This is a genomic window from Corynebacterium sp. Marseille-Q2823, from assembly GCF_903645345.1.
Lineage (GTDB): Bacteria > Actinomycetota > Actinomycetes > Mycobacteriales > Mycobacteriaceae > Corynebacterium > Corynebacterium hiratae.
In genome coordinates this window covers 56,983-114,653 of record NZ_CAHJXS010000008.1, presented here as the reverse complement: position 1 = coordinate 114,653, position 57,671 = coordinate 56,983, and the positions used below count along the sequence as shown (strand labels likewise).

Here is a 57,671-nt window from a genome sequence, read left to right as displayed (position 1 = left end):
TGCCGCGGCCGGCATTTACACCGACTGGCTCGACCACAACTACCGTCCCTCCGCGGAAGCCACGAGCACAACGGTCCCCGTCGAGGCCATCTATGCGCAGCGTACCCGCGTGGCACTGGAAATCGACGGCAAGCTGGTCAGCGTGGGCTTCCCCACCGATATGTTGTCGCAGGGGCCGGTGAAGGGGGCGTCGGCAAGCGCGGCCTCCGGTGCCAGCGCCAGCGGCAACGAGGTGACCTGCCCTTACGAGGCCAACCTCGTGGCGTGGAACGTGGCAGACGGCGACACGGTCGAAGAAGGCCAGGCCATCGCCACGATTGAGGCCATGAAGATGGAATCCGCGGTCAAGGCCCCGTCTGCCGGAAAGCTGAGCCGCGTGGCGAAGGAAGGATCCAGGCTGGAACCGGGCGCGGTGATCGCCACGATTGCTTAAGCGGCGGGCTACTGTAAGTCGCATGCTTGCAGATTCCGTCGCCTCCGCGCTTCGCGCCGCCATCTCCGAAGGCGAGTACATGCCCGGACATCAGCTCAGCGAGGTCCGCGCCGCCGAGCGCTTCGAATGCTCCCGCAACACCTTGCGGGAGTCTTTCGCCATGCTCGCTTCCGAGCGCATCGTGGAGCGCATCCCACACAGGGGCGTGTTCATCGCCACCCCTGATGCCGATTTCGTGCGCGATCTGTACTTTGCGCGCGCTGCCATCGAGCCGGCCGCGGCGCGCTATGCCACCTTCGAAGACCCAGGCGAGCTGGTGCGGCTGACCGAATCCGCCGTGCTTTCCGACGCACCCCGCCCCCTCATCAACCAGCGCTTCCACCGGCAGTTGGTCGCTGGCTTGGGCTCGCCGACGCTGGACCGCTCCATGTCGCACCTGCTGGCGCGGATGCGCTTGACCTTCTTGTTGACGCTGGAACGCTACCCGCAGATTCACGATAATCACGTCCAAGCCAACATCGACTTGGCCCACCTCATTGCGCAAGGCGAGCGTGAGGCCGCCGCCGATGCCTGCCGAGCGGACTTGATGCGCGCGATGGATTCGATTCTCCGGGTCCTTTAACTGCGCCTCCGCTCCTGTTAGCCGGTTCCACCCGCGCGAAACTGCTCGGCCCACATGGTTCTAGTGAGATGGTTCGGGTCAAAAGGTTCGTTTACCCCCAAGTGAACCATGTACGCATTCACAGATGGTTTGTTTGCCCCCAAACAAACCTTCTGACCAGAACCATCTGAGTAGAACCATGTATCGGCGTCATGAGAGCTAGAGGAAAACGCCACCGAACTGGGGCTCAGGGGATGAGGAAGTCGCGGTCCGGGATATCGGTGACCAGCATCTTGCCCGGGGCATGCGTGATGGCCAGGCTAGGCCGCGAGTTCATCACGATGGCCTGCGGGGTCACGCCGCATGCCCAGAAGACCGGGATTGTGCCCTCAGGAATGTCGACGGCTTCGCCGAAATCGGGCTGCGATAGGTCCTCGATGCCGATGGCAGCCGGGTCGCCCACGTGAACCGGGGCGCCATGGACGCCTGAGTAGCGGGAGGTAATGCGGACGGCATCGGACACCTGGCTCGCAGGAATGGGGCGCATGGAGACCACCATCGGCCCCGAGAAGGCACCCGCCGGGGTGCAAGGAATCGTCGTGCGGTACATCGGCACGTTGCGGCCCTGCTCAATATGAGCGATGGAAATGCCGTTTCTACGAGTGCGTTCTCAAAGGTGAAGGAACAACCAATGAGGAAGGAGACGATGTCTTCGGAGTAGAAGGGGGAAGCGTCGCCAAGCGTCTGCGTGAGCTGGCCGTCCTCGTAGAGGTTGTAGGCGGGGATGTCGGTGCGGATGTCGCCGCCCGGGATGAGCTCAGAGGCGTACTGCCCCGCCTCCAGCACGCCGACGATGGGGCACGGCTTGGGATTGCGCTGCGCGAAAAGAAGGAAGTCGAAGGCGTACTCGCGCGGCAGGGCAATGAGGTTGGCTTGCATAAAGCCGCGGGCGTGGCCGGCCGTGGTGGTCATGTCGTGTGCGCGGGCAAAGGCGCGCACCTCTGATGGGGTCTGCATTATGCCCATAGGTTAACGATTCCCGAGATGGATTTGATGCCGATGAAGATTTCCAGCACGAGCGCTAGCACGCCAGCGATGAGGAGCCACATCGGCTGCTTGACACCGTGGGTGAGGTCGTGGCGCTTGAACGCGACCCACATGATCATGGCGAAGGCGATAGGCAGGATGATGCCGTTGAAGGCGCCCGCGAAGATGAGGAGCTTCTGCGGCGCGGAGTTGAGAATGCCGTAGAGGATGGCGCAGACCACGATGAACCCGACGGTCAGGAAGTTGCGGGTGCGCGGGCTGACCTTCTGGGTGGTCACGAAGGTGATGGAGGTGTAGGAGGCACCAATAACGGAGGACAGACCTGCGGCGAAGAGGACGACGCCGAAGGCGCGGAGGCCGAACTCGCCGGCGGCGTGGCGGAAGGCATCGGCAGCGGTGTTGTCTTCAGAGAGCGCAACACCAGTAGACACAACGCCGAGGACCGCAAGGAAGAGCAGCACGCGCATGATGCCGGTGATGATGATGCCGAGAACGGAGGTCTTGGTAATCGCGTTGACGTTCTCCGGGCCCGAGAGGCCGGAGTCGATGAGGCGGTGTGCACCGGCGAAGGTGATGTAGCCGCCCACCGTACCGCCGATGAGGGTGGTGATGACGAAGAAATCGACGCTCTCCGGCATGACGGTGTTCTTCAGGGCCTCCCCTACCGGCGGCTGGGAGACAATCGCCACGTAGAGCATGAGCAGAATCATGATGGCGCCGAGCGCGGCGACGATGCGGTCCAATGCTATGCCTGCGCGCTTGGACAGGAAGATGAAGATGGCGATGGCGGAAGCGATGAGGCCGCCGATGCGGGCATCGATGCCGAGCATGGCGTTCAGGCCCAAGCCGGAGCCGGCGATGTTGCCGATATTAAAGACCATGCCGCCAATGAAGACCAGGATGGCGAGGAACCAACCGAGGCCAGGCAGAACGGTGTTGCCCAGCTCGTTGGCACGCATACCGGAGATGGCAAGCACGCGCCACACGTTCAGCTGAATAGCAATGTCGACGATGATCGACAGCGCAATGGCGAAGGCGAAGGCCGCACCCATCTGGACGGTGAAGACGGAAGTTTGGGTCAAAAAGCCGGGGCCGATGGCGGAGGTAGCCATGAGGAACATGGCGCCGGCCATGGCGCCGATGCCCTTGGGAGGCTGCACCTCTGTCGGCGCGTTGTGGGCGGCTTCCCGGGAAGCGGAGGGGTTGGTGGGTTCCGAACTCATTGTTGGGCACCTTTCGTGACGAAGGTCGCATTAAACGTTGGTGAAAGCATAGGGGTTGTTCAACAATCTGTAAACAGCGCGGGGGTGGCGCACGTTACACCCTTGCCAAAACTGCAGCGACCCACACACCCTGACCGCACACCGTTGCGCGCCTCCAAAAGGTGACCTAGGATACTAAGTTAACTAATCGTCATTCGTATTCATCAACGGAGGAACCCATGCCCCAGGACATCTACATCGCCGGGGCTGCACGCCTGCCCATCGGCAAATTTGGCGGCAGCCTCGCGCGCCTCTCCCTCACCGAGCTCGGTTCGCTTGCCGCCGAAGCAGCTATTGAGCGTTCGGGGCTTACCGGAGCAGACCTCGATACCGCCGTAGCCTCCAACGTCATGCCAGTGGTTCCGAAGGACCTCTACCTCTCCCGGGCGATTGCCAAGAACGTGGGCATGCCAGACTCCTCCACCGCCATGGGAGTCAACCGCCTCTGCGGCTCCGGTGTCCAGGCCGTCATCAGCGCGGCCCAGCTCCTGCAGACTGGCGACGGCTCCCTGGCGCTGGCCGTCGGCGCGGAATCCATGAGCAACGCGCCCTATTCCGTCGAAGGCGCGCGCTTTGGCAAGCGCATGGGTGACGGCAAACTCTACGACTGGCTCACCGGCGCACTCTCCTGTCCCTTCGGCACCGGGCATATGGGCGTAACCGCGGAGAACGTCGCCGCCGATAACAACATCTCCCGCGAGCGCCAGGACGAGTTCGCCACAGAGTCCCAGGAGCGCGCCGCCCAGGCCCGCGCGGAGGGCGTGCACGCCGAGGAAATCGTCCCCGTCGGCGAGCTGGACTTTGATGAGGGGGTGCGGGAGACGAACGTCGAGAAGCTGGCGAAGCTCAAGCCGGTCTTTGTCAAGGACGGCACCGTCACAGCCGGCAACGCCTCCGGCATCAACGATGGTGCGGCGGCCGCCGTGCTGGCCACCGCAGAGGAGGTGACCAAGCGTGGCCTGGACCCGCTGGCGAAGATTGTGTCCTGGTCCATCGCGGGTGTGGACCCGACGCGCATGGGCATCGGTCCGGTGGCTGCAGTGCCGAAGGCGCTTGAAAAGGCCGGCCTGGAGTTGCAGGATATTGACCTCATCGAATCAAACGAGGCCTTCGCCGCCCAGGCCATCGCCGTGCAGGACCAGCTGGGCTTCGACCCGGCCAAGACGAATATCTATGGCGGTGCCGTCGCGCACGGCCACCCGGTTGGCGCCACGGGCGTCATCCTGCTGACCAAGCTAGCTTATGCGCTGCGCCGCGAAAGCAAGCGCTATGGCCTGGTCACCATGTGCATCGGCGGCGGTCAGGGAATCGCCATGATTATTGAGAATGGAGCGAAGTAAATGAGCATCACCAAGGTAGCCGTCATCGGCGCGGGTTCGATGGGTTCTGGCATTGCGGCGCTGTGTGCGTCGGCAGGCATGGACGTCGTACTGCTGGACCAGAACGCGGAGGGTGCCCAGAAAGGCGTCGAGATCCAGCTCAAGCGCAAGGGCTTCCACCTGCCGGAGTTTGCCGAGCGTGTTCGCGCCAGCGATGACTACGCCCTGCTGGAGGACCGCGAGTGGGTCATCGAGGCCATCTTCGAAGACCTGGGCGCCAAGCACTCGCTCTATCAGGCCATTGAGCCTTATTTGCCCGCGGATGCTCTGTTGAGTTCCAATACCTCGACCCTACCGCTGGCCTCTCTTCTTGAGGGCGTTCCGGAGGCCCGCCGCGATAAGTTCGCCATCACGCACTTCTTCAACCCGCCGAAGGTCATGCGCCTGGTGGAGCTCATCGCGTCCGGCCCGACGGAGGCTGCCCTGCGCACCACCATCGAGCAAACCCTGGGCAAGATTGCGCTCGAGTGCCGCGATACCCCAGGGTTTATTGCCAACCGCGTGGGCTGTTACTGGATGGCCGCCGGCGTGGCCCGCGCCCGCGAGTTCGACGTGAGCTACGAGCTTGCCGACGCCTCCTTCGGCCGCGCCTTCGGCATCCCCCGCACCGGTATCTTCGGGCTGCTCGATTACATCGGCCTCCAGCTGGTCAAGCCGATCTGGAAGTCCCTGGAGACGGCCCTGCCGGCGGGCGATCCACTGCTTAACGTCCCCCTCGGTGATGATCCCTTCATCGCAGGGCTCGTTTCTCGGGGGCTGACCGGCCGCACTGGTGAGGGTGGCTTCTATCGCGGCCGTGACGAGGTCATCAACTCCTCTTACGAGTACGTGCCCCGTACTCAACCCTCCGATCCTGTCGTGGGCCTCAAGGATCCGCGCGAGGTCATGGACACTGACTCCCCCGGCGGCCGTTTTGCCCGCGCGGTCTTCCTCGACACGCTGGCCTACTGCTGCGAGGTAGCTCCCTCCATCGCGGACCACGTGGGCCTCATCGACGAGGGACTGACCTTAGGCTTCGGCTGGAAGAAGGGCATCTTCGCGCTTGCCGACGCCATCGGTATCGACCACGTCGCCTCCGCTTATGGTGCAGACGTTCCTGAATTGGTCTCCGCTGCTGCTCAGGCGGGTGGCTTTTATGGCGAGGGCTCAGTGCTGTCCTCGACGGGTTCTCGTCAGGAGCTCGCGCCGCGCGAGGGCGTCGTAACGCTGTCTTCTCTTGATACTGAGACCATCGTTTCTCTGGAGGCGGGCGCGGTGCACGCGGTGTCCACGTCTGCTGGGCGCATTGGCATCATCGACCTGCACACGCCGATGAATTCCTTGCCTACCCCTGCCCTCGAAGTTATTCGTGCGGCCCTCGACGCTGTGTCCTCGGCGAATCTCGTCGCGCTAGTCATTGGCAACGACAAGCCGGTCTTCAGCGCGGGTGCTGACCTCGCTTCCATTGCGGCTGCGGGGGAATCGGGTTCCGCTTCGCGCGTTGAATCCTTGATTGCGGACGGCTCGAAGACCCTGCGTGCACTCAAGTTTTCCCCGGTCCCCGTGGTGGCGGCTGTGCGTGGCGTTGCCTTGGGCGGCGGCTTTGAAACTGCGCTGGCCTGCGACCGCATCGTGGCTCACGCCGATACGCGCCTCGGTTTCCCGGAGCGCACCGTGGGCCTCTACCCAGGCTGGACGGGAACCATCTCCTCGCTGGAACGCCTCAAGGCGGCCGGTGTCGAGGACTATCACCAGAAGGCCTTCGACTTCATCGCCTCGGCCCGCAACTTCTCCTCGGCTTTCGAGGCTCAGAAGGCTGGCTTCTTGTCCTCGGATGACGTCGTGCTCATGTCTTTCGACCACGTCCTCGCCCGTGCTCTGCTCGAGGCCGCCCACTTGGCGGCCTCCTACACCCCGCCCGCGGACGCTTCTATCGAGATGTACTCCGGCTCCCCCGCCTTGGACCGTGACTGGCCCATCGACGGCACCACCGAGAACGACCACGTCATCGTGTCCAAGCTCGCCGAGATGTACACCGCTCCTAGCTCCACCTCCGCCTCGGCTTCGCTGAGCTTCACCGAGTTCTGCGAGCGCGAAGTGGAGTTCGACGTGCCGCTGGTCCTCCTGCCAGCCAACGTGGAGCGCGCCAAGCACATGGCAGCCACCCGCAAGCCCCTCAACAACTAGCCTCGGCCGCTTCCACTTCCCAACCCCGTTCCCTTTCGGAGCGGGGTTTCTCCTTGTTCATTGCGACTTGGAGCGGCAATTGTCACGCAAGTTTATGCTAGTCACTTGCAAGTTTGAGCTGGGCATCCTCTTTACAACTTTTAGCCTTGCACATGGTTCCACTCAAAAGGCATTAGTCACATGGTTTACTTGCCCCCAAGTAAACCATCTAGGTGTTTACAAACGGTTCGTTTGCCCCCAAACAAACCTTCTCACTAATGCCTTCTGACTGAAACCCTCTGGCAACGTTCTCGTGCTGCCAAGGAGGCTCGCTAGGCTGAACGAGGTTGCACTGTGTTTAACGCACCGCGCACCTCATTGAGAACTTGTTCTCGGTTCTGGAGAAGATCCCGTGGTGAGTAACGCAACACGATGTATCCGAGATTCTGAAGGTATTTCTCTCTTTGCCGCTCAGCCCGTATCACCGCTTCGGTAGACTTTCCGTAGGTCGCTCCGTCGTACTTCACAGCGCCGTCTATTTCCATGATGATTTTGCCGTTGATAAGCAAGTCCGGCCGATACCCACCCTGAAGCTCTGGCTGAACCACGAGTTTCTTTCCCAGGCCTTCCACAATCAACATGCCGCGCGCATAGGACTCATAGGGAGATTCGGCGAGGGCTGTGGCATGCGTAATCACTCTCCTAGCCTGAGCAGCACCTTTTACACGGCCCATTGCCGTGATCATTGACCGTAATTCGTCAATGCTAACGAGTCGTTTGCGCAAAGCGGAGTCGACAGCCATCAGCCCTTCCTCAAACGTCGCAAGCCGTGCGACGTCGATGCAGGTGCGTGCAACCGACGTGCACCGAAGCCCGAAGCGCTCAATAATATCTGAGGCTGGCAGCCACATCTTCCGGTACATCACTTTGCTATCCCATTGCCGCCTCGGTGGGACTGTTTTGGATTGCCGTGCTAGAACAACCTGAGCGTTCCGAGACGGCAGCATCCACAAGCCCAACAGTTTGGCCGCAGATCTTTCCACGAGAACTGAACGATGAGCGCTACGCCCGAAGGCAACGATGTCAAAGAGATGGCGTTGGTAGTAAGGAAGAGTTGAATAGTACTCGCTGTTTATTGCGTAACGCGAGGTGAGGCGAATAAGTTCACCTGAAGCAAGCTGTTTCCACACGGGATGGTCGTTCGGAAGGGGTCGTAGGTAAATGAGGTGTGAATCGTCAATCATGTCTCCATCATCATGGCTTCCAGCCCTCAAAAGCTACGGTCGATTCCCCGCCTGTGGATAACTTCGCCCCAGCGACATAATTGGCTGATCCTTCAACAAAGTAATCCACAAGGTTCCCCCCACAAGGCTTCACTCAGAAGTCTCTAGTCAAAAGGCTCGTTTGCACCCAAGTAAACCTTCTAACAGCAAAAAGAAGGTTCGTTTGCCCCCAAACAAACCTTCTCACTAATGCCTTCTGAGCAGAACCATCTTCGACCGCTCACGGCGGTTCCAACAGAGGCCTCCCCACCAGGACTCGAACCTAGAGGGGCCGCGATAGTGGGGAAAAGATGGGCACGGTGAAATAGGGGCCACTTCGAATCGCTACTTGTAGGCCGAGAAGCCCGTAATCTTCTTGCCCATAATCAGGGACTGCACGGTATCGGTTCCTTCGTAGGTGTGCATGGCCTCGATGTCAGCGAAGTGGCGCGCGATGTCGTTTTCCAGCAGGATGCCCACCCCGCCGAGCATGTCGCGGGCATCGGCGGCGATGCGGCGCGCGGCCCGCGTGTTGTGGAGCTTCGCCGCCGAGGCTTGCTCCGGAGCCAAAGTCCCTGCGGTTTCGCGTAATGAGACCTCACGGCAGGTCAGCATCATCTGGCTCAAGTCAAGCACCATGTTGGCCAAGCGTTGCTGAATGATCTGTGCCTTCGCCAGCTCGCGACCAAACTGCACGCGCTCGAGCACATAGGAGCGGGCAATCTCATAGCAGGCCACCGCCGACCCCAGCGCCATCCAGGACACACCAATGCGTGTAGCAGTCAGCACGCGAGACACATCCTTGAAGCTGCGGCAGCCCGGTAGCTGGTTGGCGGCGGGGATTCGGCAATCAGTCAACGTGATGTGCGCCTGGTGGATAGCGCGAAGAGAAAGCTTGCCCTCAATAACGGAAGCCGAATAACCAGGAGCCTCCTGCGGCACGATGAAACCGCCAACATTGCCATCCTCCATGCGCGCATAGATGATCGTGATGCCGCCGGAAGCGCCATTACCAATCCACTTCTTCTCACCGTTGAGCACCCACTCATCGCCATCGCGCACCGCGGTCGTCTCCAAAGCAATCGAGTCCGAACCGTGAGCTGGCTCCGTCAGCCCGAAAGCGCCGAGCAGCGAACACGAAGCCATCTGCGGCAGGTACTCAGCCTGCTGTTCCGGAGAGCCCAGCATCGAAATTGAGCGCATGGCCAGCCCAGCCTGCACCGCAATCACCGTGCCCATCGAGGCATCCGCACGCGTGACCTCCATGAGTGCCAAGCCAGCACCAAGCGTCGACATCTGCTCGTGGCCTTCCACCGCCAAACCATCCGTCATCACGTCCAAGTCGCCCAAGCGCTGAACCAAGTCCAGCGGGTACTCCGCAGCCTGCCAGTGCTGGTTGATCACCGGGGCGGAGTACTCGCGAAACTGCGCCGCACGCTTCCACCCAGCAGCATCTGATGCAGAGAGGTCGTCAAAAACACCCAAGAAATCAGTGGTGGGCTCGAAAAGGTTGTGGGACATAGTAAATTCTCCAACAAACAGGCAATACGAATGGCGATTAGCCCCAATTGTGACCTGACTCTCCCCGGGCTGTCAAGTGCTCCACACATAATGCGATTGCCCCGCACATAACGCGGCCCGACCACACGCAATGCAGCACGACCACGCACGCACAGCCACCAGACAATCCAGTACCCCACCGTCCCCCGCAGCCCGCATCGCAGGTACACTAACCACCATTAGCTCATTGAGGAGGACGCCCACCATGGCCAACCAGAGACGCCGCGACCAAATCGCCGCCGCCGCACTCGACCTCTTTGACCAGCGCGGCTACCACGCCACCGGCATGGAGGACATCGCCAAAGCCGTCGGCATGCGCGCCTCCAGCCTGTACAACCACTACTCCTCCAAACAAGAGCTTCTCGCCGAAGTCACCATCACCGCCATGGAGGACCTCCTGCGCGCCAACGCCGCCTGCCTCGCCGGGCTGAGCGATCCCCGCGACAAACTCGTCGCCACCATGAAAGCCCACGTCATCTACCACGCCACCCACGCCCGGCGCGTCCGCGTGGTCAACAACGAGCTCACCAACCTCGAAGAACCCCACAAGTCCGTCGTCCTGCAACTGCGCCGCGACTATGTCGCGCGGTGGATGGCCGTGGTCAACGAGGGCGACTTCCACGCGGAGAACCTCAAAATCGCCTGCTGGGCGCTCATCGATATGGGCATCGGCGTGGCCCAATGGTTTAGCCCCGACGGTGACTACACCGCCGAGGCTTTAGGTGACATGTACGGCCAGTTCGCCCTGCGCCAGCTTACCTAGGGCGCACAACCAATCTGCTGCTCTTCCTCACGCCCATCCGGGTACTGCACGCGCACGCGGGAGTAGACCTCGGCGTGGTAGCCGCAGGCCACGCGCTTGTCGACGACCACCTTCACTCGGTCCTCGCTAAACTCGCCCTCCGCGCAGTTGGGGTCGCAGTTATTCTCGATGGCCACGCCCTCGGCCTCTGCGGAGTCGGCTCCCCAGCGCTGCCAGTCCAATTCGTTGACCAGGTAATTATTGTCAGCGCACGCTAGCGAGATGCGGTCCGGGCCCTCCAGGCCCGTGACGGAGACACAGTCCAAAATGGCCGTGGCATCGATGGTGGTTTCCACGTCTGGGCCTACGAGTCCAACCACGCGCACCAACTGGCCGGTGGCGGGCAGGACGGAGAAGGAGACGCGGTCGGAATCGCGAATCACGGTGACCAGCTGGTCCTCGCCTTCGCCCTCAACGGTGCCGACCTCATTGCCTTCCGCATCCGCCAGCATGTCATAAGCAATCTTCTGTTGCTCGCTACTTAGTCCGGGCTGGAGCAGCAGCTCCAGCGCTCCGAGGGCGTGGTTCGGGAAGGAATCCGCCAGCTTCTCCAGCCCGGCACGGTCGGTCGCCACGACGAGATCCTCCGGGTTGATGGAGGGCTGCGGATCGAAGCCTGGCACCTCGCCCTGTGAGGAAACCTCCACCGCACCGCCAGCATCCACCGCATATTCGGTGATCGCAGTGGCATCGCCGAGGGTATCGACGCGCTTCATGTATTCCTTCGCGGTCACGCCTTTATCCACGGCATCCGGCTGGGTCGCGGCAGCTTCGCCGGCCTGGGTCAGGATTTCCGCGGCCGAGGCCACGGGCTCCGAGTTATTAAGCAGCGGGAAGGCTCCACCAATAAGGGCCAGCACCGCGACGGAAGCCGCCGCAATAGTCCACGTGGGGCGGCCCTTCGTGATCTTTGCGAGGGTGTCTTCGGAGCGGGCGAGGGATGCGTCGTCAAGCGCGGCGTCCGGAACCGGATTGGCGGCGCGGAGTTTGTCGAGAGAGTTAGACATTGGTTTCTCCTGTGAGTTCGGAAAGGTGGGTGCGTGCGCGGTGCAGGCGAACGCGCACGTTGTTGCGGGAAATGCCGAGGACCTCGGCGATATCGGGGTGGTCGAGTCCCTCCCAGGCGTGGAGAGTGAGAATTTCGCGCTCGGCGTGCGAGAGCTGCATCAGCGCGCGTGTGATGTCGAGGTTGGCATCGACAGCGTCATAGCCGGCATAAGACTCCAGCTCGTGATCATCGAGGTTCTCCGTCTCCTGGCGGGTGCGGTAGAACTCGCGCATCACGTTGCGGGCGATGCCATACAGCCACGGCAACGGCGTGCCGCGCAACGAGTCGAAGCCGGCCCACGCCCGCTCGAAAACGTCGGCCGCCAGCTCTTCCGCGTGACTCGGTGGGACGCGGCGGCGCAGATACGCCAGCACCGCCGGATAATGCTCGCGAAACAGGCGGGAAAACTCCCGCTTGCGCGAACCAGGCAAGGTAAGGACAGACACTAATAAAACTCCAGAATGCTAATGGGCTCACTGAGTATGTTGCACTAGACGCCCGAGCGTTACAGCACAGCAATGAAATGGTTTACTAAAGGGGATGGAACCACTCGAGCTCTCCGCCCTGACGGGCACGCAGTCGCGCACCTACGGCACGCGCAGGATCACCAAAGACATGATCTCAGCACCCGTGCATGTGGCTATTGCGCTGTGGGATGAGCGCTGGGATTCCGCCGAGAACGGCACGATCGACGGCTGGGTCATCGCCGTCAACACCACGAAGACGCGCTTCGTGCGCAAAGGACAGATCCGGAAGGGCGATATCGTTGAGGTAGCCGTCCGCGAGTTGGAGAAGGCCACGAAGAATATTCGAGGGCGCAAATGGATAGTCACCGGCCGCCGGCAAGCGGCGCTGCGGGCGGCGCTGGAAAAGCGCGGCTATACCGTGACGGGGAGTTTCGCGGAGGAGAATAGGGCGTCGAAGAGCGCTAGCTCCGTGCGACGCAAGCAGGCCGGGATCACCGCGCGCCGCGCGAAGAAAGAAGGCGAGGCCCCGCGCAAGAAGCAGGTAGTAAAGGTAGAAACGCCGAAGGCACACTGGTGGCCGAACTTCTCGACGGCCTCCTCCTGGCCGGAGGGCGCCACCGTGCGCATCGCCACGGATGCCTCCTCGGACACGGTATTCAAGGGCTCCATGTGCTTCGTGGCCAGCAATGGCGACTACCGGTTGCGCACGCGCAAGACGACGGCGAGCACCGATGAGCTTGAGCTCGAATCCTTGACGCTCGCACTGAAGTACCTGCTCAAGGTTGGCGCAACCAAGGCGATCATCGAGTCGGACTCCGTCGCCGCCTTGGAGGCGGTGGAGCAGATTCGGACGAAGGGCTCAAAGGCGGTGCGCTCCCGCGGCATGTGGCGGGGGCTATCCTCGGGCTCGCGCTCGCGCTTCCAGCAGGCATGGCACGACGTGGAGGGGATCTGCGAGGTAACCATCCGTCGGGTGATGGGGCATGCGGGTGACCCGCTGAACCGGGCGGCGGACCAGATTGCGTACATGGGCCTGCGCGCGACTGCGCATCCGATGAAGCAGTCGCGAGCGACGCTGAAAGAGGGCATCACGAAGGCACTGGCCAAGCTCTAATTCGGGGTTCGGTGCACTGGTGGCCTAGGGTAAATCGCATGAGCAATCCCTTTGACTCCAATCCTTTCGAGGAACCGGCCAAGCCTTTCAGCGGCCGTGGAGCGAACCCCTTCGCGGAGCCCGCGCGTGAGGCGTATGCGGCGCCTTCTGCGACTCCGCCTGTGACGCCTTTCGCGGATCCTTTTGCTGAGCCTTTTGCCGAGTCTGAGCGCGCATACGCCCCGGCCCCGCTGCAGGACTATTCCCTCGAGCAGCACTCAACGGGCGGCAAGGTTCACCGCTTTTCCGTCTTCAAGGGCCTGCTCAGCCTGTTCTCATTCTTGGTAGGCTTCACCGCGATTACCGATGGCGACATAGCCTTCGGCCTCGGCTTCGCTTTGCCCGGCGCGTGGTACTTCATCAAAACGCTGCAGCAGAAAGCCAACCCGACCGCGCCACAGAAGCGCCACTGGTTTGTCATTTGGCTCATTGCCCTCGTGCTCATTTTCTTCGGCGCCTAGCGACCACCCGCCGCCACACGATACGCAGCAGCGAATGCGGAGTCGCCACTACCTCGCGCACGTAATTCCACGGGCGGTCTTTCCGCGGGGTGCCAATGCCGTGCATGCGGACCCGAATCCCCAGGTGCCAGGCCCACATGCGGGTGCGCAGCACGTGGAAGTCATTGGTCACAACGCGAAAATAGCTATAGTCCGGGCACAGCGCATGTGCGCGCTCAAGGTTCTCGTTGGTGCTCGTAGCGAGTGGTTCGAGGAGAATCCGCTCCGGATTAACGCCCCGCTCGATGAGGTAGCGCGCCATCGGCTCCGCTTCCCCGTAACCGGATACGATGATCGGCTCCTCCGGCAGCACGCGCGCCATCACCACCGCGCGGTCCAAGCGGCTGCGCAGCAGCGAGCCCGGCTCGCCGCCCTCCACGCGCGCGCCCAACACCAGAAGCGGAAACTGCATGCCCGCTAGCTTAGCGTGCATACTGGTCAGCATGAGTATGTGCGTAGTCGGCTCTTAAGATCAATCTCCCCGGTCGACTTCCCGCTTTATTCGCCGAGGAGCTGGGAACGCAGGTTCTCGTCCTTCTTCTCTACCTCGGCGGCCATGTTCTCCTGGTAGGCCGCCATCTTCTCCACGAGGGCTGGGTCGCCCGCGGAGAGGATGCGCACGGCGAGCAAGCCGGCGTTCTTGGCACCACCGATGGATACGGTGGCCACCGGAACGCCACCCGGCATCTGCACGATGGAAAGCAGCGAATCGAGACCATCGAGATCCTTCAGCGCGCGCGGGATGCCGATGACCGGCAGCGGCGTGGCCGCGGCAACCATGCCCGGCAGGTGGGCCGCACCACCGGCACAAGCGATGATGGCTTTAAGCCCGCGCTCGTGGGCAGACTTGGCATAAGCCAGCATCTTTTCTGGGGTGCGGTGCGCGCTGACGACGCCCACCTCGAAGGGCACGCCGAACTCGGCGAGCACCTCGGCGGCGGGCTTGACGGTGGGCCAGTCGGAATCGGATCCCATGATCAGGCCGACGAGAGGTTCCATGAAAAATCTCCTTCTTTACTAAGGCTTAAGCTCGCTGCGGGCTTAAGCCCACTGCGCGTGGACGAGGAAGTGGGCAGCATCGTGAGCGATGCGGCGGGTTTCCTCCACATCCTCACCGACGACGTTGACGTGGCCGATCTTGCGGCCCGGCTGGTGGTCCTTGCCATAGAGGTGGACCTTCGCCTCTGGGTAGCGCTCCATGACTTCACGGACGCGCTGCGGCATGGGCATCTGCGGATCTTCTTCGGCACCCAGCACATTGGTCATGACGGTGACCGGCGCTAGGGCTGCGGTGGAGCCGAGCGGCAGGTCCAGCACGGCGCGCAAGTGCTGCTCGAACTGGGAGGTCACGCAACCATCCTGGGTCCAGTGGCCGGTGTTGTGTGGGCGCATCGCCAGCTCGTTGACGGCGATGTCTTCTGCCACGCATACTCCCGGCGCACCGGAGGCGGACGCAATGATGGAGCCGGCGTCTTGCTTCGTCGCAAAGGCGAAGAGCTCCACTGCAAGCACGCCAGTCACGCCGAGCTCGGTAGCTACCTTGATGCCTACCTGCATGGCACGCTCTGCCAACTCCGGGGACAGGTTCGGGGCGGGTGCGAACGCTTCTGCACAGATACCATCTCGTTGCACGGACTCGGTGACCGGCCAAGCCTTCACTTCGCCGGAGGGGCGGCGGGCGACGAGCACGGACAGCTCGCGGGTAAGGGCCACTTTTTCCTCAGCCATCAGCGGGGTGCCTGCCGCGAGAAGTTCTTCTACCAGCGGCTCCAGCTCCTCCGCAGAGGGGAACCACACGCCATGGCCGTCGTAGCCGCCGCGGCGGGCTTTGAGGCACACGTGATCGTCGACAAGCCCGGCGAAATCTCGCGCATCCTCCACCGAGTCGATGGCGGCAAAGCGCGGCACTGGGGCGCCCAGCTCGGCCAGCTTCCGGCGCATGAAGAGCTTGTCCTGCGCGTAGAGGAGGGCGGAAGGCTGGGGCTGGACGTTGAGACCGTCGGCGATGAGCGCCTGGACGTGCTCCGTGGGGACGTGCTCGTGCTCAAAAGTAATTGCGTCCGCGCCTTCCGCAGCGGCGGTGAGCACATTGAGATCGTGGTAGTCACCGAGAACGACGTCCGGAATAACCTGGGCGGCGGACTTGTCTGGCGCGGAGGCCAGCACGCGCAGGTGGATGTCGAGCTCCGCGGCGGCCGGCTGCATCATGCGTGCAAGCTGGCCGTCTCCATAAACAGTAACGAGGGGTTTGTGTTGTTCACTCACTCTTTCAATACTAGCCTTGGGGCCATGATCGTCCGGCATACCATCTTTCAGAACTCCCTCATGACCGCGCTGTTGGATGGCATTTACGACGGCGAAATGACCATCGGCGAGCTCTTGGGCAAGGGCAATTTCGGCATCGGCACCTTCGATGCGCTGGACGGAGAGATGATTATCCTCGACGGCGTGTGCTACCAGCTGCGCGGTGATGGAACCGCGACGGTGGCTGACTTGGACCAGGGAACCCCCTTCGCGGTGGCGACGAACTTTGTCCCCCGTATTAAGGTGGCCGCGCCCAAAGGATTAAAGCGCGAGGAGCTGTCGGCCTTCATCGATGAGGTGGAGCCTTCCGCCAACTACATGTACGCGGTGCGTATCACCGGACGCTTCAGCAACGTGGTTACCCGCACGGTGGTCAAGCAGAGCAAGCCTTATCCGCCGATGGCGCAGGCAGTAGGCGGCGATAAGGAGCTGCGCTTTAACGACGTTGAAGGCGTCATCGGTGGCTTCCGCACCCCGGTGTTTGAGAAAGGTATTTCAGTCCCCGGATGCCACGTGCACTTTATCGACGCCGAGCGCAACTCCGGCGGACACGTGCTGGACTACACGGTCGATGAGGCCACGATTGAGCTCTGCCCCGGAACGGACCTCGACCTGCGCCTGCCACTGACCCACGAATTCCGCTCCGCCAACCTGGCACCTGATGACCTAGACCAGCAGCTACACACGACGGAGATAAAGGACTAACCCCAGACCGGTTGCTCGTTGAGGATGTCCTCGACGTACTTGGCTTTAGGGATGGACGGAAAATACATCGGCTTCTCATAGCCGTGGAGTGCCAGCGAAATCCCCCCGCGACGACGACGCGCACCACGAATATCGGTGAGCGGGATGGAATCGACGCGCTTGCCCTCGCGCGCGATGACGCGCAGGTTGGTCACAATGAAGCGCTTGCGGCGGGCTTTCACCAAGGGAAAGATGAAGCGCCAGGCAGCAAGCAGGGCCCATATAGCTACTAAACCATTGCGAATCGCCAAGTCAATGCCGTTATAGTCACACCAGCCGATGGCAATCCAGCACACACCCGTGACGACGACGAGCTCTAAAAAGGGAAAGAGCAACGTCCGAAACGGGGCGGTCATGTCCGCGCGCACAACCTCGCCGCGGCCCATCTGCATGAGGTTCATGGGGCACATGGTACCTCCCTTCCCACTCGTTCCACGGTCCTCCCCCGCTACCCGAGCGTGAGGGGTGACCACCTCCTAGCCTCGGCGGTCCGGCGGCCCGGCGCGGCATCGCACCTGGCATTTCCTAAAAGGCATCAGCCGAAAGGCGTCTTTGCCCCTGAAAACACCATCTGTCGGCCTGCAAAAGGCGTCTTTGGGAGTAAAGACGCCTTTTGACTAATGCCTTCTGATAGACGCCTTGCGAAAAGCGCCATGCGGGAATCTCGATATCGGGCCTTCCACCACGTCAGACGCGGAAATTTCTAGACCTCACGACTAGCGCACGACACAAAACCCTTGACAGCGGGAAAGGCCGGCAGTAGGTTGAGAAACACCTATGCAATCGATTGCACTAGAGGCCACAGGAAGGAGGATTTCATGACTGGAGCCACATTAAAAGACATTGCCGCTGCGGCCGGGGTTTCAGTTTCCACCGCCTCGCGTTCCCTTGCCGGAAATCCTGCTATCTCCGAGAAAACACGGGCAAAGGTAATGAGCATTGCGCAACAGCTCAATTATTTGCCCAACGCTCAGGCACGAGCCTTGAGAAACTCTCGGTCCGACGCCATAGGGCTCATCATCCCTAACTTGGACAATGCCTATTTTGCTGCCATGGCCGCTGCAGTGGAAGAAGAAGCGAACAAGCGCAAACTCTCGACCATAATTACCAGTTGCGGAGAAGACCCAGAGCGCCTCATCAAAGCTCTCGACACCCTCTCCCAACGGCAGGTAGACGGAATCATCAGTGTCCCGCTCGAAGGTGCAGAAGATGCACTGCAGCGCGCGGCGGAATCTCGCCCACTGATACTCATCGATCGTTCTCTTAAAAACCTCCCAGCCGTGGTCTCAAACCCAATTACCGGGATACATGCGGCCGTGGCCCAGCTCAAGAGCAAGGGACACACGTCAATTGGGTATCTCTCTGGCCCCCAAGAAACGTCCACCGGACGCGAGCGCCTCAACGCATTCAAGGATGCAACAACCGGAATGGATATCCACATCCATCACGGCAGCTTCCGCCACCGATCTGGATACAAGGGCGCCATCGCGCTTCTTCAAGAAGGCGTCACAGCCATAGTCGCAGGCGATTCCATGATGACCGCAGGCGCGCTAGAAGCTTGCCATAACGCTGGCAAAAGAATTGGTGAAGAAATCGCACTAGTTGGCTTCGATGACTTCATCTTTTTACGTTTCCAACCAGCGCCAATCTCTGTCATAGACCAGAACGTTACGCGCATGGGAGAAGAAGCTACCGCTCGCTTGGTTGACGCAATTGATAACAAGCGGCAGCCCGAATCGACGGTCATCGATACCCGCTATATCCCACGAATGTCCACCGCCTACCGATTCCCTGGAGAACTCACATGAGTGAAACCGTCCTAAAACTTGAAGGCGTAACCAAGTCCTTCGGCCCCGTTGATGTCATTAAAGGGGTCGACCTCAACGTTCGGCGAGGCCAAGTTCAAGCCCTTTTGGGCGAAAACGGCGCCGGTAAGTCCACGCTCATCAAAATGATTGCGGGCGTACACGAACCGGACTCTGGCCGCATACTAGTAGATGGCAAAGAAGTTAGAATCCCCGATACTAAGGCCTCCGAGGCCCTCGGTATCGCCACTATTCACCAAGAACTCAACTTGGTGCCGACTATGTCGGTAGCTGAAAACATTGTGCTCGGTCGCACTCCGCAACGCTACGGACTTGTCAACCGCAAGCATCTCAAGGCTCAAGCACAAGCAGCCCTACACCTCATCGGACTTGATGTTGACTTGGATACTCCGGTGGGTGAGTTGGGCGTCGCCAAGCAGCAGCTGGTTGAGATCGCCAAAGCCCTTTCCATGAATGCGCGCATCCTTATCTTGGATGAACCCACAGCCGCGTTGACCGGCAAAGAAGTCGATGCGCTCTTTACAGTTCTCGAAGGACTCAAAGCAAAAGGCGTGGCGATGGTGTTTATCAGCCACCACCTGGATGAACTGGCACGGATCGCGGAGACCATTTGCGTACTGCGCGATGGTGCCTTCATCGCCGAGGTCCCTTCCGATACAGATGAGGATGAACTGGTCCGGCTGATGGTCGGTCGCAGTATCGAAAACCAGTACCCGCGCGACACTCCGCCCGAGCGCGGCGATGTCTTGCTTGAAGTTGCAGGCCTGACTACACAAGGTTCGTTTCAGGACATCTCCTTCGAGGTCCACTCCGGCGAAGTTGTCGGTCTCGCCGGACTTGTCGGCGCTGGCCGCACGGAGATCATTCGTGCCATTGCTGGCGCAGACACCTACGATTCAGGATCCATTCGTGTGAATGGCCAAGAACTTCGAGGCGGCGACATCGGCGCCGCAATTCGCGCCGGGGTGGGACATATCCCCGAGGACCGGAAAGCACAGGCGCTAGTCCTGGATGCTTCGGTAGCAGACAATCTCGGTTTCGCGACGCTCTACCCCACCGCTAGAGCTGGGATTGCGGACCGTTCTGGCCAACATCGGCGTGCGGGCGAAGTGGCAGAAAAACTTCGTATACGTATGTCCGGGCTTGACCAGGCTATCCGCAATCTCTCCGGCGGAAACCAGCAAAAGGCAGTCTTCGGCCGGTGGGTCCTCGCCAACTCAAAAGTTCTCTTACTCGATGAGCCAACCCGCGGCGTCGACGTAGGCGCCAAGGTCGAAATCTACAACATCATTAACGAGGTTACGGCTGCCGGCGGCGCGGTCCTCATGGCTTCCTCTGATCTACCAGAGGTACTTGGAATGTCTGACCGGATCCTCGTCATGTCGGGGGGCCAACTTGCCGGGCAACTGCCAAAAGACTCCACTCAAGACGAGGTCATGACCCTCGCCGTAGCCAACGTAACTTCAGCAACTTCCGCTGCCGCTACTAACTCCGCTAGCCACGACCCCAAGGATTAATTATGACCAAGAATCGTGTAACCAACTGGGCTCTGAACAATGGCGCTCTCGTCGGCCTCATCGCGCTGTGCATAGCGCTTTTCATCGCCACCCCGTATTTTTTAACCGTAACGAATCTACTTAACGTAGGCATCCAGGCAGCTACCGTGGCCATCCTAGCTTTCGGCATGACCTTCGTTATTGTTACCGCGGGAATCGACCTTTCTGTCGGTTCTGTAGCCACTCTTGGCGCTATGGTGTCGGCCTATATGTTCTCCACTGCTGGGCTTCCGGGCTGGCTGACTCTCCTCATTGGTCTCGGTGTGGGTGCCTTGGCGGGCGCTATCTGTGGAATGGCCACTGCGTGGGGAAAGATTCCCTCCTTCATTGCAACACTGGCAATGATGTCTATTGCGCGTGGCCTAACCCTCGTCATCTCGCAAGGCTCTCCCATTGAGACCGCGCCTTCGGTCAACTTCTTTGGCAGCGACGTCGCCGGCCTCCCCGTGCCCATCATCATGATGGTGATCGCTGGGCTCCTCTGTTGGTTCATCCTCGAGCGCACTGTGCTCGGTCGTTCCATGTACGCGATCGGAGGAAATCTCGAAGCAGCTCGCCTCTCCGGTCTCCCAGTCAAGCGCATCCAGATCGCAGTTTTCGCGCTTTCTGGGTTCTTCGCAGCGTGGGCAGGCATGGTTATGGCGGGCCGACTCGAATCTGCACAACCGCAAGCAGGCACCGGTTATGAGCTGGATGCCATCGCCGCAGTCGTCATCGGTGGTGCCTCGCTGTCTGGTGGACAAGGCAAAGCAACGGGAACTCTGGTTGGCGCTATTTTGCTGGCTGTCATCCGAAACGGCCTCAACCTCCTCAATGTTTCCTCCTTCTGGCAGCAGATTGTCATCGGTTTAGTCATCGCGTTGGCCGTGGGCTTCGACGTCTTCCGCAATAAGACGGCTAACTAAAAGGAGTGCCTCATGAAAAAGATCATTTCTGCAGTTCTCGTTGCCGTTCTTGCTTTGGGTTTGGTCTCATGCAACCGCTCTGAGGAAGACCGTCAGCGCATAACTCTTGCGCTATCAACCCAGACAAACCCCTTCTTCGTTGAGCTACGCCATGGCGCACAGGACAAGGCCAAAGAACTCGGAGTCCCCCTCGATATCCAAGACGCCTCGGATGATCCTGCTCAGCAAGTCAATCAACTCGGCAACGCTACGTCGATGGGCGCGAAAGTAGTGGTTGTTAACCCCACAGACTCCGATGCTGTAGCTCCGGCAGTACGCGGAATCAAGAACAATGGTGTCCCTGTGGTCGGTGTAGACCGCGACGTTAACGGCGTAGATTTGGATTCCATGGTTGCCTCCGACAATGTCGCCGGCGGTGCCCAAGCAGCAGATCAGCTGGCCAAATCCATCGGCGAAGAAGGTGACATCCTCATCCTGCAGGGCACCGCAGGTACGTCGGCCTCGCGCGAACGTGGCAAGGGCTTCGAGTCACAGATTGCCAAGTACCCGGGCATCAAGGTGGTTGCTAAACAGTCAGCAAATTTTGATCGTACAGAGGGACTCAATGTAGCCACCAACCTTTTGCAAGCCAACCCGAACATCAAGGCCATCTTTGCGGAGAACGATGAAATGGCCCTTGGCGCCGTCGAAGCCCTGGGATCGCGCGCTGGTTCCGAGGTCAAGATCGTGGCCTTTGACGGTACTTTCGACGGACTTAAGGCTGTCAAGGACGGCAAGCTGGAAGCTACTATCGCTCAGCAACCAGCCGAGCTCGGTGCCCGCGCCATCGAGCAAGCCGCACAACTCCTGCATGGTGAAAAGGCACAGAAATCTGTCCCCGTAGAAGTCATCACCGTTACCCGCGACAACGTAGAGGAATTCCAATGAGCAAGTTAACTGTCGTCGGTTCTATCAATGCCGATCTCATCGTCCACGCAGAGCGCCACCCTCAGCCCGGAGAGACCCTGCTGGGTTCTGGCGGTGAAATCCTAGCCGGGGGCAAGGGCGCAAACCAGGCAGTGGCCGCGGCCCAACTTGGTGCGCATGTCGCTTTCGTCGGTGCCGTAGGATCTGATCCCTATGCCGAACCCGCTATGCATTACATGCGGACCTCGGGTATCGATCTCAGTGCAGTAGAGCAGGTAGACACCAATACCGGCCTCGCTGTCATCACTGTTTCCGCCGACGGCGAGAACACCATCGTCATTTCCCCCGGCGCTAATGCTCAAGTCGACTCAGATTTTGTCGCCGCTCGCGCCTCCACCATCGCCGATGCCGACATTGTTCTCCTACAAGGTGAAATCCCTGCTTCCGGTTTTCAGGCCGCAGTAGAACACAGCAATGGACGCGTCGTGGTTAACCTCGCCCCTGTTGTCCAAGTCGACCGTGAATGCCTGCTGCAAGCTAATCCGCTTCTTGCCAATGAGCACGAGGCTGGTCTTATTTTGGAGCAGCTCGGTCTTCCCTCCGATGGCACCCCTCACGTGCTTGCTCACCGACTTATTGAGGCTGGCTTCCGCTCCGTAGTCTTAACCCTTGGCGCGCGTGGAGCGTATGTAGCCACCCCGGAAGGCGGCACGGATATACCTACCCCACGCGTGACCACCATAGATACCACCGGTGCTGGCGACGCCTTCGCTGGCGCGTTGTGCTCCCGACTCTTGCAGGGCGACTCACTCATCGATGCGGCCTCATTCGCTGCCCGCGTCGGAGCTTTCGCTACAACCGGCAATGGAGCACAGCCTTCTTACCCAACTACTTCTTCACGCTTACCGGAGGTGGACAATGCGTAAATCTGGAATCCTCAACCCTGCACTCGCCAGCGCCGTTGCGCGCCTTGGGCACACCGATACTTTTGTTATCGCGGATTGCGGGCTTCCCATACCGCAGGATGTGACAGTTATTGATTTGACGTTAACCTTTGGCATCCCTTCCTTCGGCGATACGCTTTCCGCGTTACTCGCCGAAGTAGTAGTAGAGGCAGCCACGATTGCGGATGCCACTCCGCCAGAGGTTCGGACGCTGCTTCCCAGCATCCCACTTACGGAAGTCGCGCACGAGGAGCTCAAACGTCAAGTCGCCGACGCCTCTTTCGTGGTGCGCACTGGGTCAACAACGCCGTTTTCCAATGTGATCTTTCGCTCCGGCGTGCCCTTTTAAAACACCTTTCGATCCTTCTAAAAAGCACGCACTCCCAACTCGCTACTGACCAGCTGGGCGCAGGTGGATGACATCACCCGCGGAGTAGTACTCACCGCCGACGTTGATGCGGCCGTCGTCCGCCACGCCCTCAACAGTGCCGGTCACATCGCCCGTCGGGGCTTCGAGGCGGACTTCCTGACCAATCGAAGAACAAACCTTGCGGTAATCAGCCATAAGCTGCGAATCCTGCTGCTCCCACTGGGTGATGCGGTGGCGCAGATTCTTCAACACGGTGATGGCGAGCTCGGTGCGGTCGGTATCAAGCCCCTCGAGTGAGAGGGAGGTTGCTGCCTCGATGGGCAGTTCCTCCCTCGTCAACGTCACGTTGATGCCCATGCCCACGACCACGCGGGCTGAGGGCGGATTAGCGGCCTCGGTCTTCGGGGCGATTTCGGCCTTATTCACTTCAGCCTTGTTGATTTCAGCCTTGTTAATCTCCGCTTTGTTGATTTCAGCCTTATTGATCTCTGCCTTGTTGACTTCTGCCTTGGAGACCTCCGTCTTCGGGGCAGACTTGAAGGCCTCACCCACCGGACCGGCCTCCGCGAGGATGCCGCAGAGCTTCTTGCCGTCGATCTGCACGTCATTCGGCCACTTGAGTACCGCTCCCTCGACGGTATCCGTCACGGCCAAACCTGCGGCTAGAGGCAGGGTGCCCAAGTGATCGAGCGAATCCGGAAGGATGAGCACGGAGAAAATGAGCTGGGATCCAGCCGGGCTCACCCACTGACGGCCCAATCGGCCTTTGCCGGACACCTGCTCGTTGGCGAGCAGCACGGTGCCATCGGCAACCTTCTCCGCCTCCATGAGATCGGTATTGGTCGAGCCAGTGGACTCGGTGTAATCGATGACGGAAAAATCACCGTCGAGAGCTTCACGGATGCGGTCAAGATTTAGAGCTGTCATACTGCCAACCCTACCCGCCGTTAGTACTCGACCACGCGCACTGTGTCCGCAGCGGGTGCTAGTGTATGTGCATGGCAAAGGTCACTTTTGAGAACGTCGGCATCACCTATCCCCGCGCCGAGAACCCCACGGTCAAAGACCTCAATCTCGAGATCGCGGATGGCGAGTTTCTAGTCCTCGTCGGCCCGTCCGGCTGCGGTAAGTCCACCACCCTGCGTGCCCTCGCAGGACTTGAGCCGGTCTCCAGCGGCCGCATCCTCATCGATGGTAAAGACGTCACGGGGCTCGAGCCCGGCGAGCGCGATATCGCCATGGTCTTCCAGAACTACGCCCTCTACCCGCACCTCACCGTGGCCCAGAACATGGGCTTCGCCCTCAAGCTGGCCAAGATGCCCAAGGCTGAAATCAAAGCCAAGGTAGAGGAAGCCGCGAAGACTCTAGGGTTAACGGAGTACCTGGAGCGTAAGCCGAAGGATCTATCCGGTGGCCAGCGCCAGCGCGTCGCCATGGGCCGCGCCATCGTGCGCGAGCCCAAGGCATTCCTCATGGATGAGCCGCTATCTAACCTGGATGCCAAGCTGCGCGTGCAAACCCGTGCGGAGCTGGCCAGCCTCCAGCAGCGCCTCGGCACCACCACCGTCTACGTCACCCACGACCAGGTGGAGGCCATGACCATGGGAGACCGCGTCGCCGTGCTCAAGGACGGTGTCCTGCAGCAGGTTGCACCGCCGCGCGAGCTGTACGACTCCCCCGCTAACGAATTCGTCGCCGGCTTCATCGGCTCCCCCGCGATGAACATCTTTGACTACAACGGTGGCCGCGTTGGCGTTCGCCCAGAGAAGATGTTCATCAACAAGGGACCGGTGGGCTTCCAAGGCACCGTGGAATTCGTAGAAGAGCTAGGCTCCGAGTCCTTCGTCTACGTCATGGTGGGTGAGCAGCGCTTCGTTGCCCGCGCGAGCGATAACGTTCCACAGCGCGGGGACAACGTCGTCCTCACCTTCAACCCCCGGGAGGCGCACCGCTTCGATCCTGAAACCGGACAGCGCATCGAGGTTTAAGAAGAATCAGGGGTAGTTTTACCCCCATTTTGAGTGAATTAAACGTCAAAACCACGTGCACTGTGGGGGTGATCCCCTATTTTGAAGTCACCAGAAGTTTTCCGAAAGGTGAATACTCCATGAAGAAGCCGTTTCTCCCTAGCTCGCTGCGCTCTGTCCGCCGCGGCGTAGTCGTTACCACCGCTGCCCTTGCTCTGACCTTGGCGGGTTGCTCGTCGAGCGACGAGGGATCGTCGTCAAGCACTGGCTCCGATGCCTCCTCGACTGATGGTGACGGCCGCGGCCCCATCACCTTCGCCATGGGCAAAAACGATACCGACAAGATCACGCCTATCATCGAGGCATGGAACGCCGAGCACCCGGACGAGAAGGTCGAGCTCAAGGAGCTCGCCGGCGAGGCTGACGCTCAGCGCGAAACCCTCGTGCAGTCCCTGCAGGCGGGCAACTCCGACTACGACGTCATGGCGCTGGACGTGGTCTGGACCGCCGACTTCGCCGCTAACCAGTGGCTGGCACCGCTAACCGGTGACTTGGAGGTTGATACCTCCGGGCTGCTGGAGCCCACCGTGGAGTCCGCCACCTACAACGACACCCTCTACGCGTTGCCGCAGAACACCAACGGCCAGCTGCTCTTCCGCAACACCGAGTTGGCGGACAAGGCTCCGGAGAAGTTCGAGGACATCGCTTCTGCCTGTGAGGCCATCAAGGATGATGCTTCCTGCCTGACCACTCAGCTCAAGCAGTACGAGGGCCTCACTGTCAACACCGCCGGCTTCATCGAGGGCTGGGGCGGCTCCATCTTGGATGACGAGGGCAACGTCGCCGTTGACTCGGACGAGGCCAAGGAAGGCCTGCAGGCGCTTGTCGACGCCTACGAAGACGGCACCATCTCCAAGGACTCCACCGCCACAACGGAGGAGGAGACCAACCTCGCTTTCACTGAGGGCAAGACCGCTTTTGCCATCAACTGGCCGTACATGTACACCAATGCCGAAGAGGCTGGCGTGAAGTTTGAAGTCCAACCGCTGGTGGGCAAGGACGGAGTCGGTGTCTCCACCCTCGGTGGCTACAACAACGGCATCAACATCAACTCCGAGCACAAGGCTACGGCCCTGGACTTCATGAAGTTCATCATCAACGAGGAGAACCAGAAGTCCTTCGCTGAGGCTTCCTTCCCGCCGGTGCTGGCCTCCATCTACGACGATGAGTCCCTCGTCGAGGAGTTCCCGTACCTTCCGGCTCTCAAGGAGTCCTTGGAGAACGCCGCACCGCGTCCAGTCTCCCCGTTCTACACCGCCATCTCCAAGGCCGTGCAGGATAACGCCTACGCGGCTCTGACCGCTGATAAGTCCGTCGATGACGCAACGAAGGACATGAAGGCAGCCATCGAGGCAGCCTCCCAGGGTTAATCTTCCCAGCGTGATTTGGGGCGCGAGTAAGTCCACGAGACTTGCCCGCGCCTCTTTCTTTGATCCGGGCTTTTCGCCCGGAGGATGTCTAAGCCACCCGCTATGATTTTCCCCAACCTCCGATAAACCCCCTCCCCCCCTATTAATTAGAAAGGCAGGCACCGCATGGCTGGAGCACCGCCTACCGCGCAGCCACGCAGACAGTATCTGCGCGTCGCTGCGCTCATCGCGCCGGCGCTGATAGCGCTGGCCGTGGTGATCGGCTATCCCATCGTGCGCGCTGTGATGTTGTCCTTCCAGGGCAACAAGCGGCTTAACCCGACTACGGGTGTATTCGAGGAAGGCGCATTCGCAGGCCTCGAGAACTACCTGTACTGGATCACCAATCGCTGTATGTCGGCCACCGGCCAAGCCACCGCATGCCCCGACGGCGTCATCGCCACCGATTTCTGGCCAGCGCTCAAGATCACCCTCTTCTTCACTGTGGTCACGGTGGCACTGGAAACGATTCTGGGCATGTTCATGGCGCTGGTGATGAACGGTGAGTACCGCGGACGCGGCCTCGTGCGCGCGGCGGTGCTGGTTCCCTGGGCCATTCCCACCGCGGTGACCGCGAAGCTTTGGCAGTTCATGTTCGCGCCGGACGGCATCATCAACGCGCTCGTCGGTTCCCGCATCGCGTGGACCACGGACCCGTTTTATGCCCGCTTGGCGGTCATCATCGCCGATGTGTGGAAGACCGCCCCGTTCATGGCGCTGCTCATTCTGGCTGGCTTGCAGATGATTCCGCGCGATGTGTACGACGCCGCCCGCGTGGACGGCGCCTCCCGCATCCAAACCTTCTTCACCATTACCTTGCCGCTAGTGCGGCCAGCGCTCATGGTGGCTATTCTTTTCCGCACTCTGGACGCGCTGCGCATGTACGACCTTCCGGTCATCATGATCTCCGCCTCCTCTAACTCGCCGACGGCCACCATTTCCCAGCTGGTCGTGGAGGACATGCGCCAGGGGCATTTCAACTCGGCCTCCGCGTTGTCCACGCTCATCTTCCTGCTTATCTTCACCGTCGCGTTCATCTTGGTGCGCTTCCTCGGCGCTGATGTCTCCGGTACTGCCCGCCAGAAGAAAGAGAAGAAGTCATGAAAAAGATCGGCCATTACCTAGGCATCCTCTTCATCATGTTCTGGGGGCTCGCGCCCTTCTACTGGATGGTCGTCACCGCCCTGCGGCACAAGTCCCACACCTTCGACACCACCCTGTGGCCCACGCACGTGACGCTGGATAACTTCCGGGATGCATTGGCCACGGACAAAGGCAATGACTTCCTCAACGCCCTGGGGAACTCTTTGCTCATCTCCCTGGCCACGACCGCGGTGGCGGTCCTCATCGGCGTGTTTACCGCCTATGCCTTGGCGCGCTATGACTTCCCGGGTAAGGGCGTTGTCACCGGCATCATTCTGGCCGCCTCGATGTTCCCGGCCATCGCGCTGGTAACCCCGCTTTTCCAGCTCTTCGGCAACCTCGAATGGATCGGCACCTACCGCGCGATGATCATCCCGAATATCTCCTTCGCGCTGCCTCTGACGGTCTACACGCTGCTGAGCTTCTTCCGCCAGCTGCCCTGGGAGCTAGAGGAGGCCGCTCGCGTGGACGGTGCTTCCCGTGGTCAGGCCTTCCGCCTGGTGCTCCTGCCCTTGGCTGCGCCGGCGCTATTTACCACGGCTATCATCGCCTTCATCACGACGTGGAACGAGTTCATGCTGGCTAAGCAGCTCTCCACCACCGCCACCGAGCCGGTGACCGTGGCCATCGCGCGCTTCTCCGGCCCCTCAGCCTTCGAGTACCCCTACGCCGCCACCATGGCTGCGGGCGCGCTGGTGACTGTTCCGCTGATCATCATGGTGCTCATCTTCCAGCACCGCATCGTCGCCGGCCTCACCGCCGGAGGTGTTAAGGCCTAATGCGCCGCGCACTGCTGTGGGACACCGCGCTGGGATTCGTTGGCTTCTTCGCCTTCCTGGCGCTGGTGCAGGCAGTTCTGAATCTTTTTCACCCCTCCCCCGCCATCTGGCCGGGGCTCCTCGCGGGCGCACTATGCCTGACGGAGTATCTGCTGTGGCGGGCTAAACGGAAGGATCTCCGATGAGCTGGCACGACAACGCCATTTTCTACCAGGCCCTCGTGGGCTCGTACAAGGACACCACCGGCGAAGGCGTGGGCACGCTGCGCGGGGTTATTGAGAAGCTCGACTACCTCAAGTGGCTCGGCGTCGACTGCCTGTGGCTTTCCCCGTTCTATGCTTCCCCGCTGCGCGATGACGGCTATGACATCGCCGATTACTACTCCATCCACCCTGACTACGGCACGATGGAGGACTTTGACGAGCTCGTCGCCGAGCTCCACGCGCGCGGCATGCGCCTCATGACGGATCTCGCGTTCAACCACACCTCCACCGATCACCCGTGGTTCCAGGCCTCCCGCACCGATCCGGAAGGGCCCTATGGGGACTATTACGTGTGGGGCGACGATCCGCTGCGCTACCCGGAGATCCGCATCATCTTCACTGACACGGAAACCTCGAATTGGGCATGGGACCCGGAGCGCAAGCAGTTTTACTTCCACCGCTTCTACTCCCACCAGCCGGACCTGAACTACGACAACCCGAAGGTCCACGAGGAAGTATTCAAAATCCTCTCCTTCTGGCTGGACAAAGGCGTGGACGGCTTCCGCCTCGATGCCATTGCATACCTCTACGAACGCGATGGACTGGGCGGCGAGTCCCTGCCGGAGACGGTCGAATTTGTGGAGAAGATCCGCGCCTTCATCGACGAGAATTACCCCGAGGCCATCATGATCGCGGAAGCCAACCAGCCACCGGCGGAAACCATGGAGTTCTACGGCACGGGCAACCGCTTCCACATGGTCTTCAACTTCCCGGTGATGCCGCGGCTTTACCAGGCGCTGGCGCTGGGGGATGCCACACCGGTCTACGACATCATGGCGGAGCTTCCAGAGCTTCCCCAGGGCTGCCAGTGGGGCACCTTCCTGCGCAACCACGACGAGCTGACCCTGGAGATGGTCGACGAGGACCAGCGCGCGATCATGTACGAGCACTACCTGCCCGACGATCAGATGCGCGCCCACGTGGGCATCGCGCGGCGCCTTGCCCCGCTGCTGGGCAATGATTACCGCAAGATTGAGCTTTTTTATTCACTACTCATGACCCTGCCGGGCGCCCCCTTCCTGTACTACGGCGATGAGATTGGGATGAACGATGCCCCCGAGTTGCCTGACCGCGATGCTGTGCGCACGCCCATGCAGTGGGAGCCGGGCGAGGGTGCAGGCTTCACTACGTCCGCCCACCCGCGCCGGCCCATCGTCGGCGGCGTAGGGGTTTCGGTAGAGGAGCAGCTTGCCGACGATGACTCGCTCCTCCACCGCCTCCGCAGCCTGATCCAGCAGCGTAAAGCGCATCCGGAACTCGGCACCGCTCCTTTCGAAGCCGTGGAAACCGGCCAAACGGGAGTTCTGGGATTCCAGCGCGGTGAGTTGTTGTGCCTGCACAACTTCACGGATCAGACCGTCGACTTAGGCCCTGTGGAGCTGGGCCCCTATGGCTACGCTTGGCTGCCTGTAGAGGCCTAAAGGACACTTCGTAACTCACCTCACATTTCCCGCCAGGTTAACTAAAAGTTAACTCGCCGTGAACGAAAGCTAGCTTTTGGAGGATTTTACCTATATAGTTGGTTCAACCCCATGATGCGGACAGCCGCATCATTACGACAAGAAATAGAGAGGTGAGCCAAATGAATACCCTGACCGGATTCCTTTCCGCCATCACTAACGAATTCAAGAGTGCCACCGGAATCAACCTTGACACGGTGCATCCGGCACCGCTGGTGTCACACATCGCCGAAGATCTGCTCAAGCACGGTCTCATCCCAGCCACCCACACGGACATCGAAGAGTCCTACGCCACGCTTACGGGAACCTTCCCCAAGGAAGAGGATCTCGTAGATGCCGAACTCTTCCTCTACAGCCTCGGCTGGCTGGCAGACACCCCCGAATAAAACCACATAACCTAAGCCTCGCCCCTTTTACAGGGCGAGGCTTTTTCATTGAGTCACCCTTCGGCGCCCCTCACTACACACCCACTACACTGACCCACATGCACCCGACGCGCCGTATGCGAGGAATCCCTCACCTTTTACACCGCCATTCACCTGCACAAACGTGAACTGTGAGAGAAATCACCCGCGTGCCGCTATACATTCCTATACAAAACTTCTCTACACTGTCGAAACATGACTATTTCCTCACATTTGTCGGAGCTTGACTCCCTGAGCGCCGACACCACCGCAGGCAAGATCGCTGAACTGAAGAGGCGTCGCGAAGCAGCGGCGCAGCCCATGGGCGAACAGGCCCACGAAAAAGTCCGCGCCCAGGGCCGCCTCACCGCCCGGGATCGCTTGGACTACCTCCTCGATGAAGGTTCCTTCGTCGAGACTGACATGCTCGCCGTGCACCGCACCACGGACTTCGGCATGGGCAAGAAGCGCCCGGTCACTGACGGCATCGTCACCGGCTGGGGCACCATCGACGGCCGCGAGGTCTGCATCTTCTCCCAGGACGGAACCGTCTTCGGCGGAGCCCTCGGCGAGGTCTACGGCGAGAAGATGATCAAGATCATGGAGCTGTCCATCACCACCGGCCGTCCGCTCATCGGCCTGTACGAAGGCGCCGGCGCCCGAATCCAGGACGGTGCCGTCTCCCTGGACTGGATTGCCAAGACCTTCTACCAAAACGTCAAGGCCTCCGGCGTCGTCCCGCAGATCTCCGTCATCATGGGCGCGTGCGCCGGCGGCAACGCCTACTCCCCTGCGCTGACCGACTTCGTCGTGATGGTGGATGAGAAGTCCAAGATGTTCGTCACCGGGCCCGACGTCATCAAGACCGTCACCGGCGAGGAGATCTCCCAAGAGGAACTCGGCGGCGCCGGAGTCCACATGCACAAGTCGGGCACCTCGCACTACACCGCTTCTAGCGACGAGGAAGCACTGGATTGGGTCCACGACCTGCTGACCTACCTGCCTTCCAATAACCGCCAGCTGACCCCGGCTGAGCCCTACGAGGAGCTGGGCGAAGAGACTGCCAATGACCTCCTGCTGGATGAAATCATCCCGGACTCCCCGAACCAGCCCTATGACGTCAAGGAAGTCATCGAAACCCTCACCGATGACGGCGATTACCTGGAGATCCAGGCTGATCGCGCCGATAACGTGGTGACCGCCTTCGGCCGCATCGAGGGCCAGACCGTGGGTTTTGTGGCTAACCAACCGCAGGTTTTCGCCGGCTGCCTCGACATTGATTCCTCCGAGAAGGCCGCCCGCTTCGTGCGCACCTGCGATGCCTTTAACATCCCGATCATCATGCTGGTCGACGTTCCCGGCTTCCTCCCCGGCGCCGATCAGGAACACGATGGCATCCTGCGCCGCGGCGCCAAGCTTCTCTACGCCTACGCTGAAGCCACGGTTCCGAAGATCACCGTCACCCTGCGCAAGGCCTACGGTGGTGCCTACTGCGTGATGGGTTCCAAGGGTCTCGGCGCGGACGTCAACCTGGCGTGGCCCACCGCCCAGATCGCCGTCATGGGCGCGGCCGGCGCCGTCGGCTTCATCTACCGCAAGGAGATCAAGGCAGCCCACGAAAAGGGCCTCGACGTGGCTGAGCTGACCAAGTCCTTCGAGCGCGAGTATGAAGACCACATGCTCAACCCGTATAAGGCAGCGGAGCGCGGGCTTATCGACGCCGTCATTCTCCCCTCCGAAACCCGCAGTGCAATTGCCAAAAACTTGTGCTTCTTCGCCGACAAGAACGTCGCGCGCCCGGCGCGTAAGCACGGCAACATCCCGCTCTAACGCGCACTCGGATCGGCACAGATTAGTACAGAAGACGCACTGTATTACACTAGTGTCCCATGACTGACTTGAAGACGACCGCTGGCAAGATCGAGGACCTCAGCGCCAAGCTCACCGAGTCCCGTGCGCCGCAGGGAGAGGTCCCTGCGGCTCGCAGCGCCATCGAGGCGCTCTTCGACGCCGGATCCTTCGTAGAGACCGACGCGCTTGCTCGCCACCGCTCCACCGAGTTCGGCCGCGAGCACGTCCGTCCCTACACCGACGGTGTCGTCACCGGTTTCGGCACCGTGGACGGCCGCAAGGTCTGCGCTTATGCGCAGGACGCCTCGCTGTTCGACGGCACCATGGGCGAGGTCTACGGTGAAAAGGTCACCAAGCTCTACGACCTCGCCATTAAGACCGGTGTGCCCATCGTCGCGCTCGTCGCCAGCGACAAGCCCCGCGCCCAGGAAGGCATCGTCTCCTCCGCCATGCAGGCCCGCATCCTTGCCCGCGCCACCACCGCTTCCGGCCTCATCCCGCAGGTCACGGCGGTCTACGCGGACTCGAAGGAGGCCTCGCTCGTGGCTGCGTTGTCCGATGTCGTTATCGCTCCGGACGGTGACCTGCAGGCGGATGGGGAGCACGAGGTGAGCGTCGCCAAGCGCGTGCTCTCCTACCTGCCCTCGAATAACCGTGCCGCCGCTCCCCGCACCGAGGCCACCATCGTGTCGGGTTCGGTGGAGGAGAACATCACCGACGCCGACCATGCCCTCGATACCCTCGTGGGCGATGACGGCGCCGTCGATCTCGCCGACGTGGTCACCGCCACCTGTGAGGATGTCTTTGAGCTCGGCGCCCAGGTGCGCGGTGTCTTCACCGGTTTCGGTCGCGTCGAGGGACGCACGGTGGGCATCATCGCTAACCGCGACACCCTCGATGCCGCAGCCGCCGCTAAGGCCGCGCGTTTCATCCGACTGTGCGATGCCTTCAATACTCCTATCATCGAGTTCGTCGATACTCCGGCACTGGACGTGGAGAAGGCGGCGCTGGCCAAGCTGGTGCACGCCTACTCCGCGGCGAGCGTGGGCAAGATCAGCGTCATCGTCCGCCGCGCGCACGGTACCGGATACATCGCCTTCGGCTCCAAGGAGCTCGGCGCGGATCTGTCCTATGCATGGCCGACGGCCGAGATCGCCGTGGCCGATGCCCCCGCACTGGCCTCCGAGCTGGAGCTAAGCGAGGAGGAGGCCGCAGCCTACCTGACCCCGTACCAGGCCGCTGAGCGCGGTCTCGTCGATTCCGTTATTACCCCGGCAGCCACGCGTGGCTCCCTCATTGAGGGCCTGCGTCTGCTGGATCGCAAGATTATTCCGACCCTGCCGAAGAAGCACGGCAATATTGTTTTGTAGAGGTGTCCAATGACCGCTTCCCTGTTTACCGTTCTGCGCGGCAACCCCACCGACGCTGAGGTGGCGGCCCTGTCCACGGTGCTCAGCCAGCTCGACTCTGAGGCGCGCGCCAAGGCCGCCGATACCCGCTCTGAGCGCGACCTGTGGGGACAGCCGGGTGACGTATTCAACCCGTCCGCTTTCCGCAACGTCCGCTACTACTAAACACATGCGCCTAGTACTGGCCTCCCAGTCCCCCTCCCGCCTGTCCATCCTGCGGGGTGCGGGCGTGGAACCCGTCATCGCCCCGGCTCACGTGGACGAGCGCGCCATCGAGGAGCGCCTGGCGGGTGCTGAGCCCGCCGAGATCGTCTGCGCCCTGGCTGCTGCGAAGGCGGAGGCCATTGCTGCCGACTATCCCGAGGACGTCGTGGTGGGTGGGGATTCAATGCTGCTTCTCGACGGCTCCCTCCAAGGCAAACCCCACACCCCCGAGGCCACCGTGGAGCGCTGGCACGCGCAGGCCGGCCGCGCTGCGGAGCTCATCACCGGTCACTGCGTGCTCTACGGCGAGGAGCGCTTCGTTGAAGCCTCGCGCACGACGGTGCACTTTGCCCAGGCCTCGGACGCCGATATCGAGGCCTACGCCCGCACCGGCGAGCCGCTGGAATGCGCCGGCGCCTTTACCTTGGAAGCCCTCGGCGGCTGGTTCATCGACCGCATTGAGGGCGATCCTTCCTCCGTCATCGGGCTTTCGCTGCCGGTGCTGCGCCGCGCGCTGTATTCCTTTGGGCTCAACGTTTCCGGCTTCTGGGTTTAATCAAACCTATTGACTGGATTTTTAATCACCGATATTATGTGATTCACATTTCACTGCATGCGAGAGAGCGGAATTAGATCCTGCAATCTACAGGTTTTAAATCGCTTCAGGAACTCGCACAGAGCTTAAGTAAGGAATTTGGAGTACACCATGTCCTCATTGCTGCATCAGTAATTTCTATTTGACACACCGCTGCTTTCGACGGGTCAATATTTCACCGCCGAGAGAATTGTCTACCTCGAAAATCCGACGCTGGGTTCATGCTGCGCGCATGAGTTTCCAGTCGCGGTTGTCAAAACATAGAGAGAACCGATGCAAGATCACAATACTACTGGTGGAAATTTTTGGACTATTGTACGCAAGAGTCATCCCGATTACTTACGGTGGTTCTTCGCCGACACAACAAGCGCTTTGGGTTCATCCCTCATTGCCATCCCTGTTTCACTTGCGAGCTTCCACCTCACTGGAAGTCTAAGCCAAGCAGGTCCCATCGGAGCAGCAAGCTCAGCTGGCTCCTTGATCATGACCATCCCAGCCGGAATGATCATTGATCGCTTCGATAAGAAGAATCTGCTTCTCCTTTACGGCCTGAGCCAGATTGCTATCTGGTCTTCCTTTTCCCTCCTCCTCTGCCTGGGTAAATTCACCTTCATCTCCTTATTCTTCTTCAGCTTATTTGCTGGGATGATTACAGGCACCTTCGGAGGGCTAACCAATGCCATTCTGAGATTCATCATCCCAGAGAATTTACTTGTCCAAGCACAAGGCCGTAACCAAACTCGAGACAACATTATCTGGATGGTTGGATTACCCTTAGGAGGCCTCCTTTACGGACTGGCGCCGGTTATTCCTTTTATAACGCAAGCCCTGTCAGGGCTTGGTCCCCTATATGCATCAAAGAGCATCAAAACGAATCTTGGGGAAACCATCAGCGGCCCAAGATATTCATTTAAAGAGTTCTGGTCCGATAGCAAATATTCTTTGGCCTGGATTTGGAAATATCCGGTGCTCCGGGCAATTTTCAGCATCGATCTATGCTCGAATTTTGCCAACTTCTTCCTCATCGCGTCCATAGACCTCTGGCTGGCCTATCTTAAAGTTGATGGCTGGATAATCGGCTTAACTTCAACCATGTTCACCCTTGGCATGATTGTTGGAGGTCTTTTTCAAGACCACCTCATCAAGCGATTACCTGGAAGAAGCATAATACGAGCAACCATGCTCTGGGAATTAATGTGGTATATCTTCCTTCTTTCCTTTTCTCATTATTGGCCGCTGATCGCAGTCGCAGCATTTTTCATCGTCATTCCCTCGATCGCATGTAACTCGTACTCTGGTGGACTACTTGCACTATCTGCACCCCCTGAAAAGATAGGTAAGTGCTCGGCAGGAGCACGCCTCATGATGGGATTACTACCAATAATCGCCTCCGCCAGCGCAGGCGTTCTTCTTTCTACAATTGGTTTTCAGGCAAGCATGGCACTATGTGTTCTGTGCTTGGTTATCTCTTGCTTGATAGTGGCGGGTTCAGTCTTACGCGCACTACCTAAAGCAGCCGAGTTCAATTCCCTCCCAGTTCTCGAGTAACCCTTATGACGTATACGAACGCTTCAAGGCCTTCGCAGCGCCAGTCGGAGCTCAGCCTTAGCCTCGAGTGGTCGTACCCAAGCTTGTCCCCTCTGGTGGCCTCACTGCCACATGGCTAGAGTGGGGCGGCATGGAAATGAAAGACATGCTCGCTCCCCCACCCATCAATCTGCCCGCCGATCCGGGTGCTGACAGCACCGCTGATCTCACCGCAGGAATTGTCGCCCACCCAGATTCCCCGCTGCTGTGGGCGCTGCTGGCGGAGCAAGAACTAGACAAGAACAAGGGCGCTGAGCCCACCGCATTCATCACCGCCTACGCCTATGCGCGCACCGGCTACCACCGCAGCCTCGACCGCCTGCGCGGCAATGGTTGGAAGGGCTGGGGCCCTGTCCCCTTCTCCCACGAACCAAACCAAGGCGTACTGCGCGCGATTGCCGCACTGGGCCATGCCGCGAAGGCCATCGGTGAGGACGCAGAATATGACCGCATCCGCCAGATGCTCTCCGATGCCGACCCCGAGTGCGTCGCTACGCTACTGGATTAAGCACATGGTTCTAGTCACCTGGTTCTACTCAAAAGGTTTAGTTGGAGGCAAGTAAACCACCTAGGAGGCCACAGATGGTTTGTTTGGGGGGCACATGAACCATCTGACCTGAACCATATGACTGAAACCAACTGTGGTGGCTACCGGAATTCTCAGACAGCCCCTCCTACATGTAAAAATCCCGCGGACCTCGAATGTGAGGCCGCGGGATTAGCGTGTCTGCGAAAAGCGCAGCTCGTGAGACTACCTATTCCTTATCGCTATCGCTATCCGCCTGAGAGACAAGGTCTCCGGTGTTCTGCGCGGTGCGGATGTTCGCCACGAAGAACTCCAAGATCAAGCGGAACTGAATGACGTAGAAAAGGAACGCGATTCCGCCACCGATGACAGCGCCAAGGAACGTCAAGAATCCGATGAGAAAGCTGTCAGCGAAAGCAAAGAAGGAGAAGAGGATCATTCCCGCCCATGCTGCCCCTGCCACGATGACGAGCAGCAGGTAGATGAAGGAGGAGAACTTCAGGGTGACGAAGTCATTGAAGGAGAAGTCAAACAACGCCTTGAAGAAGCCAGCGCCCTTGGAGGGGCTGCCGCCCTGTGAATTCTGCTGTGGGTAGTCCTGCTGCGGGGAGGCGGCAAAGGGCGAGTTGTTTTGCTGACCAAAGCCCTGCTGATCCTGCGTGCCGAAAGCCTGCTGCTCTTGGGCGCCGAAACCTTGCTGGCCTTGTGCCCCAAATCCTTGGTTCTGTTGGGGGTAGCCACCAAAGCCGGAGTTGGAGTGGGAAGCCGGGGTTCCAAAGCCCTCTCCCGACTGCTGCCCAAAGCCATGGTCTTGGTGCGACTCCGACGGGGTGCCATAGCCATAACCCTGGTTAGAAAATCCCTGACTGCCATAACCTTGGTTGTCGCCATACCCTTGGTTGTCGTAGCCCTGATTACCGTAGTTCTGGCCGCCATAGCTCTGGTTCGAGTTCACGGAGTCCGCAGCGTGATCAGCACCAGCGTTGTGATCGGCCCCAGAGTTATGCTCGGCGCTGGAGTTCTGCGCCGCACCCGCGTCGCTGTCGGCATTGTAGGAGCCGTAGGAAGCGCCAAAGGTACCGTGAGAGGCTTGGGAATCCTGCCCGCCGAAGGTTTCGGAAGCAGGGGCAGAGGAGCTGGAAGTGTGCTCGGTGCCCGACTCCGTGCTGTTCTTCGTTGAATCATAGGCCGAGTCCGCGGCGGAATCGGAGGGCGCATTAAAGCCCGAACCGGACGCGTCAAAGCCGCGATTCTCAGCATCCGGCTGCGCACCCTGGGGAGCGGAATAACCGAATCCAGACGAGTCGGCGGAGCCCTCGGAGTAGTCGCCGTATCCTGCCTGGCCACCCCAGCCGAAACCGGAGTTCAATGCCTGGCTACCCCACGCGGACGCAGCGTCATCGTTGCCTGACTGGGAGTTATCGTAACCGCCGAAGCTGCCGTACCCGTTGTTCCCGGCGTTCTCACCGCTGGAACCGTTGACGTGGTTATCGCTGTTATCGCCGTTCTCACCAAACTGGTTGGGGTTCGTCATTTTTCGTTAGACCTTTCGGAGAATCATCGAAATTCGCAGCGCGCTACAGCACTACACTGGCGTAATTTTTACCCCTCCGAACGTACCTGAGATCTCGCTCACCGGCAGCGCGGCTTGGGGAACACGCCCCAGAAAACGACAGTTCCCCCGCCGCAGGCGGGGGAACAATCACAAGCTTGTGCTCAAAGACTAGTGCGCAGCAACGCGCTTAGGCGTGCTTGGCCTCCACGCGCTTGATGGCCTCAGCAGCCACCTTCTCCTGGATGCCCATGTCCAGCTCAGAGGTGAAGCCCACGCAGGAGCAGTTGATTTCACCAAGGACGTAGGTGTCCTCGCCGTTCTCGCCGTCAGCCAGCATGAAGTCTGCGGTCCAGATCAGCGGGATATTGTCGCCACCGAGCTTCTCAGCGATGACCGGGCGGACCTCCGCGAACATGTCGACCAGCTCCTGCCACTCCTCCGGCTTCTGGTAGGTGTACTTGGCACCGGAGAACAGGGTGGCGGAGAAGGCGTCGCCGCCCTCAGCCGGCTTCTTGTGCACCACGAAGACCGGGTCCGGGCCCACCAGAAGAATGCGGATCTCGCCCTCAACAATGCGCGGCATGAAGCGCATGTCCACGAGCATGCCGTTGTCACCCACGATGTACTGGTCGCAGAAGTCCATGAACTCGCCGAGCTCGCGCTCCTCAGTGTGGTTGTCCACAGCCTCGGTGCACTTGATCTTGGTGTCGAGCGGCAGTGCGGTGCCCGGCTCGACGGACTCGGCCAGTTTCTCGTCGGCAAGGCGCACGCGCCAAATGCCGGAGCCGGTGGAACCGCGGTTCTGCTTGAGCACGCGCTCGCCGTAGGACAGCGAGGACGGGAAGGTCTTGTGGAAGGACTCGACGTCGTAGTAAGCGGCGGTGTCAGCCGGAACCAGGTCCGTGTCATTGAGCTTGACCAGGGCGTCTTTGGCACCGTAGGCCATCATCTCGTACGGGGTGGACATGCCGACCAGTCCTGCCTCGGACAGTTTGGTGAGCAGATCGAAGTAGCCCTTCTCACCGCCCGGAATGTTGCCCGGGTTCACGCGAGAGATGTAAGCATCGAAGTTCTCAGATACGTATTCGAAGAGCTTCTCAGACCACTCAGGGCGGTAGAACACGACCTCGGCGTGCCAACCTGCATCCTTGATGCAGTCGACGATCGGCATGGTGTCCTTACGGTGTCCGTTGATCTGCTTATCGGATCCACCCTCAACTTCGAAGACGACGATTGCTTTGTGCACAGTGATTCCCTTCCACTAGGGGGTTAGTGAGTGTCACTTCTTAAAATAACCCAGGTTGGACCCTCGCGCTCACCTAGAAAAACACCCCCGAAAAGGAATAAAATGCAAGCGTACCGCACTTTTTGGCCGCTGACCTGCATACTTGTTATAACCAGTGAACGTGCAGCAGCGCTAACCGCAGAAGAAATGTATCCAACACCACAAATGTGCCTCCCCCGTGACCACATGTCCGCCCAGCACGCTAGAGTTGAACCGAACGTCCCCTCTCAACGAGAAAGGCAGGTGGACCGTGGCCGAATTCGACCCGAATCCCCCTTTCCAGGAATACGCGCACCCCGAGCGTCTCGTGTCCGCACCGTGGCTTTCCGCGCGACTGGGCATCAACGGCCTCCACGTCATCGAGGTTGATGAGGACTCACTCCTCTACGACATCGGCCACATCCCCACCGCGATCCGCATCAACGTCCAAACTGAGCTGCTCGACAGCACAACGAGGGACATCATCAGCGCAGAGGACTTCACCGCACTCCTCCGCTCCAAGGGCATTGAGCGCGACGATACCGTCGTCCTCTACGGCGACAAGTCCAACTGGTGGGCCGCTTTCGCACTGTGGGTCTTCGAGCTCTATGGCCACGAGGACGTGCGGCTTCTCGACGGTGGACGGGACGCCTGGATGTCCGAAGAACGCGACACCTCCTTCATGGTCCCCGAGCCTTCTGCTTCCTCCTATCCGGAGGTTTCCCGCGAGGAATCCTCGCGCATTTTCGTCGACGAGCTGCGTGACTCCTCCGCCACGGTGGTTGACACCCGTAGCCCAGAGGAGTTCTGTGGCGAGGCCGCCCACAAGACTGGGGCCGGTGAGTCCGCCTACGGCACCACAATGACCCACGGCCACATTCCCGGCGCCATCAACCTCGAGTGGGACCGCGCGATTTACCCGAACGGCTGCTTCCGCGCGCTGAGCGAGTTGAAGGTCAACTACGGCGAGCTCGAGCCAGCAACGGAGACCGTCCTCTACTCCCACGTCGGAGCCCAAGCCGCGCACACATGGTTCGTCCTCAAGTACCTGCTCGGATTCGAGGCACCCCGTGTCTACGACGGCTCGTGGGCAGAATGGGGCAACATGGTTCGCATGCCCGTTGAGCGCTAGCAACACGCCGATATAAGCCCGCATCCGCGCTGGTGCGGGTTTATTTTTTGACACGAAACCAAGATGTGAAGGTATCCTCATGTTTTGGTGTGCAAGAATAGTACGCAGTCCTATCACAAATCATGGAGGAGGGTTCCTGCCGTGGCAGTTGAAACCAAGAACATCACCAAGGTCCTCGTGGCCAACCGCGGTGAGATTGCGGTCCGCGTTATCCGCGCGGCTCGCGACGCCAACATTGCATCCGTAGCGGTCTACGCCGAGCCCGATGCCGATGCCCCATTCGTCACGCTTGCCGACGAAGCCTTTGCACTCGGCGGCCAGACTTCCGCGGAGTCATACCTCGACTTCGGCAAGATTCTCGACGCCGCCTCCAAATCCGGCGCCGACGCCATCCACCCCGGCTACGGCTTCCTCTCCGAGAACGCCGAGTTTGCTCAGGCCGTCATCGACGCCGGCCTGATCTGGATCGGCCCATCCCCGGAATCCATCGCGGAACTGGGTGACAAGGTCACCGCCCGCCACATCGCCGAGCGCGCTGACGCTCCTATGGCACCGGGCACCAAGGATCCCGTCGCCAGCGCAGAAGAAGTCGAAGCCTTCGCCGATGAGCACGGCCTCCCCGTTGCCATCAAGGCCGCCTTCGGCGGCGGTGGCCGCGGCATGAAGGTCGCGCACACCCGCGAGGAGATCAAGGACCTCTTCGAATCCGCCACCCGCGAGGCCGTTACCGCTTTCGGCCGCGGAGAGTGCTTCGTCGAGCGCTACCTGGATAAGGCCCGCCACGTCGAGGCCCAGGTCCTCGCCGACCAGCACGGCAACGTCGTCGTCATGGGCACCCGTGACTGCTCCCTGCAGCGCCGCTTCCAGAAGCTCGTCGAGGAGGCCCCTGCCCCCTTCCTTACCGATGAGCAGCGCGCCTCCATCCACGAGTCGGCCAAGCGCATCTGCCGCGAGGCCGGCTACTACGGTGCCGGCACCGTGGAATACCTCGTAGGTGCGGACGGACTCATCTCCTTCCTCGAGGTCAACACCCGCCTCCAGGTGGAGCACCCCGTTACTGAGGAGACCACCGGCTTCGACCTGGTGCGCGAGCAGTTCCGCATTGCTGAGGGGCGTGAGCTCTCCATCTCCGAGGATCCCGCCCCGCGCGGCCACGCCATCGAGTTCCGCATCAACGGCGAGGACGCCGCCGCGGGCTTCATGCCGGCTCCTGGAACCGTCGTCACCTACTCCGAGCCTTCCGGTCCGGGTGTGCGCATGGATTCCGGCGTGCGCGAAGGTTCCGTTATTGGCGGCCAGTTCGACTCCATGCTGGCCAAGCTCATCGTCTGGGGACCGGATCGTGCCACCGCCATCGCGCGCGCACGCCGCGCCCTGGCTGAGTACCGCATCGAGGGCCTGCCCACCGTTATCCCCTTCCACCAGGCCATCCTCACCGATCCCGCCTTCACCGCCGAGGACGGCAACTTCACGGTCTACACCAAGTGGATCGAGGAAGAGTGGGTCAACGAGCTTCCCGCATACACCGACCCCGCCGAAGCACCCGAGGACGAGGAACAGGAAGCTTCCCAGAAGTTCGTCGTCGAGGTGGGCGGCCGCCGCATCGAGGTGGCTTTGCCGGGCAACCTGCTCTTGGGCGGTGGTAGCAAGCGCAAGAAGTCGAAGAAGCGTCGTGGCAAGGGAGCGTCGGCAAGCGTGTCCGGTGACACCGTGACCGCACCGATGCAGGGCAGCGTCATCAAGGTCGCCGTCGAGGAAGGCCAGGAAGTGGAAGAGGGCGAGGTCGTCGTCGTCCTCGAGGCCATGAAGATGGAAAACCCCGTCAAGGCCCACAAGTCCGGCACCGTGGCCGACCTCAAGGTATCCACCGGCACGCAGATCAACAAGGGCGAGCCGATTCTGGAGATCAAGTAATTTGCCGGTGCTTCCTTGCGGCCAGGGAGCACTGCAATAACCTTGCTTCAGTCAGCAACGTTACGTACTCTCTGTCCGTGATACCCCGGTGGAGCTCTGCTCCGGGTCACTGGCCCGCTGAGTACTACTTACCGGGGTGCTGACTTGTCGCTCTGGGGGGGATGCAACAGTGGCGCATCAGGATAGCGCCACCCACGCCCCCTCGAGTCACTCTGTGAGTAGCTAAATTCAGAGATCAAGTAGCCTCGAAAGGCATGAGCGTTAACGATTCCGAGTTCGGCGTACGGTTGGCCAAGGAGCACGACCGTACCTACCTCTCCCGCCTTCTTTTCCTCGCCGATGTCCTCGGTGACGAGGACGCCCATATCGGGGATTTCCACACACCTGACGTAGGGCTGTACATCGATGAATGGTCTCCCCATGTCGACGGCGGCGTCATCGCAGTCTCCAGCCACCGCGTTCCCGTCGGTGGTGCGTGGCTGCGCTACTACACCACTGAAGCGAAGGGTGCCGCCTACACCGGCAACCCCGAGGCAGATCCTTTTGATGAGTCCCAGTGGGCCACCGACCTAGATCCGGAGGAAATCCCCGAGCTCTTCATTGCTGTGGAGTCCCGCTACAGGGGCCTCGGCGCTGGACGACGCCTCCTGCGCAACACCTGCGACCTGGCCGAAGCCCAAGAGGCTCCTGCGGTATCGCTGTGGATTGAGCCGGAGAACAGCGGTGCCCGCAAGCTATATGAATCCGAAGGCTTCGTCGACATCGACATCCCGGGCCGCCCGGATGCCCACGTGATGCTCAAGCGCTTCTAGTACCGCAAGCCGACAAAGGGTGTCGACTATACTCGACACCTTCGTCGGCGCGCCGACGGCAGCGCCAAGAGCGACGTTGCTCACCCGCCTATAACCTAGGTCGGGTCACAACGACCGTTTCCGTAGAACGCTGCACGTATCTTCGCGAAACGCGACTAGCTTCTTCGCTCCCCTAACAACGCGCAACGTCTGCATGCCTCCATCGAGATGCTGGAGGCATCTGACAAAAGGCACCTGGCAAAAGGCATCAGTCAAAAGGCGTTTTCACGGCTAAAACGCCTTTTACTCAGGGCAGATGGCGTTTTTAGACCCAAAGATGCCTTCTACCAGATGCCTTTTGCGAGACACCCTCCTGACTTAGGCCAATGCAGTGCGGAAAAATCCCACCCCACCGCCGAAAACCACCGGTGAGCAGCGCCAAGAATGACGCTGCTCACCCATCCATGACCTAAGTCAACTTTTAGTTGATAACGGCGATGAGGTCGCCGCCCTCCACCTTGGTGGCGGCGCCAATGGCGACGCGCTCGATGGTGCCATCCTTTGTGGCGGAGATGGAGGCTTCCATCTTCATGGCCTCGATGACGGCGATCTGGTCGCCGGCCTTGACCTCGTCACCAGGCTTGGCAGTCGGGTTGACCACGCCAGCGAACGGTGCGGCCACATGGCCATCGTTGGACGGGTCAGCCTTCTCCACGGTGGCGACGGTGGACTCCACGTTGTTGTCACGCACCTTGAGCGGGCGGATCTGACCGTTGACGTTGAGCACCACGTTACGGATGCCCTTCTCGTCCGGCTCACCCATAGCGTCAAGACGCAAGGTGATGGGCTTGAGGTCTGCGCGGTCGTTGGAGCCCTCCGGGAAGTGGTGAACAATGTAGTCCTTGCCTTCTTCCAGACCGTAGAAGAAAACGGTGTCTGTCAGCGCCTCGGTATTGCCGTAGGTGCGGCGGAACTCGTTGAACTCCTCGAATTGCTTCGGGAAGAGCAAGCGGTTAAGGGAGGCGCGGCGCTCGGTGGAATCGTCCGAAGTCAGGTGCTTCTTCTCCTCTTCCGGCACGGGCTTGACGGTGACGTCGCCAGGCGCGCGGCCCTCCAAGACCTTGTCGCGCAGCGGCGGCCAGCCACCCGGAGGCGTACCAAGCTCACCGCGTAGGAAGGCGATGACGGAATCCGGGATGTCGTACTTGGTGGGGTTAGCTTCAAAGTCAGCCGGGTCCACGCCAGCGCCCACGAGGTGCAGGGCGAGGTCACCGACCACTTTGGAGGACGGGGTCACCTTGGTTGGGCGGCCAAGCATCTCATTCACCGCAGCGTAGGTGTCCTCGATGATTTCGAAGCGGTCCTCCAAGCCCAGCGCGGTAGCCTGTGCGCGGAGGTTGGACAGCTGACCACCGGGAATCTCGTGGCGGTAGACGCGGCCGGTCGGGCCAGGAATGCCCTTCTCGAACGGCTGGTAGAGCTGGCGCACTGCCTCCCAGTAGGGCTCCAGGTCAGAGACTGCCTTGAGGGAGATACCAGTATCACGCGAGGAGTTGGAGAACGCCGCGATGATGGCGGACAGCGAAGGCTGAGAGGTAGTACCCGCCAGCGGAGCGGAGGCACCATCCACGATGTCGGCGCCAGAAAGCGCTGCCGCGTAGTAGGTAGCCAGCTGGCCACCCGCGGTGTCGTGCGTGTGCACGTGAACCGGCAAGTCGAATTCCTTGCGCAGCGCCATGACCAGCTTGGATGCGGACTCCGGACGCAGCAGGCCCGCCATGTCCTTAATGGCCAGGACGTGGGCGCCGGTGTTGACAATCTCTTCGGCCAGCTTGAGGTAGTAATCCAGCGTGTAGAGCTTCTCATCCGGAGAGCACATGTCACCGGAGTAGGCCATGGCAACCTCGGCCACGGTGGTGTTGGTCTCCAGGACGGCGTCGATAGCCGGGCGCATCTGGGTGACGTCGTTCAGCGCATCAAAGATGCGGAAGACATCCACGCCGGACTTGGCAGCCTCCTGCACGAAGCCGGTGCACACATCGTTGGAGTACGGCGAGTAGCCCACGGTGTTGCGGCCGCGCAGCAGCATCTGGATGTTCTGGTTCGGCATGGCCTCACGCAGCAGATCCAGGCGGACCCAGGGGTCCTCCTTGAGGAAGCGCATGGCCACGTCGTAGGTGGCGCCACCCCATGCCTCCACGGAATAGAGCTCAGGGGTCATGCGGGCCACGGCTTCCGCCGCGGTGACCAGAGCAGTGCCGCGTACGCGGGTGGCCAGCAGGGACTGGTGAGCATCGCGGAAAGTGGTATCGGTGACCGCCAGAGCGTCCTGCTTGCGGATCTTCTCCGCCCACTTCTTCGGGCCCAGCTCCAGCAAGTCGTCGCGGGAACCGCGCGGCAGCTCGGAGTTAAAGTCCAGATCCGGCAGCTTATCGAAGGGGCGCAGGGTGGTCGGGCGCTCACCGTTCGGCTTGTTGACGGTCACGTCAGCGATGTAGTCGATGATGCGGCCAGATTCATCCACAGCCGGCGGGGCCTTCAGCAGGTCCGGGTGCTCCGGAATGAAGCTGGTGTCCACGCGGGTGTTAACGAAGTCCGGCTCGCGCAGCAGGGCACGCAGGAAGCCGATGTTGGTGGCCACGCCGGCCACGGTGAACTCATTGAGCGCGCGCTGCGCACGGGCCACGGCTTGTTCAAAGTTGACACCGCGGCAGGTCATCTTCACCAGCAGGGAGTCGAAGTTCGGGGAAATCTCCGCACCGACGGCCGTCGCACCGTCGAGACGCACGCCCGCACCACCCGGCGAGCGGTACTGGGTCAGCGTGCCGGTATCCGGGCGGAAGCCGTTAGAGGGGTCCTCAGTGGTGATACGGCACTGCAGCGCCGCGCCGGTGATGTGGATATCCTCCTGCTTCAGGCCCAGTTCCTCCAGGGAGAGGCCCGCGGCAATCTGCATTTGGGACTTCACGATATCCACGCCCGTGACCTCCTCGGTCACGGTGTGCTCGACCTGCACGCGCGGGTTCATCTCGATGAAGACGTGGTTGCCCTTCTCATCCACGAGGAACTCGACGGTACCGGCGCCCTCGTAGTTGATGTGCTCGCAGAATTTCACGGCATCCGCACAGATGCGGTCACGCAGCTCCGGGTCCAGCGTCGGCGCCGGGGCGATCTCCACGACCTTCTGGTGACGGCGCTGCACGGAGCAGTCGCGCTCGTACAGGTGCATGACGTTGCCCTGCGAGTCAGCCAGAATCTGTACCTCAATGTGCTGCGGGCGAATCACCGCGGTCTCGAGGTAAACGTTGCCATCGCCGAAGGCGGCCTCTGCCTCGCGGGAGGCCTCAGCGCACTTGGTTTTCAGCTCCGCCTCATTCTCGATGAAGCGCATACCGCGGCCGCCACCGCCGGCCACTGCTTTCACGAAGACGGGGAACTCAAAGTCCTTGGCGTACTCCGCCAGCTTGTCGACGTCCGTCGAGGGCTTCGAGTCCTTCAACGTAGGCAGCCCTGCTTCCTCCGCTGCGGCCACAGCGGCGGCCTTGTCACCGGTCAAGTCAAGGGTCTCGGCGGTGGGGCCGATGAACTTGATGCCGTTGTCACGGCAGGCGCGGGCCAGATCGGCACGCTCTGAAAGGAAGCCATAACCCGGGTAAATGGCGTCCGCACCGGACTTCTTAGCAGCACGAATAACTTCATCAATGTCGAGGTACGCCTTGACCGGCTGGCCCTCGGTACCGATGCGCACTGCCTCATTGGCGAAAGCACGGTGGAAGGAGTTGCGGTCCTCTTTCGGGTAAATAGCAACCGTCTTCGCACCAACCTCGAAGGCAGCGCGGAAGGCACGCACGGCAATCTCGCCGCGGTTTGCCACCAAGATCTTAGAGAAGGATTTGTGAGCAGTATCAGACACTGGGAGTGATCCTTTCAGATAAGCACAATACGAACTTAAGGATAGTGTCCGAGGCGACAACGCGGGCGGAAATCGACATATAGCTCAACAGAAATTGTTCAGTTTCTCACTAGACTCTCCATGCGCGCCTCTTCGACCCCCAACCCACATCACTTCAGAACCGAAGCCGAAAAAGTACTTTCTTATTAAAAATATATAAACCCCTTGACATGGCCCGTTCCGGTTTCTATCCTTCAATCAGGTTCACAAGAACCAACTTCATCTTTCACCCCAAAGGACTCGCAATGAAGATAAAAAAAATTGGCTATAGGCTGTACTCTCGCCGCTAGCTCTCTCCTCGCCGTTCCGACTGCTCAGGCCGCCGACTGGGAGTGTGGCGGTAACCTCGTGTGCATCTTTGATCATGCAAACTACGGTGGTTTCCTTGGCTCTCGGGGCTCAGGTATTGGTTTGATGAACGTCTCCCGCAACGCAAACGATAAGACTTCGTCGTGGATCAACAACACTTGGTCAAACGCCGCTTGGTATCACGATGCCAACGGGCAAGGCAAATGTCACACCATGACCCAGCAATCCCGCAACAACTACGTCGGTTTCTGGAATAACGACCGTCTGTCGTCGTGGCGAACTAACCGAGGCTGCTAGCCATCCCTTTTCCACACACGCCTCGGTCAATGACCTTGGCGTGTGTCTCTCTGTTGTAAAGAGCTCATGAATACAGTCACCATATCTAGGGTCCACAAATATTTAGGCGAAGGCGCCCAGCGCACGCATGTTCTCAAGGGCGCAAGTCTAGAAGCTGATGAAGGTGAGTTTCTCGGTATTTCGGGAAAGAGCGGCTCCGGTAAAACCACTCTCCTGCGCGCGGTTGCAGGTCTTCTACCTATCGATGAAGGCTCAATCACGGTCTTCGATACCTGTGTATCCACCGCTGCTCCCAAGGAACTACTTGCCTTACGCCGCAACAAAATCGGCTTCGTCCATCAAGACGACCTGTTGATGAATGAACTCACCGCGCTCGAAAATGTCATGCTTGTGCTTGCCGCAGCGGGTGTCGATGAGACGACGGCGCACGATAAGGCTTCCGAGGCATTAGCCCAAGTAGGACTTGCAGAACTCGCTCAACGATTTCCCGCAGAGATGTCGCGCGGCCAGTGCCAAAGAGTAGGAATCGCCCGAGCACTGTCTGGAAACCGGCGAATTCTCTTGGCTGATGAGCCGTCTGCTGCGCTCGATTCTGAAAACTCGCACGGCATTTTTCAACTATTCAAAAAGCTCGCATCAACCGGCACAACCGTGATAGCGACCAGCCACGACCCCATCATGTTGGACTATTGCGGCACGACCTACACGCTGATCGACGGCCAGCTTGGGAAAGCAGCCCCACATGCTCAATGAACTAATCACGAAAGTCGTGCATTCGTCGAAACGGTATCGTTTCGGCGCAGCAGCAATCGCAGTGTGCTTAGGATTATTCGCATTTGCTGTATCGGCTGATCTCTTCATGACATTGTCCCCGCAGCAGAAGGCGCAGTCAGAATTGGGAAACAACGCCGTGCGGGTGGACGTGCCTGTATACACGCGGGCGGGCGTAGTTGAACAGACGCTGCCGCAACTTGATTCCCCAGAGAGGGGCTTTACTACCCAACTCGAGACTTACGATCTCTATATCGATAGCAATCCTTCCACTTCCCTTGTCTACAAGGAGTCTCACTGGGGAGAGCAAGCTCCCGATTTTGGGTTGGCATTGGTTCAGGGCCAGTGGCCTAGCGATCCTGGCGAGGTAGTAGTCACCGAGGACGTGAACCTCAACGTCGGAGAACACACAACTGCATTCAACGGCACTCTACCGCTCCGCATCGTTGGCGTTGTATCGAATTCCTTTCACAGCCAGGAGAAAGCGGTGTACGGCGCATCGGGAACATGGAACACCATCGACGCCGACGCTTATTCCATGACCTCCGCTTCGGTCCGGCCGATTGTTTTCGGTTCCGAAGGAAAGACTCCTGCAGCCCTCACCGAGTTCATTAGGAGTCAGATCGGGGATGCAGACCTCGTCGATCACGCCGCGCTTGACGACGCCTTCTCGACCTCGCTCCTCACCCGAGAAAGCTTGCTCGCAACGCCGCCTTCAGGATTCGCCGATAGCTATTCCTTCTTCTTCGGCTTGTTTGCCGTTGTCATCCCATGTGCATTGATCTTGTTCCTGTGGCGAGTTACCTACCACGTACTTAGCCCGTTGAGCCAGCGGTTTTTCGAGCTAGGAATCTCGCCCTTCCTGTTGTGGAAGTCCAGCACATCCACCCTGCTTCGTTCAGCCCTGGTGTACTCCGTCTTAGGCCTCGTTGTAGGTGCAGGCCTGGCGCAATGCGTGCGCCCTTTCATTTCGGGACTTGCAGGGTTGCCTGATCCTGGAGTCCTCATTCCGTGGAAATGGTTAGTGCTTCTTCTCGCTAGCTCGCTAGCAGCACTCCTGATTGGCGGTGTTGCCACCGCACCGTCGACCCAGCCGCATCCGTTCTGGAAAGACATCCCGCTGCCGGCCCTATCGGCATCATTTTTGCGTTGGAGTGCTATTGCTATTGTCCTTGTGGCCGCACTCTTTACGGTCGCTTCAGCACTGCTGGGGCCAGACGTGTTCGAAACCTGGGCGCCATTGCCAACCGTGGCATTGTGCATCGTCTTTTCTCTTCTTCTCGCACGCTGTCCGCGAACCAGCCGGCCCTACACTCCAGCGGGCGTGGCCCTGAGATTTGCAGAGAAGCACCGGCAGCTTATTGGCACGGGTCTGACGTTGTTGGTCCTGTGCATGGGAACCGCAGTGTTTAGCAGTTCGATGTCAGCCAGCTTCACAGCCAGTGAGAATGACAGTTTGACGTCAACGATCGCCCCAAACCAGGCACACATTTTAGAGAAGACAGATGACGGGCTTTCCACGCGTGCTGAATCCGTTCAGCACGTAGCCACTGTGTTGGGCGTGCCCGCCCCAGTTCGTGTTTCTTATGTCCAAGCCACGCTGGACATGCCCGCGGAGATGTCGGGGACTTTTGGCGTACTGAGCGTCGAATCCGTTCATGACGTAGAGCAACTCTTAGATCGAGAGCTTACTGCCTCGGAAAAAGAAGTCCTCAAGACTGGAGCTTTAGTCCGCGATCACAGATTCATCAACCAAGACCACGTTTCAATCAACACGAGCAAGAGTTCAGACCCCGCATCACTTTCAGCGCTGAGTATGGCCTTCGGGCCACACTGGGAGAAGCTAGCTGGAGGATTTATCCTCGCATCCACGGCGCAAAAACTAGATACACCGGCAGGTAGTACACAATGGGTCTTTACGGGGCTCCAGGAAGACCAAGAAAAGCGCTTTCTCGATAGCGCTGCACAAGCCCATATCCCCCACGAGCTCGTTTTACTGCCGCTGGTTCAAACCTCTTCGACACCGCGGGCATTCTATATCAGCTTGGCAGCCGCGCTGCTCAGCGCGTTAGCTGTAACCTTTGTTTTCTCGCGGCAGCTCGCTCGGGCTACCGAGGCAATCGAGATCACCTTCAAAGTACTAGGCCTCGATTCCTCCTGGCACCTAAGAATCGTTGTGCTCACGACAGTCACACTGGCATGTGCCGCGATCATTACTGGCTGTCTCGCTGGAATCCTCCCACTTGCCGGAATGGTCTACGCAATGGGAGATGGCCTCACCTTTGCCATCGATTGGAAGGCTCTTCTTGTTGCTGTGGGCGCAATAGCATTAGGCGCTGCATGTGGCGTCGGCATGACATGCCTTCGCCACGTGCAGCGCCCGTCGTCAAGCGCAACCGCTAATTAGATCTGCTTCGGCGGAACGGAGCGCTGCTCCTTGCCGTTGTAGGCAGACAGTGGGCGGATGAGGGAGTTGTTCTCGTTCTGCTCCACGATGTGCGCGGTCCAGCCGGTGATGCGGGCCATCACGAAGATCGGGGTGAAGAACTCGATGTCGAAGCCCAGGATGTGGTACGCAGGGCCAGCCGGGAAGTCCAGGTTCGGCTGAATCTTAATGGAGGTGTTCTCGTACATGGTCTTCGCCATGTTTTCGTACATCTCCACCCACTGCTCCTGGCCGTGGTCCTTGGCCAGCTCGCGGAAGGCAGCCTCCATGGTCGGCACACGGGAGTCACCGTTCTTGTAGACGCGGTGGCCGAAGCCCATGACGAGCTCCTTGTTATTGAGCTTGTTCAGGGTCCACTCCTCTGCCTTGGCCGGGTCACCGACTTCAAGGAAGTTCTTCATCACGGCCTCGTTAGCGCCACCGTGCAGCGGGCCCTTGAGAGCGCCGATGGCGGCGGTAACAGCGGAGTAGGTATCGGACATCGTCGAGGTCACCACGCGGGCCGCGAAGGTGGAAGCATTGAAAGAGTGCTCCGCGTAGAGGATGAGGGACTTATCAAAGGCCTCGATATCGGAGCGCGAGAGGGCCGGCGAGCCTTCCTCCTCACCGAAGACCATCCACAGGAAGTTTTCCGCAAAGCCCTTCTTGCGGGAAGGCTCGATGTAGCCCTCACCGCGGCGACGGCGGATGTCGAGTGCGACGATGGTCGGCAGCTTCGCCATAAGCTCCAGCGCGGTACGGCGGATGTGCTCGGAGTCCTTGGTGTACTCCTCCGGATCCTGGGAGCCGATGAAGGAAACTGCGGTACGCAGCACGTCCATCGGGTGGCAGGACTTCGGCATAGAAGTAATCAGGTCAATGAGGTGGCGGTCCAGGTGGCGCAGCGCCTTCTCACGAGCGGAGAAGCGGACCAGCTCATCCTGGGTCGGCAGCTCGCCGTTCCACAGCAGGTAAGCAACCTCCTCGAAGGAGCAGTAGCGGGCCAGCTCCTGCACCGGGTAGCCACGGTAGGTCAGGGAGTTGGTCTCCGGGACAACCTTGGACACGGCGGTCTCGTCGACGACAACGCCGTACAGGCCCTTGCGGATCTCTGGGGTTTCAGACATGGTGTTTTTCTCCTTTTATAGGGGTCTAGATTGAGTTCTAGGCCGTGGGGTTTAGTCAAAGGTGGGCTTGTAGCTGTCCTTGGAGTAGGTGAACACGCTCTGGTCGAAGGCGTTGTACTCGTCGTAGCGCACCAGCTCATACAGGCGGGAGCGGTGCTGCATGCGGTCGAGCCATTCCTCGGATTGCAGGCCGGTTTCCTGCATGTCGCGGAGGAATTCTTCGGTAGCACCCATGGCCACGCGCAGGGTGGATACCGGCCAGATGACGGCGTTATAGCCCAAGCCTTCGATGCGCTTGGCGGAAAGCAGCTCGGTCTTGCCGAACTCCGTCATGTTGGCCAGCAGCGGGGTGTCCACGGCGGCGCGGAACTTTTCGAAGTCCTCCGGCGAGTAGAGGGCCTCGGTGAAGATGAGGTCCGCGCCGGCGTCGGCGTAGGCCTTGGCGCGCTCGATGGCCTCATCGATGCCGTGGATGCCGGCGGCATCGGTGCGGGCACAGATGATGAAATTCTCATCGCGGCGCTCGTTGACGGCGGCGGTAATGCGGCGAACCATGAGATCCGTCGGCACCACTTCCTTGCCATCGAGGTGACCACAGCGTTTCGGGTTGACCTGGTCTTCCAGGTGGCAGCCGGCCAGGCCGGCGTCCTCCAGCGCGGCAACCGTGCGGGCGGCGGACATCGGTTCGCCGAAGCCGGTGTCGGCGTCGACAAGCACCGGCAGGTCCGTGGCGCGGGCGATGTGCCCGGCGCGCTGCGCTACCTCCGTGAGCGTGGTCAGGCCAATATCCGGCAGGCCCAAGTCATTGGCCAGCACCGCGCCGGAGACGTAGACGCCGCCGAAGCCGCCGATGTCCTGGATGAGCCGCGCGGTCAAAGGATTGAAAGCGCCCGGCAGCGTGGTGATTTCCGGTGCGTTCAGCGCCTCGCGGAAGCTCTTGCGCTTGTCGGCATTGCTGATAGTGGAGCCAAATAGGCCAGCCATTTAGAACAGTCCCTTCGGGGTCTCGGGTGCGGTAGCGATGGCCTCGTCGGTGAGGCGAACGTTGAGCTCGTTGAGGTCGGTGAGGTTCTCCAGGTTCTGGGCGGCAGCGAGGAAGCGCTCCTGCTCCTCCTCCGAGACCTTGCCGGCAGCCAGCTTCTTGAACTTGTTGATGTACTCCTCGCGGCCGAAGGGGCGAGCGCCGAGCGGGTGGGCGTCGGCCACCGCGCGCTCATCCTCAATCACGGTGCCGTCCTTGAAGGTGATGACGGCCTTGCCGCCGAAAGCCTTCTCATCCAGGTCGTTGGAGTGGTAGCGGCGGGTCCACTCCGGGTCCTCGACGGTGGAGATCTTGTGCCACAGGTCGATGGTGTCCTGGCGGTGCTTGCGCTCATCGGAGTAGGAGGTCTCGTAGTCCCACTCGCCGTCCTGCAGTGCCACGGCGAAGATGTACATGATGGAGTGATCCAAAGTCTCGCGGGAGGCGTTCGGGTCCATCTTCTGCGGGTCGTTGGCGCCGGTACCGATGACGTAGTGGGTGTGGTGCGAGGTGTGCAGGACGATGGACTCGATGTCCTCGGTCTTCAGTCCCTTCTCCGCGAGCGTCTTCTTAAGTGCAAAGGCCATATCGATCGGGGCCTGCGCCTGGTACTCCGCGGAGTGCTCCTTGGTGTAGGTGTCCAGGATGGCGCGCTTGGGCTCCCCGTCCCCCGGAAGGGGGACGGTGTAGGTGCGCTCCGGGGAGTGGAGCATCCAGGCAATGAAGCCGTCCTCGCCTTCCCAAATCGGGGCTGGGGCGCCCTCGCCGCGCATGGAGCGGTCTACTGCTTCGATGCCCATCTTGCCGGCAAAGGCCGGTGCATAAGCCTTCCAAGAGGAAATGAGACCCTTGCGGGACTGGCGGGTAGCGGTGGTGGTGTGTAGCGCCTGGCCGATGGCCTGGTAGATGGTCTCGACGTCGAGTTTCAGCATGGTGCCGAGGCCCGCGGCGACGGAGGGGCCGAGGTGCGCCACGTGGTCGATCTTCCACTCGTGGAGGCAGATGCCCTTAACCAGGTTGACCTGGATTTCATAGCCGGTAGCCAGGCCGCGGATGAGGTCCTTGCCGGTCAGGCCCTTGTGCTGTGCCACGGCCAGAATCGGCGGGATGTTATCGCCCGGGTGGGAGTAATCGGCGGCGAGGAAGGTGTCGTGGTAGTCCAGCTCGCGCACGGCAGTGCCGTTGGCTAGGGCTGCCCACTCGGCGGAGTATGCGCCGTCCACGCCGAAGATGGTGGCGCCGCCTTCCTGCACCGGGTGGGCCTGCGCAATAACGCGGGCGGAGGTAACCGGGCGGCGCGTTGCGGAAGCGACGGCCACGGAAGCGTTATCGATGATGCGGTTGATGATCATCTCGGTGGTCTCGGCCGGAACCTCGACGGGATCGGCGGCTACCTTGGCGATCTTGTAGGCGAGGTGCTCTTCGATGGGGAAGTTCTCGGCGGACTTGTGGGTACGTACTTCGTGGTTAATCAAAGGGGTTCTCCTCCTGAACAAGAACAACGATTGCGATAGGCATCACACTAACCTCAGCCCGTGCGCCCTGCCACATGTGTAAACTGTGACTATCTGTTGCAGGGATTTGCGTTACTTGCAAAACTTGTGGAATCCCCAGGCAGGAAGGCTTTTTAGGAGGAAACAGACGGTGACCAAGCACTACGCGGGGGCGAGAATCCACGCATTACGCAAGGAACGCCACCTCACGCAAGCCGCCATGGCGAAGCAGCTGGGGCTATCCACCAGCTATCTCAATCAGTTGGAAAATGACCAGCGCCCCCTCACCGTCACCGTCCTCATGCAGCTGACCCAACGCTTCGGCATTGATGCCACCTACTTCGCTGGGGCCCGTGACCTGCGTGCGCTCGCCGCGCTGCGCCAACTCTTCCCTGAAGCCTCCGAAGCCCCCCTTACTGACCCCAGCGGGCGCTTCCCCGACCTTCTGCCCCGGCTTGTCGACGCCGCCGCGCACACCCCCGCCGAACCCGGCCCTTTCGAAGCGGTACGCGACTTCTTTTACGACGCGCACAACTACGTCCACAGTCTCGACATCGCCGCCGAGGAGCTTTCCGATTCGCTCGGGGACCGAGTTCTGCGCCGCGGGCGCTTGGCTTCCGTCCTGCAAGACGAGTTCGGTGTAACGACGCGATTTTCCTCCTCGTCCCCGCGCCGACGCACCTTCCATAACCGGGAGCTGCACCTGCGCGCGGGCCTTACGGAATCCCAGCTGGTTTTTGAGATGGCGCTCCAGTACTGCCTGCTGGCCTACCCGGAGCACTGCGCGGAACTCGTCGCCGAATTACCCGGCGAGGAAGCGCAGACTATTGGCACTCTGGGCCTCGCGCAGTACTTTGCCGCCGCCGTGACCATGCCTTATACCCAGTTCCTCGCCACCGCGGAGGAAACGCGCTATGACATCGACGTCATCGCGACGGCCTTTGGCACTGGTTTCGAAACCACCGCGCAGCGCTTGGCGACGTTACAGCGACCCGGCCTCCAAGGTGTTCCCTTCTCCTTCATCCGCACCGACCGCGCGGGCAATATCTCCAAGCGCCAGTCCTCCACCGCTTTCCACTTCGCCCGCAGCGGCGGCTCCTGCCCATTGTGGGTGGTGCACCGCGCGTTTGAAACGCCCAACCGCATCACGCGCCAGGTGGCCTCGATGCCCGACGACCACACCTACCTGTGGATTGCGCGCTTCGTCCAAGGCCAGGCCCAGGCCTGGGGCACGCCACGCAAGGAATTCGTCGTGGGTTTAGGCTGCGATATCGCACAAGCGGATCGCGTGGTCTACGCGGACGCGCTCAACCTCTCCCCTTCCGAGGCGACCCCCATCGGCCCCGGCTGCGCCGCCTGCCCGCGCCCGGCGTGCCCGCAGCGCGCCTTCCCGCAGGCGGGCCGGCCCGTCAGCCTCGACCTCAATGCCACGCCGGTGACGGCTTACGCCACCTCGTAGTTTTCATACCTTTCGCTTACGCATTCGAACCCGCCACGGCCATGTCCGCAGCGCCTGCCATGATGAACCTTGTTCGGCACCACGCCGAGTTCTCTTCACTCACCTACGCAGGAGGTTCTCTCTCATGTCCAACCCTTATGCAGCTCCCCAGTTCTCCCCGGAGCCAACCCCAGAGCAGGCAGCACCGAAGAAAAAGAAGAAAGGCGGCTGCCTCAAGTGGGGCGCGGGTGCAATCGCGGTATTGGTGCTCGGCAGCGCCGCCCTCAATGCGGGTTCTGACGGCGATGACCCGACCAACACCGCAGCATCGGAGCCAAGCACGAGTATCACGGCCGTCGATATCAACAACGCCGCAGCTGACGTGGAATCCGCCGCAGGCGATACCGGCAGCGATGACAACGCCGTGCCCACAGAGCACAAGAATGCTCTGCGCGCGGCGAAGCGCTATGTGGACTTTTCTGCCTTCTCTGAGGCTAAGCTCTATGACCAGCTCACGAGCGAATACGGCTCGCAATTCTCCCCGGAGGCGGCGCAGTACGCCATGGATCAGCTCGATGTGGATTGGAATGCCGAGGCTCTCGAGTCCGCCGAACACTACGTGGACTTCGCCGCTTTTTCCAAGGCCAAGCTCTATGACCAGCTGACGTCCGAGTACGGAGAGAGGTTCACACCGGAACAGGCACAGTACGCCGTGGACACGGTAAATGCTGATTGGATGGCCGAAGCCGTCGAGGCAGCGGAAAACTACCAGGAGATGATGCCGATGTCCGGCCCGGCGCTGCTCGATCAGCTCACCAGCGAGTACGGCGAGAAGTTCACCATGGAAGAAGCCCAGCATGCCGTGAGCACACTGGGCTTATAAATCCGAGCCGAAGCTAAACCAGAGCCGGGTCTGATTTACTCGCGGTCGCTATTCAAGGTCGTCGTGGGCGACAAGGCGGCGGGCCGCCTCCGTGATCGTGCCAGACAGCGACGGGTAGACCGCGAAGGAATCCGCCAGCTGGTTCACCGTGAGCTGGTTGGTCACCGCCACGGCGATGGGCAGGATGAGCTCGGACGCAGTCGGAGCGACGATGACGCCGCCGATGACACGGCCGGAGGTAGCGCGGCAGAAGAGCTTAACGAAGCCATGCTGCAGGGAGCGCATCTTGGCACGTGGGTTGGTGTTCAGCGGCATCATGACGGTGCGGGCAGCGACCTCACCGGCCTCAATCTCTGCCTGGGTGAAGCCCACGGCAGCGATCTCTGGGCGGGTAAACACGGCGGTTGCCACGGTCTTCAAGCGCAGCG

The 57,671-nt window shown here is 60.6% G+C and carries 52 protein-coding genes and 1 pseudogene (2 of these 53 only partly in view); 35 read left to right on the top strand and 18 right to left on the bottom strand.

Annotated features, from left to right (window positions below; genetic code table 11):
* Positions 1–433 carry the 3' portion of an acetyl/propionyl/methylcrotonyl-CoA carboxylase subunit alpha gene (locus HWX44_RS10080; RefSeq protein ID WP_175974477.1) on the top strand. 1,379 nt of this gene lie to the left of the window's left edge, so only the last 433 of its 1,812 coding nucleotides appear in the window; its start codon lies off the left edge, out of view; its stop codon occupies positions 431–433.
* 22 nt (positions 434–455) lie between these two features.
* The gene (locus HWX44_RS10075) at positions 456–1,055 is read left to right on the top strand and encodes a GntR family transcriptional regulator (RefSeq protein ID WP_070702424.1); all 600 of its coding nucleotides are present in this window, start codon (positions 456–458) and stop codon (positions 1,053–1,055) included.
* A 226-nt stretch (positions 1,056–1,281) separates the two neighbouring features.
* On the opposite strand, the pseudogene HWX44_RS10070 reads toward HWX44_RS10075, so the two are convergent.
* Both HWX44_RS10070 and HWX44_RS10065 read right to left on the bottom strand, forming a co-directional pair.
* Positions 1,282–2,060, bottom strand: a pseudogene (locus HWX44_RS10070) (putative hydro-lyase).
* Positions 2,051–3,304, bottom strand: coding sequence for an NRAMP family divalent metal transporter (locus tag HWX44_RS10065; RefSeq protein WP_049154413.1), 1,254 nt, complete (start codon positions 3,302–3,304; stop codon positions 2,051–2,053). The pseudogene HWX44_RS10070 and the gene HWX44_RS10065 overlap by 10 nt, the downstream one beginning before the upstream one ends.
* Before the next feature lie 218 nt (positions 3,305–3,522).
* On the opposite strand from HWX44_RS10065, the gene HWX44_RS10060 reads away from it, so the two are divergent.
* Positions 3,523–4,683 (top strand): acetyl-CoA C-acyltransferase, encoded by a 1,161-nt coding sequence (locus tag HWX44_RS10060; RefSeq protein ID WP_175974475.1) that lies wholly within the window; start codon positions 3,523–3,525, stop codon positions 4,681–4,683.
* Complete coding sequence (locus tag HWX44_RS13475; RefSeq protein WP_175974473.1) at positions 4,684–6,888, top strand: 3-hydroxyacyl-CoA dehydrogenase/enoyl-CoA hydratase family protein; 2,205 nt, start codon at positions 4,684–4,686, stop codon at positions 6,886–6,888. It begins immediately after the preceding gene.
* Positions 6,889–7,199: 311 nt separating this feature from the next.
* Here HWX44_RS13475 and HWX44_RS10050 read toward each other — a convergent pair whose 3' ends face one another.
* Positions 7,200–8,111 (bottom strand): DUF559 domain-containing protein, encoded by a 912-nt coding sequence (locus tag HWX44_RS10050; RefSeq protein ID WP_175974471.1) that lies wholly within the window; start codon positions 8,109–8,111, stop codon positions 7,200–7,202.
* Between the two features lie 363 nt (positions 8,112–8,474).
* Positions 8,475–9,650, bottom strand: coding sequence for an acyl-CoA dehydrogenase family protein (locus tag HWX44_RS10045; RefSeq protein WP_070509510.1), 1,176 nt, complete (start codon positions 9,648–9,650; stop codon positions 8,475–8,477).
* A gap of 244 nt (positions 9,651–9,894) precedes the next feature.
* Between HWX44_RS10045 and HWX44_RS10040 the strand changes: the two genes are divergently transcribed.
* Positions 9,895–10,452, top strand: coding sequence for a TetR/AcrR family transcriptional regulator (locus HWX44_RS10040; protein ID WP_046647001.1), 558 nt, complete (start codon positions 9,895–9,897; stop codon positions 10,450–10,452).
* On the opposite strand, the gene HWX44_RS10035 is transcribed toward HWX44_RS10040, so the two are convergent.
* A complete protein-coding gene (locus tag HWX44_RS10035) occupies positions 10,449–11,498 on the bottom strand; it encodes a hypothetical protein (protein WP_175974469.1) in 1,050 nt (349 codons plus the stop codon). The two genes, HWX44_RS10040 and HWX44_RS10035, sit on opposite strands and share 4 nt — an antisense overlap.
* Entirely contained in the window at positions 11,491–11,985 is a 495-nt protein-coding gene (locus tag HWX44_RS10030) for an RNA polymerase sigma factor (RefSeq protein ID WP_175974467.1), read from the bottom strand. Before HWX44_RS10030 ends, HWX44_RS10035 begins: the two co-directional genes overlap by 8 nt.
* 94 nt (positions 11,986–12,079) lie before the next feature.
* Between HWX44_RS10030 and HWX44_RS10025 the strand changes: the two genes are divergently transcribed.
* Together HWX44_RS10025 and HWX44_RS10020 are read left to right on the top strand one after the other, a co-directional pair.
* Complete coding sequence (locus tag HWX44_RS10025) at positions 12,080–13,120, top strand: ribonuclease HI (protein ID WP_175974465.1); 1,041 nt, start codon at positions 12,080–12,082, stop codon at positions 13,118–13,120.
* A 38-nt stretch (positions 13,121–13,158) separates the two neighbouring features.
* The gene (locus HWX44_RS10020) at positions 13,159–13,620 is read left to right on the top strand and encodes a hypothetical protein (RefSeq protein WP_071406895.1); all 462 of its coding nucleotides are present in this window, start codon (positions 13,159–13,161) and stop codon (positions 13,618–13,620) included.
* Here HWX44_RS10020 and HWX44_RS10015 read toward each other — a convergent pair.
* The 3 genes from HWX44_RS10015 to HWX44_RS10005 form a co-directional block, all read right to left on the bottom strand.
* The gene (locus HWX44_RS10015) at positions 13,601–14,071 is read right to left on the bottom strand and encodes a YdcF family protein (RefSeq protein ID WP_046647236.1); all 471 of its coding nucleotides are present in this window, start codon (positions 14,069–14,071) and stop codon (positions 13,601–13,603) included. The genes HWX44_RS10020 and HWX44_RS10015 overlap by 20 nt on opposite strands.
* An 86-nt stretch (positions 14,072–14,157) precedes the next feature.
* Positions 14,158–14,658 (bottom strand): 5-(carboxyamino)imidazole ribonucleotide mutase, encoded by a 501-nt coding sequence (gene purE, locus HWX44_RS10010; protein ID WP_046647007.1) that lies wholly within the window; start codon positions 14,656–14,658, stop codon positions 14,158–14,160.
* A 42-nt stretch (positions 14,659–14,700) separates the two neighbouring features.
* Positions 14,701–15,963: a 5-(carboxyamino)imidazole ribonucleotide synthase gene (locus HWX44_RS10005; protein ID WP_175974463.1), complete on the bottom strand. Its 1,263-nt coding sequence runs from the start codon at positions 15,961–15,963 to the stop codon at positions 14,701–14,703.
* Here HWX44_RS10005 and budA point away from each other — a divergent pair.
* On the top strand, positions 15,949–16,668 hold the full coding sequence (gene budA / locus HWX44_RS10000) for an acetolactate decarboxylase (RefSeq protein WP_175974461.1): 720 nt from the start codon (positions 15,949–15,951) through the stop codon (positions 16,666–16,668). The genes HWX44_RS10005 and budA overlap by 15 nt on opposite strands.
* Here the strand turns inward: budA and HWX44_RS09995 are convergent.
* A complete protein-coding gene (locus tag HWX44_RS09995; RefSeq protein WP_175974459.1) occupies positions 16,665–17,108 on the bottom strand; it encodes a hypothetical protein in 444 nt (147 codons plus the stop codon). The two genes, budA and HWX44_RS09995, sit on opposite strands and share 4 nt — an antisense overlap.
* 417 nt (positions 17,109–17,525) lie before the next feature.
* Between HWX44_RS09995 and HWX44_RS09990 the strand changes: the two genes are divergently transcribed.
* From HWX44_RS09990 to rbsD, 6 genes are read left to right on the top strand one after another with little or no spacing between them, the layout of a single operon-like run.
* Positions 17,526–18,515 carry a LacI family DNA-binding transcriptional regulator gene (locus HWX44_RS09990; protein WP_175974457.1) on the top strand — a complete coding sequence of 330 codons (990 nt, stop codon included), beginning with the start codon at positions 17,526–17,528 and terminating at the stop codon, positions 18,513–18,515.
* Complete coding sequence (locus tag HWX44_RS09985; protein WP_049156342.1) at positions 18,512–20,050, top strand: sugar ABC transporter ATP-binding protein; 1,539 nt, start codon at positions 18,512–18,514, stop codon at positions 20,048–20,050. The genes HWX44_RS09990 and HWX44_RS09985 overlap by 4 nt, the downstream gene beginning before the upstream one ends.
* Positions 20,051–20,052: 2 nt before the next feature.
* A complete protein-coding gene (locus tag HWX44_RS09980; protein WP_175974455.1) occupies positions 20,053–20,994 on the top strand; it encodes an ABC transporter permease in 942 nt (313 codons plus the stop codon).
* A 12-nt stretch (positions 20,995–21,006) separates the two neighbouring features.
* A complete protein-coding gene (locus tag HWX44_RS09975; RefSeq protein ID WP_046647013.1) occupies positions 21,007–21,921 on the top strand; it encodes a D-ribose ABC transporter substrate-binding protein in 915 nt (304 codons plus the stop codon).
* Positions 21,918–22,826, top strand: a complete 909-nt coding sequence (locus HWX44_RS09970; RefSeq protein WP_175974453.1) for a ribokinase — start codon at positions 21,918–21,920, stop codon at positions 22,824–22,826. The genes HWX44_RS09975 and HWX44_RS09970 overlap by 4 nt, the downstream gene beginning before the upstream one ends.
* Positions 22,819–23,193 carry a D-ribose pyranase gene (rbsD, locus tag HWX44_RS09965; RefSeq protein WP_070680409.1) on the top strand — a complete coding sequence of 125 codons (375 nt, stop codon included), beginning with the start codon at positions 22,819–22,821 and terminating at the stop codon, positions 23,191–23,193. Before HWX44_RS09970 ends, rbsD begins: the two co-directional genes overlap by 8 nt.
* 42 nt (positions 23,194–23,235) lie before the next feature.
* On the opposite strand, the gene HWX44_RS09960 is transcribed toward rbsD, so the two are convergent.
* A complete protein-coding gene (locus tag HWX44_RS09960; protein WP_144013046.1) occupies positions 23,236–24,141 on the bottom strand; it encodes a biotin--[acetyl-CoA-carboxylase] ligase in 906 nt (301 codons plus the stop codon).
* Between the two features lie 71 nt (positions 24,142–24,212).
* On the opposite strand from HWX44_RS09960, the gene HWX44_RS09955 reads away from it, so the two are divergent.
* From HWX44_RS09955 to HWX44_RS09895, 13 genes are all read left to right on the top strand, one after another.
* Entirely contained in the window at positions 24,213–25,202 is a 990-nt protein-coding gene (locus tag HWX44_RS09955; protein ID WP_070515993.1) for an ABC transporter ATP-binding protein, read from the top strand.
* A 119-nt stretch (positions 25,203–25,321) separates the two neighbouring features.
* Positions 25,322–26,611: an ABC transporter substrate-binding protein gene (locus HWX44_RS09950; RefSeq protein ID WP_175974451.1), complete on the top strand. Its 1,290-nt coding sequence runs from the start codon at positions 25,322–25,324 to the stop codon at positions 26,609–26,611.
* Between the two features lie 165 nt (positions 26,612–26,776).
* Positions 26,777–27,754 carry a carbohydrate ABC transporter permease gene (locus HWX44_RS09945; protein WP_175974450.1) on the top strand — a complete coding sequence of 326 codons (978 nt, stop codon included), beginning with the start codon at positions 26,777–26,779 and terminating at the stop codon, positions 27,752–27,754.
* Positions 27,751–28,572 (top strand): carbohydrate ABC transporter permease, encoded by an 822-nt coding sequence (locus HWX44_RS09940; protein WP_175974447.1) that lies wholly within the window; start codon positions 27,751–27,753, stop codon positions 28,570–28,572. Before HWX44_RS09945 ends, HWX44_RS09940 begins: the two co-directional genes overlap by 4 nt.
* A complete protein-coding gene (locus HWX44_RS09935) occupies positions 28,572–28,757 on the top strand; it encodes a hypothetical protein (RefSeq protein ID WP_046647019.1) in 186 nt (61 codons plus the stop codon). The genes HWX44_RS09940 and HWX44_RS09935 overlap by 1 nt, the downstream gene beginning before the upstream one ends.
* Positions 28,754–30,256: a maltose alpha-D-glucosyltransferase gene (treS, locus tag HWX44_RS09930; RefSeq protein WP_175974445.1), complete on the top strand. Its 1,503-nt coding sequence runs from the start codon at positions 28,754–28,756 to the stop codon at positions 30,254–30,256. Before HWX44_RS09935 ends, treS begins: the two co-directional genes overlap by 4 nt.
* Before the next feature lie 161 nt (positions 30,257–30,417).
* A complete protein-coding gene (locus HWX44_RS09925) occupies positions 30,418–30,681 on the top strand; it encodes a hypothetical protein (protein ID WP_046647021.1) in 264 nt (87 codons plus the stop codon).
* Between the two features lie 234 nt (positions 30,682–30,915).
* Entirely contained in the window at positions 30,916–32,529 is a 1,614-nt protein-coding gene (locus tag HWX44_RS09920; protein ID WP_175974443.1) for an acyl-CoA carboxylase subunit beta, read from the top strand.
* Positions 32,530–32,588: 59 nt separating this feature from the next.
* Positions 32,589–33,920 (top strand): carboxyl transferase domain-containing protein, encoded by a 1,332-nt coding sequence (locus HWX44_RS09915; RefSeq protein ID WP_175974441.1) that lies wholly within the window; start codon positions 32,589–32,591, stop codon positions 33,918–33,920.
* Between the two features lie 9 nt (positions 33,921–33,929).
* Positions 33,930–34,124: an acyl-CoA carboxylase subunit epsilon gene (locus tag HWX44_RS09910; protein WP_046647024.1), complete on the top strand. Its 195-nt coding sequence runs from the start codon at positions 33,930–33,932 to the stop codon at positions 34,122–34,124.
* A 4-nt stretch (positions 34,125–34,128) separates the two neighbouring features.
* Positions 34,129–34,719 (top strand): Maf family protein, encoded by a 591-nt coding sequence (locus tag HWX44_RS09905; RefSeq protein WP_046647025.1) that lies wholly within the window; start codon positions 34,129–34,131, stop codon positions 34,717–34,719.
* Between the two features lie 312 nt (positions 34,720–35,031).
* Entirely contained in the window at positions 35,032–36,306 is a 1,275-nt protein-coding gene (locus HWX44_RS09900) for an MFS transporter (RefSeq protein ID WP_175974439.1), read from the top strand.
* A 130-nt stretch (positions 36,307–36,436) separates the two neighbouring features.
* Positions 36,437–36,853, top strand: coding sequence for a DUF3151 domain-containing protein (locus HWX44_RS09895; protein ID WP_070511468.1), 417 nt, complete (start codon positions 36,437–36,439; stop codon positions 36,851–36,853).
* Between the two features lie 247 nt (positions 36,854–37,100).
* Here the strand turns inward: HWX44_RS09895 and HWX44_RS09890 are convergent, their stop codons facing one another.
* Entirely contained in the window at positions 37,101–38,405 is a 1,305-nt protein-coding gene (locus HWX44_RS09890) for a DUF4282 domain-containing protein (protein ID WP_175974437.1), read from the bottom strand.
* 208 nt (positions 38,406–38,613) lie between these two features.
* Positions 38,614–39,672 carry a Cj0069 family protein gene (locus HWX44_RS09885; RefSeq protein ID WP_175974435.1) on the bottom strand — a complete coding sequence of 353 codons (1,059 nt, stop codon included), beginning with the start codon at positions 39,670–39,672 and terminating at the stop codon, positions 38,614–38,616.
* A gap of 289 nt (positions 39,673–39,961) precedes the next feature.
* Between HWX44_RS09885 and HWX44_RS09880 the strand changes: the two genes are divergently transcribed.
* From HWX44_RS09880 to HWX44_RS09870, 3 genes are all read left to right on the top strand, one after another.
* The gene (locus HWX44_RS09880; protein ID WP_175974433.1) at positions 39,962–40,822 is read left to right on the top strand and encodes a sulfurtransferase; all 861 of its coding nucleotides are present in this window, start codon (positions 39,962–39,964) and stop codon (positions 40,820–40,822) included.
* A 141-nt stretch (positions 40,823–40,963) separates the two neighbouring features.
* Positions 40,964–42,736 carry an ATP-binding protein gene (locus tag HWX44_RS09875; protein ID WP_102234260.1) on the top strand — a complete coding sequence of 591 codons (1,773 nt, stop codon included), beginning with the start codon at positions 40,964–40,966 and terminating at the stop codon, positions 42,734–42,736.
* 254 nt (positions 42,737–42,990) lie between these two features.
* Complete coding sequence (locus HWX44_RS09870; RefSeq protein ID WP_049154352.1) at positions 42,991–43,548, top strand: GNAT family N-acetyltransferase; 558 nt, start codon at positions 42,991–42,993, stop codon at positions 43,546–43,548.
* A 460-nt stretch (positions 43,549–44,008) separates the two neighbouring features.
* Here the strand turns inward: HWX44_RS09870 and HWX44_RS09865 are convergent, their stop codons facing one another.
* On the bottom strand, positions 44,009–47,440 hold the full coding sequence (locus tag HWX44_RS09865; RefSeq protein ID WP_175974431.1) for a pyruvate carboxylase: 3,432 nt from the start codon (positions 47,438–47,440) through the stop codon (positions 44,009–44,011).
* 300 nt (positions 47,441–47,740) lie between these two features.
* Here HWX44_RS09865 and HWX44_RS13520 point away from each other — a divergent pair, with 300 nt between their 5' ends.
* The 3 genes from HWX44_RS13520 to HWX44_RS09850 all read left to right on the top strand — a co-directional run bounded on the left by HWX44_RS13520 (position 47,741) and on the right by HWX44_RS09850 (position 51,263).
* On the top strand, positions 47,741–48,085 hold the full coding sequence (locus tag HWX44_RS13520; protein ID WP_175974430.1) for a peptidase inhibitor family I36 protein: 345 nt from the start codon (positions 47,741–47,743) through the stop codon (positions 48,083–48,085).
* Between the two features lie 66 nt (positions 48,086–48,151).
* Positions 48,152–48,838, top strand: coding sequence for an ABC transporter ATP-binding protein (locus HWX44_RS09855; protein WP_175974428.1), 687 nt, complete (start codon positions 48,152–48,154; stop codon positions 48,836–48,838).
* Positions 48,828–51,263, top strand: a complete 2,436-nt coding sequence (locus tag HWX44_RS09850) for a hypothetical protein (RefSeq protein WP_175974426.1) — start codon at positions 48,828–48,830, stop codon at positions 51,261–51,263. Before HWX44_RS09855 ends, HWX44_RS09850 begins: the two co-directional genes overlap by 11 nt.
* On the opposite strand, the gene HWX44_RS09845 is transcribed toward HWX44_RS09850, so the two are convergent.
* Genes HWX44_RS09845 through prpD form a run of 3 tightly spaced genes read right to left on the bottom strand, consistent with a single transcriptional unit; the run spans position 51,260 to position 54,904 of the window.
* Positions 51,260–52,408, bottom strand: coding sequence for a bifunctional 2-methylcitrate synthase/citrate synthase (locus tag HWX44_RS09845; RefSeq protein ID WP_175974424.1), 1,149 nt, complete (start codon positions 52,406–52,408; stop codon positions 51,260–51,262). The two genes, HWX44_RS09850 and HWX44_RS09845, sit on opposite strands and share 4 nt — an antisense overlap.
* A gap of 51 nt (positions 52,409–52,459) precedes the next feature.
* On the bottom strand, positions 52,460–53,392 hold the full coding sequence (gene prpB, locus HWX44_RS09840) for a methylisocitrate lyase (protein WP_046648357.1): 933 nt from the start codon (positions 53,390–53,392) through the stop codon (positions 52,460–52,462).
* Positions 53,393–54,904 (bottom strand): 2-methylcitrate dehydratase PrpD, encoded by a 1,512-nt coding sequence (gene prpD / locus HWX44_RS09835; protein WP_102234257.1) that lies wholly within the window; start codon positions 54,902–54,904, stop codon positions 53,393–53,395.
* Positions 54,905–55,073: 169 nt separating this feature from the next.
* On the opposite strand from prpD, the gene HWX44_RS09830 reads away from it, so the two are divergent.
* The gene (locus HWX44_RS09830) at positions 55,074–56,381 is read left to right on the top strand and encodes a short-chain fatty acyl-CoA regulator family protein (RefSeq protein ID WP_175974422.1); all 1,308 of its coding nucleotides are present in this window, start codon (positions 55,074–55,076) and stop codon (positions 56,379–56,381) included.
* A 124-nt stretch (positions 56,382–56,505) separates the two neighbouring features.
* A complete protein-coding gene (locus HWX44_RS09825) occupies positions 56,506–57,243 on the top strand; it encodes an Ltp family lipoprotein (RefSeq protein WP_070754602.1) in 738 nt (245 codons plus the stop codon).
* A 48-nt stretch (positions 57,244–57,291) separates the two neighbouring features.
* Here HWX44_RS09825 and HWX44_RS09820 read toward each other — a convergent pair whose 3' ends face one another.
* Positions 57,292–57,671, bottom strand: the 3' portion of a protein-coding gene (locus HWX44_RS09820) for an NAD(P)H-quinone dehydrogenase (protein ID WP_175974420.1). 1,045 nt of this gene lie beyond the right edge of the window; 380 of the gene's 1,425 nt are visible here — the last part of the coding sequence; the start codon falls outside the window, past its right edge — the gene reads right to left on this strand; it ends in the stop codon at positions 57,292–57,294.

Coding starts and splice junctions, on each gene's coding strand:
- HWX44_RS10075 (WP_070702424.1), top strand. CDS start 456: ATGCTTGCAGATTCCGTCGCCTCCGCGCTTCGCGCCGCCATCTCCGAA.
- HWX44_RS10065 (WP_049154413.1), bottom strand. CDS start 3,304: ATGAGTTCGGAACCCACCAACCCCTCCGCTTCCCGGGAAGCCGCCCAC.
- HWX44_RS10060 (WP_175974475.1), top strand. CDS start 3,523: ATGCCCCAGGACATCTACATCGCCGGGGCTGCACGCCTGCCCATCGGC.
- HWX44_RS13475 (WP_175974473.1), top strand. CDS start 4,684: ATGAGCATCACCAAGGTAGCCGTCATCGGCGCGGGTTCGATGGGTTCT.
- HWX44_RS10050 (WP_175974471.1), bottom strand. CDS start 8,111: ATGATTGACGATTCACACCTCATTTACCTACGACCCCTTCCGAACGAC.
- HWX44_RS10045 (WP_070509510.1), bottom strand. CDS start 9,650: ATGTCCCACAACCTTTTCGAGCCCACCACTGATTTCTTGGGTGTTTTT.
- HWX44_RS10040 (WP_046647001.1), top strand. CDS start 9,895: ATGGCCAACCAGAGACGCCGCGACCAAATCGCCGCCGCCGCACTCGAC.
- HWX44_RS10035 (WP_175974469.1), bottom strand. CDS start 11,498: ATGTCTAACTCTCTCGACAAACTCCGCGCCGCCAATCCGGTTCCGGAC.
- HWX44_RS10025 (WP_175974465.1), top strand. CDS start 12,080: ATGGAACCACTCGAGCTCTCCGCCCTGACGGGCACGCAGTCGCGCACC.
- HWX44_RS10020 (WP_071406895.1), top strand. CDS start 13,159: ATGAGCAATCCCTTTGACTCCAATCCTTTCGAGGAACCGGCCAAGCCT.
- HWX44_RS10015 (WP_046647236.1), bottom strand. CDS start 14,071: ATGCAGTTTCCGCTTCTGGTGTTGGGCGCGCGCGTGGAGGGCGGCGAG.
- purE (WP_046647007.1), bottom strand. CDS start 14,658: ATGGAACCTCTCGTCGGCCTGATCATGGGATCCGATTCCGACTGGCCC.
- budA (WP_175974461.1), top strand. CDS start 15,949: ATGATCGTCCGGCATACCATCTTTCAGAACTCCCTCATGACCGCGCTG.
- HWX44_RS10005 (WP_175974463.1), bottom strand. CDS start 15,963: ATGCCGGACGATCATGGCCCCAAGGCTAGTATTGAAAGAGTGAGTGAA.
- HWX44_RS09995 (WP_175974459.1), bottom strand. CDS start 17,108: ATGAACCTCATGCAGATGGGCCGCGGCGAGGTTGTGCGCGCGGACATG.
- HWX44_RS09990 (WP_175974457.1), top strand. CDS start 17,526: ATGACTGGAGCCACATTAAAAGACATTGCCGCTGCGGCCGGGGTTTCA.
- HWX44_RS09985 (WP_049156342.1), top strand. CDS start 18,512: ATGAGTGAAACCGTCCTAAAACTTGAAGGCGTAACCAAGTCCTTCGGC.
- HWX44_RS09980 (WP_175974455.1), top strand. CDS start 20,053: ATGACCAAGAATCGTGTAACCAACTGGGCTCTGAACAATGGCGCTCTC.
- HWX44_RS09975 (WP_046647013.1), top strand. CDS start 21,007: ATGAAAAAGATCATTTCTGCAGTTCTCGTTGCCGTTCTTGCTTTGGGT.
- HWX44_RS09970 (WP_175974453.1), top strand. CDS start 21,918: ATGAGCAAGTTAACTGTCGTCGGTTCTATCAATGCCGATCTCATCGTC.
- rbsD (WP_070680409.1), top strand. CDS start 22,819: ATGCGTAAATCTGGAATCCTCAACCCTGCACTCGCCAGCGCCGTTGCG.
- HWX44_RS09960 (WP_144013046.1), bottom strand. CDS start 24,141: ATGACAGCTCTAAATCTTGACCGCATCCGTGAAGCTCTCGACGGTGAT.
- HWX44_RS09955 (WP_070515993.1), top strand. CDS start 24,213: ATGGCAAAGGTCACTTTTGAGAACGTCGGCATCACCTATCCCCGCGCC.
- HWX44_RS09950 (WP_175974451.1), top strand. CDS start 25,322: ATGAAGAAGCCGTTTCTCCCTAGCTCGCTGCGCTCTGTCCGCCGCGGC.
- HWX44_RS09945 (WP_175974450.1), top strand. CDS start 26,777: ATGGCTGGAGCACCGCCTACCGCGCAGCCACGCAGACAGTATCTGCGC.
- HWX44_RS09940 (WP_175974447.1), top strand. CDS start 27,751: ATGAAAAAGATCGGCCATTACCTAGGCATCCTCTTCATCATGTTCTGG.
- HWX44_RS09935 (WP_046647019.1), top strand. CDS start 28,572: ATGCGCCGCGCACTGCTGTGGGACACCGCGCTGGGATTCGTTGGCTTC.
- treS (WP_175974445.1), top strand. CDS start 28,754: ATGAGCTGGCACGACAACGCCATTTTCTACCAGGCCCTCGTGGGCTCG.
- HWX44_RS09925 (WP_046647021.1), top strand. CDS start 30,418: ATGAATACCCTGACCGGATTCCTTTCCGCCATCACTAACGAATTCAAG.
- HWX44_RS09920 (WP_175974443.1), top strand. CDS start 30,916: ATGACTATTTCCTCACATTTGTCGGAGCTTGACTCCCTGAGCGCCGAC.
- HWX44_RS09915 (WP_175974441.1), top strand. CDS start 32,589: ATGACTGACTTGAAGACGACCGCTGGCAAGATCGAGGACCTCAGCGCC.
- HWX44_RS09910 (WP_046647024.1), top strand. CDS start 33,930: ATGACCGCTTCCCTGTTTACCGTTCTGCGCGGCAACCCCACCGACGCT.
- HWX44_RS09905 (WP_046647025.1), top strand. CDS start 34,129: ATGCGCCTAGTACTGGCCTCCCAGTCCCCCTCCCGCCTGTCCATCCTG.
- HWX44_RS09900 (WP_175974439.1), top strand. CDS start 35,032: ATGCAAGATCACAATACTACTGGTGGAAATTTTTGGACTATTGTACGC.
- HWX44_RS09895 (WP_070511468.1), top strand. CDS start 36,437: ATGGAAATGAAAGACATGCTCGCTCCCCCACCCATCAATCTGCCCGCC.
- HWX44_RS09890 (WP_175974437.1), bottom strand. CDS start 38,405: ATGACGAACCCCAACCAGTTTGGTGAGAACGGCGATAACAGCGATAAC.
- HWX44_RS09870 (WP_049154352.1), top strand. CDS start 42,991: ATGAGCGTTAACGATTCCGAGTTCGGCGTACGGTTGGCCAAGGAGCAC.
- HWX44_RS09855 (WP_175974428.1), top strand. CDS start 48,152: ATGAATACAGTCACCATATCTAGGGTCCACAAATATTTAGGCGAAGGC.
- HWX44_RS09850 (WP_175974426.1), top strand. CDS start 48,828: ATGCTCAATGAACTAATCACGAAAGTCGTGCATTCGTCGAAACGGTAT.
- HWX44_RS09845 (WP_175974424.1), bottom strand. CDS start 52,408: ATGTCTGAAACCCCAGAGATCCGCAAGGGCCTGTACGGCGTTGTCGTC.
- prpB (WP_046648357.1), bottom strand. CDS start 53,392: ATGGCTGGCCTATTTGGCTCCACTATCAGCAATGCCGACAAGCGCAAG.
- HWX44_RS09825 (WP_070754602.1), top strand. CDS start 56,506: ATGTCCAACCCTTATGCAGCTCCCCAGTTCTCCCCGGAGCCAACCCCA.